The organism is Thalassospira sp. UBA848 (assembly GCF_002295455.1).
Taxonomy (GTDB): domain Bacteria; phylum Pseudomonadota; class Alphaproteobacteria; order Rhodospirillales; family Thalassospiraceae; genus Thalassospira.
The window spans coordinates 1,082-49,567 of record NZ_DBGS01000057.1 but is presented as its reverse complement, the minus strand read 5'-3'; the positions used below and the strand labels follow the sequence as shown (position 1 = coordinate 49,567).

General features: G+C 54.2%; 48 protein-coding genes, 3 tRNA genes and 2 pseudogenes. 24 read left to right on the top strand and 29 right to left on the bottom strand.

The genetic code is table 11. From position 1 onward, the window contains the following. The 3 genes and pseudogenes from B2R48_RS07610 to B2R48_RS07600 form a co-directional block, all read left to right on the top strand. Positions 1–273: pseudogene (locus B2R48_RS07610) on the top strand (protease modulator HflC); the annotation flags it as partial. 115 nt (positions 274–388) lie between these two features. Beyond that, the gene (locus B2R48_RS07605) at positions 389–580 is read left to right on the top strand and encodes a DUF2065 domain-containing protein (protein WP_062956136.1); all 192 of its coding nucleotides are present in this window, start codon (positions 389–391) and stop codon (positions 578–580) included. 213 nt (positions 581–793) lie between these two features. Further along, entirely contained in the window at positions 794–2,287 is a 1,494-nt protein-coding gene (locus B2R48_RS07600; RefSeq protein WP_062956137.1) for a DegQ family serine endoprotease, read from the top strand. Positions 2,288–2,363: 76 nt separating this feature from the next. Here the strand turns inward: B2R48_RS07600 and serB are convergent, their stop codons facing one another. After that, positions 2,364–3,254: a phosphoserine phosphatase SerB gene (gene serB, locus B2R48_RS07595; protein ID WP_296999240.1), complete on the bottom strand. Its 891-nt coding sequence runs from the start codon at positions 3,252–3,254 to the stop codon at positions 2,364–2,366. Between the two features lie 160 nt (positions 3,255–3,414). Here serB and B2R48_RS07590 point away from each other — a divergent pair, with 160 nt between their 5' ends. The 6 genes from B2R48_RS07590 (at position 3,415) to ilvC (ending at position 8,738) form a co-directional block, all read left to right on the top strand. Beyond that, positions 3,415–3,669, top strand: coding sequence for a type II toxin-antitoxin system Phd/YefM family antitoxin (locus B2R48_RS07590; RefSeq protein ID WP_296999238.1), 255 nt, complete (start codon positions 3,415–3,417; stop codon positions 3,667–3,669). Then, positions 3,669–4,088, top strand: a complete 420-nt coding sequence (locus B2R48_RS07585; RefSeq protein ID WP_296999236.1) for a type II toxin-antitoxin system VapC family toxin — start codon at positions 3,669–3,671, stop codon at positions 4,086–4,088. Before B2R48_RS07590 ends, B2R48_RS07585 begins: the two co-directional genes overlap by 1 nt. A 21-nt stretch (positions 4,089–4,109) precedes the next feature. Next, complete coding sequence (gene miaA / locus B2R48_RS07580; protein ID WP_296999234.1) at positions 4,110–5,075, top strand: tRNA (adenosine(37)-N6)-dimethylallyltransferase MiaA; 966 nt, start codon at positions 4,110–4,112, stop codon at positions 5,073–5,075. A 152-nt stretch (positions 5,076–5,227) separates the two neighbouring features. Continuing rightward, positions 5,228–6,991, top strand: coding sequence for an acetolactate synthase 3 large subunit (locus tag B2R48_RS07575; RefSeq protein ID WP_062956150.1), 1,764 nt, complete (start codon positions 5,228–5,230; stop codon positions 6,989–6,991). 103 nt (positions 6,992–7,094) lie between these two features. Further along, positions 7,095–7,604 (top strand): acetolactate synthase small subunit, encoded by a 510-nt coding sequence (gene ilvN, locus B2R48_RS07570; protein ID WP_062956151.1) that lies wholly within the window; start codon positions 7,095–7,097, stop codon positions 7,602–7,604. 114 nt (positions 7,605–7,718) lie between these two features. Continuing rightward, on the top strand, positions 7,719–8,738 hold the full coding sequence (ilvC, locus tag B2R48_RS07565) for a ketol-acid reductoisomerase (protein ID WP_296999232.1): 1,020 nt from the start codon (positions 7,719–7,721) through the stop codon (positions 8,736–8,738). A 77-nt stretch (positions 8,739–8,815) separates the two neighbouring features. Here the strand turns inward: ilvC and B2R48_RS07560 are convergent, their stop codons facing one another. Then, positions 8,816–10,009: an MFS transporter gene (locus B2R48_RS07560; protein ID WP_296999230.1), complete on the bottom strand. Its 1,194-nt coding sequence runs from the start codon at positions 10,007–10,009 to the stop codon at positions 8,816–8,818. Positions 10,010–10,230: 221 nt separating this feature from the next. Here B2R48_RS07560 and B2R48_RS07555 point away from each other — a divergent pair, with 221 nt between their 5' ends. After that, positions 10,231–11,142 carry a pseudouridine-5'-phosphate glycosidase gene (locus tag B2R48_RS07555; protein WP_213473933.1) on the top strand — a complete coding sequence of 304 codons (912 nt, stop codon included), beginning with the start codon at positions 10,231–10,233 and terminating at the stop codon, positions 11,140–11,142. 114 nt (positions 11,143–11,256) lie between these two features. On the opposite strand, the gene B2R48_RS07550 is transcribed toward B2R48_RS07555, so the two are convergent. Further along, positions 11,257–11,592 carry a hypothetical protein gene (locus B2R48_RS07550; RefSeq protein ID WP_296999227.1) on the bottom strand — a complete coding sequence of 112 codons (336 nt, stop codon included), beginning with the start codon at positions 11,590–11,592 and terminating at the stop codon, positions 11,257–11,259. 198 nt (positions 11,593–11,790) lie between these two features. Here B2R48_RS07550 and B2R48_RS07545 point away from each other — a divergent pair, with 198 nt between their 5' ends. Further along, on the top strand, positions 11,791–12,252 hold the full coding sequence (locus B2R48_RS07545) for a helix-turn-helix domain-containing protein (RefSeq protein WP_296999225.1): 462 nt from the start codon (positions 11,791–11,793) through the stop codon (positions 12,250–12,252). A 163-nt stretch (positions 12,253–12,415) separates the two neighbouring features. On the opposite strand, the pseudogene B2R48_RS20350 reads toward B2R48_RS07545, so the two are convergent. Continuing rightward, positions 12,416–12,697: pseudogene (locus B2R48_RS20350) on the bottom strand (GNAT family N-acetyltransferase); the annotation flags it as partial. Between the two features lie 219 nt (positions 12,698–12,916). Between B2R48_RS20350 and B2R48_RS07535 the strand changes: the two are divergent. Then, positions 12,917–13,285 carry a hypothetical protein gene (locus B2R48_RS07535; protein WP_062956170.1) on the top strand — a complete coding sequence of 123 codons (369 nt, stop codon included), beginning with the start codon at positions 12,917–12,919 and terminating at the stop codon, positions 13,283–13,285. On the opposite strand, the gene B2R48_RS07530 is transcribed toward B2R48_RS07535, so the two are convergent. Next, a complete protein-coding gene (locus B2R48_RS07530) occupies positions 13,272–14,012 on the bottom strand; it encodes a PDC sensor domain-containing protein (protein WP_062956172.1) in 741 nt (246 codons plus the stop codon). The genes B2R48_RS07535 and B2R48_RS07530 overlap by 14 nt on opposite strands. Before the next feature lie 108 nt (positions 14,013–14,120). Continuing rightward, complete coding sequence (locus B2R48_RS07525) at positions 14,121–14,756, bottom strand: pyridoxamine 5'-phosphate oxidase family protein (protein ID WP_296999219.1); 636 nt, start codon at positions 14,754–14,756, stop codon at positions 14,121–14,123. 120 nt (positions 14,757–14,876) lie between these two features. Between B2R48_RS07525 and B2R48_RS07520 the strand changes: the two genes are divergently transcribed. Beyond that, positions 14,877–16,397, top strand: coding sequence for a PLP-dependent aminotransferase family protein (locus B2R48_RS07520; RefSeq protein ID WP_296999217.1), 1,521 nt, complete (start codon positions 14,877–14,879; stop codon positions 16,395–16,397). A 132-nt stretch (positions 16,398–16,529) separates the two neighbouring features. Next, complete coding sequence (locus tag B2R48_RS07515) at positions 16,530–18,008, top strand: cryptochrome/photolyase family protein (protein ID WP_296999215.1); 1,479 nt, start codon at positions 16,530–16,532, stop codon at positions 18,006–18,008. Positions 18,009–18,046: 38 nt separating this feature from the next. Here B2R48_RS07515 and B2R48_RS07510 read toward each other — a convergent pair whose 3' ends face one another. Then, positions 18,047–19,594 carry a CYTH and CHAD domain-containing protein gene (locus B2R48_RS07510; RefSeq protein WP_296999214.1) on the bottom strand — a complete coding sequence of 516 codons (1,548 nt, stop codon included), beginning with the start codon at positions 19,592–19,594 and terminating at the stop codon, positions 18,047–18,049. Between the two features lie 418 nt (positions 19,595–20,012). On the opposite strand from B2R48_RS07510, the gene B2R48_RS07505 reads away from it, so the two are divergent. The 3 genes from B2R48_RS07505 (at position 20,013) to B2R48_RS07495 (ending at position 22,466) form a co-directional block, all read left to right on the top strand. Beyond that, the gene (locus B2R48_RS07505) at positions 20,013–20,453 is read left to right on the top strand and encodes a hypothetical protein (RefSeq protein ID WP_213473926.1); all 441 of its coding nucleotides are present in this window, start codon (positions 20,013–20,015) and stop codon (positions 20,451–20,453) included. Positions 20,454–20,585: 132 nt separating this feature from the next. Next, positions 20,586–21,602 (top strand): hypothetical protein, encoded by a 1,017-nt coding sequence (locus B2R48_RS07500; protein ID WP_296999210.1) that lies wholly within the window; start codon positions 20,586–20,588, stop codon positions 21,600–21,602. 375 nt (positions 21,603–21,977) lie between these two features. Next, complete coding sequence (locus tag B2R48_RS07495; protein WP_213473924.1) at positions 21,978–22,466, top strand: hypothetical protein; 489 nt, start codon at positions 21,978–21,980, stop codon at positions 22,464–22,466. 58 nt (positions 22,467–22,524) lie between these two features. On the opposite strand, the gene B2R48_RS07490 is transcribed toward B2R48_RS07495, so the two are convergent. The 5 genes from B2R48_RS07490 to infA form a co-directional block, all read right to left on the bottom strand. After that, positions 22,525–22,600, bottom strand: a tRNA-Phe gene (locus B2R48_RS07490). A gap of 117 nt (positions 22,601–22,717) precedes the next feature. Then, positions 22,718–22,918: a DNA gyrase inhibitor YacG gene (locus B2R48_RS07485; protein WP_062956190.1), complete on the bottom strand. Its 201-nt coding sequence runs from the start codon at positions 22,916–22,918 to the stop codon at positions 22,718–22,720. A 1-nt stretch (position 22,919) separates the two neighbouring features. Beyond that, entirely contained in the window at positions 22,920–24,320 is a 1,401-nt protein-coding gene (locus B2R48_RS07480) for a ribonuclease E/G (RefSeq protein WP_296999207.1), read from the bottom strand. A 2-nt stretch (positions 24,321–24,322) separates the two neighbouring features. After that, complete coding sequence (locus tag B2R48_RS07475; protein WP_296999205.1) at positions 24,323–24,904, bottom strand: Maf family protein; 582 nt, start codon at positions 24,902–24,904, stop codon at positions 24,323–24,325. A 149-nt stretch (positions 24,905–25,053) separates the two neighbouring features. Further along, on the bottom strand, positions 25,054–25,272 hold the full coding sequence (infA, locus tag B2R48_RS07470) for a translation initiation factor IF-1 (protein WP_007092059.1): 219 nt from the start codon (positions 25,270–25,272) through the stop codon (positions 25,054–25,056). Positions 25,273–25,529: 257 nt separating this feature from the next. Here infA and B2R48_RS07465 point away from each other — a divergent pair, with 257 nt between their 5' ends. Then, the gene (locus tag B2R48_RS07465) at positions 25,530–26,024 is read left to right on the top strand and encodes a GNAT family N-acetyltransferase (RefSeq protein ID WP_296999203.1); all 495 of its coding nucleotides are present in this window, start codon (positions 25,530–25,532) and stop codon (positions 26,022–26,024) included. Positions 26,025–26,036: 12 nt separating this feature from the next. Here the strand turns inward: B2R48_RS07465 and B2R48_RS07460 are convergent, their stop codons facing one another. From B2R48_RS07460 to B2R48_RS07430, 7 genes are all read right to left on the bottom strand, one after another. After that, on the bottom strand, positions 26,037–26,483 hold the full coding sequence (locus tag B2R48_RS07460; protein ID WP_044828075.1) for an arsenate reductase ArsC: 447 nt from the start codon (positions 26,481–26,483) through the stop codon (positions 26,037–26,039). A gap of 6 nt (positions 26,484–26,489) precedes the next feature. Beyond that, positions 26,490–26,966 (bottom strand): UPF0262 family protein, encoded by a 477-nt coding sequence (locus tag B2R48_RS07455; RefSeq protein ID WP_044828074.1) that lies wholly within the window; start codon positions 26,964–26,966, stop codon positions 26,490–26,492. Positions 26,967–27,009: 43 nt separating this feature from the next. Continuing rightward, positions 27,010–28,305 carry a histidinol dehydrogenase gene (gene hisD, locus B2R48_RS07450; protein WP_296999200.1) on the bottom strand — a complete coding sequence of 432 codons (1,296 nt, stop codon included), beginning with the start codon at positions 28,303–28,305 and terminating at the stop codon, positions 27,010–27,012. Next, positions 28,295–28,954: an ATP phosphoribosyltransferase gene (gene hisG / locus B2R48_RS07445; RefSeq protein ID WP_008891763.1), complete on the bottom strand. Its 660-nt coding sequence runs from the start codon at positions 28,952–28,954 to the stop codon at positions 28,295–28,297. The genes hisD and hisG overlap by 11 nt, the downstream gene beginning before the upstream one ends. A 46-nt stretch (positions 28,955–29,000) precedes the next feature. Next, positions 29,001–30,293 (bottom strand): UDP-N-acetylglucosamine 1-carboxyvinyltransferase, encoded by a 1,293-nt coding sequence (murA, locus tag B2R48_RS07440; RefSeq protein WP_062956195.1) that lies wholly within the window; start codon positions 30,291–30,293, stop codon positions 29,001–29,003. Positions 30,294–30,374: 81 nt separating this feature from the next. After that, on the bottom strand, positions 30,375–30,929 hold the full coding sequence (gene dcd, locus B2R48_RS07435) for a dCTP deaminase (RefSeq protein ID WP_044828071.1): 555 nt from the start codon (positions 30,927–30,929) through the stop codon (positions 30,375–30,377). Between the two features lie 130 nt (positions 30,930–31,059). Then, the gene (locus tag B2R48_RS07430) at positions 31,060–31,221 is read right to left on the bottom strand and encodes a hypothetical protein (RefSeq protein WP_296999192.1); all 162 of its coding nucleotides are present in this window, start codon (positions 31,219–31,221) and stop codon (positions 31,060–31,062) included. A gap of 191 nt (positions 31,222–31,412) precedes the next feature. On the opposite strand from B2R48_RS07430, the gene B2R48_RS07425 reads away from it, so the two are divergent. After that, positions 31,413–31,487: transfer RNA gene (locus tag B2R48_RS07425), tRNA-Thr, on the top strand. 28 nt (positions 31,488–31,515) lie between these two features. Beyond that, a tRNA-Thr gene (locus B2R48_RS07420) sits at positions 31,516–31,590 on the top strand. A gap of 42 nt (positions 31,591–31,632) precedes the next feature. Here the strand turns inward: B2R48_RS07420 and B2R48_RS07415 are convergent. Beyond that, positions 31,633–33,222 carry a hypothetical protein gene (locus B2R48_RS07415; RefSeq protein WP_296999190.1) on the bottom strand — a complete coding sequence of 530 codons (1,590 nt, stop codon included), beginning with the start codon at positions 33,220–33,222 and terminating at the stop codon, positions 31,633–31,635. A 119-nt stretch (positions 33,223–33,341) separates the two neighbouring features. Continuing rightward, positions 33,342–34,373, bottom strand: a complete 1,032-nt coding sequence (locus B2R48_RS07410) for an NAD-dependent epimerase (RefSeq protein ID WP_296999188.1) — start codon at positions 34,371–34,373, stop codon at positions 33,342–33,344. Positions 34,374–34,607: 234 nt separating this feature from the next. Between B2R48_RS07410 and B2R48_RS07405 the strand changes: the two genes are divergently transcribed. After that, positions 34,608–35,351 carry a putative metalloprotease CJM1_0395 family protein gene (locus B2R48_RS07405; protein WP_296999186.1) on the top strand — a complete coding sequence of 248 codons (744 nt, stop codon included), beginning with the start codon at positions 34,608–34,610 and terminating at the stop codon, positions 35,349–35,351. Positions 35,352–35,643: 292 nt separating this feature from the next. Next, on the top strand, positions 35,644–36,297 hold the full coding sequence (locus B2R48_RS07400; protein ID WP_062956200.1) for a response regulator: 654 nt from the start codon (positions 35,644–35,646) through the stop codon (positions 36,295–36,297). A 112-nt stretch (positions 36,298–36,409) separates the two neighbouring features. Here the strand turns inward: B2R48_RS07400 and B2R48_RS07395 are convergent, their stop codons facing one another. The 7 genes from B2R48_RS07395 to B2R48_RS07365 all read right to left on the bottom strand — a co-directional run bounded on the left by B2R48_RS07395 (position 36,410) and on the right by B2R48_RS07365 (position 43,865). Beyond that, entirely contained in the window at positions 36,410–38,374 is a 1,965-nt protein-coding gene (locus B2R48_RS07395; protein WP_296999184.1) for a hybrid sensor histidine kinase/response regulator, read from the bottom strand. Positions 38,375–38,463: 89 nt separating this feature from the next. Beyond that, complete coding sequence (locus B2R48_RS07390) at positions 38,464–39,462, bottom strand: MDR family oxidoreductase (protein WP_296999182.1); 999 nt, start codon at positions 39,460–39,462, stop codon at positions 38,464–38,466. A 99-nt stretch (positions 39,463–39,561) separates the two neighbouring features. Then, entirely contained in the window at positions 39,562–39,942 is a 381-nt protein-coding gene (locus B2R48_RS07385; protein ID WP_296999180.1) for a YkvA family protein, read from the bottom strand. 69 nt (positions 39,943–40,011) lie between these two features. Next, complete coding sequence (locus B2R48_RS07380; protein WP_296999178.1) at positions 40,012–41,040, bottom strand: glycosyltransferase; 1,029 nt, start codon at positions 41,038–41,040, stop codon at positions 40,012–40,014. A 52-nt stretch (positions 41,041–41,092) separates the two neighbouring features. Then, complete coding sequence (locus B2R48_RS07375; RefSeq protein WP_296999176.1) at positions 41,093–41,857, bottom strand: glycosyltransferase family 2 protein; 765 nt, start codon at positions 41,855–41,857, stop codon at positions 41,093–41,095. Continuing rightward, positions 41,850–42,821 carry a glycosyltransferase family 9 protein gene (locus B2R48_RS07370; protein WP_296999174.1) on the bottom strand — a complete coding sequence of 324 codons (972 nt, stop codon included), beginning with the start codon at positions 42,819–42,821 and terminating at the stop codon, positions 41,850–41,852. The genes B2R48_RS07375 and B2R48_RS07370 overlap by 8 nt, the downstream gene beginning before the upstream one ends. A 3-nt stretch (positions 42,822–42,824) precedes the next feature. After that, a complete protein-coding gene (locus B2R48_RS07365; protein ID WP_296999172.1) occupies positions 42,825–43,865 on the bottom strand; it encodes a glycosyltransferase in 1,041 nt (346 codons plus the stop codon). A 149-nt stretch (positions 43,866–44,014) separates the two neighbouring features. Between B2R48_RS07365 and B2R48_RS07360 the strand changes: the two genes are divergently transcribed. Both B2R48_RS07360 and B2R48_RS07355 read left to right on the top strand, forming a co-directional pair. Further along, complete coding sequence (locus B2R48_RS07360) at positions 44,015–44,929, top strand: YgfZ/GcvT domain-containing protein (RefSeq protein ID WP_062956209.1); 915 nt, start codon at positions 44,015–44,017, stop codon at positions 44,927–44,929. A gap of 140 nt (positions 44,930–45,069) precedes the next feature. Further along, a complete protein-coding gene (locus B2R48_RS07355; RefSeq protein ID WP_296999169.1) occupies positions 45,070–45,747 on the top strand; it encodes a hypothetical protein in 678 nt (225 codons plus the stop codon). Positions 45,748–45,803: 56 nt separating this feature from the next. Here B2R48_RS07355 and ppdK read toward each other — a convergent pair whose 3' ends face one another. Further along, positions 45,804–48,464 (bottom strand): pyruvate, phosphate dikinase, encoded by a 2,661-nt coding sequence (ppdK, locus tag B2R48_RS07350; protein WP_296999166.1) that lies wholly within the window; start codon positions 48,462–48,464, stop codon positions 45,804–45,806. Between the last annotated feature and the right edge of the window lie 22 nt (positions 48,465–48,486).

Sequence of the window (48,486 nt, the reverse complement as noted above, 5' to 3'; positions counted from 1 at the left end):
CTCAAGGCGAAGATCCAGGCAGAAGCTGATCGTGAACGTATCGGCATCATCGCCGAAGCCAACCGTCAGGCCGAAGTCCTGCGTGGTGAAGGCGATGGTCAGCGAAACGTCATTCTGGGTAAAGCGTATGGCAAGGACGCGGAATTCTTTGAATTCTATCGTTCGCTCGAAGCCTACAAAATCGCGCTTGATAACGGCTCGACGATGGTGCTTTCACCAGACAGCGAGTTTTTCCAGTACTTTAATAAGTCTGGCCCAGCGACAAGCCGCTAGACAAAACATAAGGGCGACCTGCATATTGGGCTGGTCGCCCTTTTTGTTTTTATAAATTCGATTTGTCTGGCGAAAGTCTGACAAATCACAAAGAAACGCCGGAACGTCCTTAGTCATGAAGGAACTTGCAACAGCCATACTTCTGGCCATCGCGTTGGAAGGGATGCTTTACACGCTGTTTCCCGGCGGCCTGAAAAGGGTAATGGAGCTTGTTCAGGAAATTCCTGAATCGCAGTTGCGCATTGGCGGATTGATCGCCGCTGTCATAGCCATTGGCGGAATATGGGCAGTACGGACCTGGCTTTAGTAAACGGCCATCAGGATCAGGGAACGGCAACGCAAAAGTCCCTCGTCACGATTTTGTGCTTACAATTCCTTGATTTTTCCCAGTACCGCCTAATTTCTGCCAAAGTCGGAGTTAATTTGGTTACTTAAGCGACGGGTGAAATACAGCCCCGCCGTGCGCTGCACAAAGAGAATGACAAATACCGTGAACGCGGCAACGAACAGGATCAGACACATGCTAGACGCATTATACAACCCGGTGCGCACCAAGATAACCGCAGCACTGGTGATTGTTCTCCTTGGCGTGGCCAGTGTTTCGCAGATTGCGAATGCCCGCCCCGCTCCTGAGAGTTTCGCAGACCTGGCAGAAAAGCTTCTGCCAAGTGTTGTAAATATTTCCACCAGCCAAATGGTCGCCGAACGACAGGGACCGGACTTCCAGTTCCCTCCCGGTTCGCCGTTCGAAGACCTTTTCCGTGATTTCATGGACCGCAACGGTCAGGGTGGCCAGGGCGGTCAGGCACCGCAACGCCGCCGTGCAACCGCACTTGGTTCAGGCTTCATCATCTCGCCTGACGGCTATATCGTCACCAACAACCACGTGATCGACGGTGCCGACGAGATTACCGTGCGCCTGCATGATGGCAATACGCTTGAAGCCGAACTGATCGGCCGCGACCCCAAAACCGACGTCGCCCTGCTTAAGGTCGAACCGGAAGAAGACCTGCCATTCGTCAAATGGGGGGACTCGGACAGTGCCCGCATCGGTGACTGGGCGATGGCAATCGGCAACCCGTTTGGCCTTGGCGGTACGGTGACTGCCGGTATCATTTCCGCACGAAACCGCGACATCAACCAGGGTCCGTATGATGACTTCATTCAGACGGATGCCTCGATCAACCGTGGTAACTCGGGCGGTCCGCTGTTTAACCTTGATGGTGATGTGATTGGCATCAACAGCGCGATCTATTCGCCATCCGGCGGTTCAGTCGGGATCGGCTTTGCCATTCCGTCCGGTATCGCACAAAGCGTTGTCGATCAGCTTAAGGAATATGGCCGCACCCGTCGTGGCTGGCTGGGTGTTCACATCCAGACCGTGACCGAAGACATCGCAGACTCGGTTGGTCTTGAAGATTCAACCGGTGCCATGGTTGCCGGTGTTGCAGAAGACGGCCCGGCCAAGGCTGCTGGCATCAAACAGGGTGACGTCATCCTGACCTTCGATGGCAAGGAAGTTGAATCCATGCGTCGCCTGCCGCGCATCGTTGCAGAAACCCGCATTGGCAAGGAAGTCGATGTCGAAATCTGGCGCGATGGCGAAAAGAAAACCGTTCAGGTTGAGCTTGGCGAACTTGAAGAGGAAGTCGTCGCCGCAAGTGCAGGCGAGGCACAGGAACAGGAAGCACCTGCCGTTGCCGAGGCCAGCATCGACGCACTTGGCATCAAGATCGCCAATGTCGATGAAAGCCTGCGTCAACGCTATAACCTTGCCGAAGGTACCGAAGGTGTCATCGTGACCGAGGTTGCCGGTGACAGCTATGCCGCCGAAAAGGGCGTTCGCCCGGGCGACATCATCATCGAGGCGTCGCACAGCTCGGTTGAAAACGTCGAAGACGTTGTCGATGCGGTCGAAACTGCGATCGAAGATGAAAAACGCACCATCCTGATGTTGATCGAAACATCGGCTGGCCCGCGTTACTTCGGCCTGACGCTTTCGGGCGACGAATAAGTCATCGCCTAAAACAAGCATCAAAAAAGGGCGGCCTGATTTTCAGGTCGCCCTTTTTGTTTAACGCGGACATTTCCTAGGAAACGAAGTCCGACTTTGCATATCCCTGCATATAAAGCAGTGCGGTCAGATCACCGTGATTGACACAAATGCGCGCCTGTTCACGCACCGCTGGTTTGGCGTGGAAGGCAACCCCGGTTCCGGCAAGCGAGATCATCTGAAGATCATTGGCACCATCGCCAACGGCAATCGCATCCCCAACCGCGATGCCCTGTTCGGCTGACAGGTTTTCAAGCGCATCGACCTTTGCCTGGCGATCAAGAACCGGTTTCTGAACCTTGCCGGTCAGCTTGCCATCCTTTTCAAGCAGGACATTGGCCTGATCGTAATCAAAGCCAAGCTCGGCGCGCACCGCCCCGGTAAAGAAATCAAACCCGCCCGAAACCAGGGCAGCAAAACCGCCATTTGCCTTCATCGTCGCGACCAGTTCCCGCGCACCGCCGGTATACTCCACCGTTTTCCAGGCTTCCTTGAGCATCTCCGTTGACATGCCATCAAGCAATCCAACGCGTTCATCAAGTGCCGCTTCGAAATCAAGTTCGCCATTCATCGCACGTGCCGTAATCGCCGCCACCCGGTCCTTGACCCCGGCAAACTCGGCCAGTTCATCAAGGGTTTCACCGGTGACAATCGTGCTGTCCATATCGGCAATCAAAAGCTTCTTGCGACGTGTGGCGACCTTCTGGGTGATAGCATCCACCGGAAGCTCCGCCTCGGCCAGCGTCGTATCGGCGACATCAAGCGGAATACCATCAAAGGTCAGATCGCAGGCCTCGCCATCAGCCAACCACGTCACATCGCCAACCAATGCCCCCGCCCCGGTCAGCGCGATTGCCGCGTTATCAATCACAGCCTTGGTCAGCGCATTCGAGTTCGGGGCGGCAATCAGGGTGAGAACCAATTTCATGGTCTTTGGGCTCCTTGGCGGAAAAGGCATCAAACATCGTTGCCGCCTTTATCCGAATTGCACCGGACTGTGGCAAGAGCGTTTGTTGCTTTCGTGGATTTTGTTGCCCGTCGCGCCAATACAATGTAGTATTGTTGCTACAAACTAAGCGAGGTGAGCGATGGGTATTACAACGATCTCAAGCCGCGACTTCAATCAGGATACCAGCGGCGCGAAAAAGGCTTCCAAAGGCGGCCCGGTGGTCATTACCGACCGCGGCAAGCCGTCGCATGTGTTGCTGTCGATCGAAGAGTATCAACGCTTGACGGGGTCACTGCCCTCCATCGTTGACCTTCTTGCGATGCCTGGCGCAAACGATATCGAGTTTGATCCACAACCTGCCAAGATCGACATAAAGCCGGCTGACCTATCGTAATGTTTATTCTCGACACGAATGTCATCTCCGAGCTGCGTCGTGCCGGGCAGGGAAAAGCCGACGAGAATGTGGTCAACTGGGCCAAATCCGTCGATGCAACCATCCTGTATATTTCAGCCATCACCGTTCTTGAGATCGAAACGGGTATTTTGCAAATCGAACGGCGTGATCCCGATCAGGCAAAGATATTGCGTAACTGGTTCGAAGGCCATGTCCTCAAAGCATTTGAGAATAGGATACTGGCGATTGACGAAGCCGTTGCGAGACGGTGCGCGCAGCTGCATGTTCCTAATCCGAAATCCGAACGGGATGCCCTGATTGCCGCAAGCGCTCTGGTACACGGAATGACGATTGCCACCCGTAATATCAAAGACTTCGATCAAACAGGTGCCCAATTGTTCAATCCATGGAAAGCGTGACAGTCAGGACAAACTCATCGCATGCCCACCGAGAAATACACCCAATTTCAAGCCGTCCTGATCGTTGCCGGCCCGACCGCCAGTGGGAAGTCGGCGCTGGCCCTTGATCTGGCGGAGACCTTTGACGGGGTGGTGATTAATGCTGACAGCATGCAGGTCTATGAGGAACTGCGTGTGCTCTCAGCCCGCCCCGATGAAAGCGAAACCGCACGCGCGCCGCACCGGCTTTACGGTGTGCTGTCCGGGCGCGAAGCATGTTCGGCTGGCAAGTGGCGCGACATGGCGATGGCGGAAATTGCCGACTGTCACGCCAATGGCAAGTTTCCGATCATCACGGGGGGGACGGGCATGTATCTGAATGCCCTGACTGAAGGCATTGCGCCGATCCCCGATGTGCCAGCTGCGATTCGCCAGCAAGTCACCCATGAGCTTGAAGAGCTAGGTCACGAAGCATTCTTTGCCAAACTTCAGTCAGATGACCCGGAAACGGCCGCCAATCTTGATAGCAGCAATACCCAGCGCCTGATTCGCGCCGCCGAGGTTTTTGCCCATACCGGGCGCGGATTGGCAAGCTGGCACAAGGAACCGGTGATTACCCCGCCTGAAAACATGCAATTCAAGAAACTTTGTTACATGCCGCCGCGCGACATTCTGTATGATCGTTGTAACCGGCGTTTTGACCTGATGATTGAACAGGGTGCCATTGACGAGGTCAAAGGGCTGCTTGCCCTTGAATTGCCTGAAACAGCGCCTGTAATGAAGGCTGTCGGCGTGCGCGAGATTTCGGCCTACCTTGCTGGGGAGATTGATCTGGCAACAGCCAAAGAGAAATCACAGCGCGAAACCAGACGCTATGCAAAACGGCAATTAACGTGGTTTCGACACCAGATGTTAGCCAAGGAAATCATCGACGCGCAATATTCGGAAAGTTTGGCAGCAAAAATGCGTCATGATGTTAACCAATTTCTGTTGACCACGCCAAAGTGAGGCGATAGGTTGGCGCTTCTGCCGCCTAAATGGCGGAAAACCGCCGTTTCGGCGGATTTTTCAACTCCAATTCGAGGATAATTGGATCATGTTTCAATCACGCGGTTATCACGCGACACGTTGTTGTCGTTAAGTAAAGAGGCTCGAAAATCATGGCAGAACGTATTTTAAGCGGTTCGGAAGTAGTGTTGCAGGCCCTTGCTGATCAGGGTGTGGAAGTCGTGTTCGGCTATCCCGGCGGCGCTGTCCTACCGCTATATGACGAGATATTTAAACAGAACCGGATTCGTCACGTTCTCGTGCGCCATGAACAGGCTGCTGTCCACGCTGCAGAAGGTTACGCCCGCTCGACCGGCAAGGTCGGCGTCGTGCTGGTGACCTCTGGACCGGGGGCGACAAACGCCGTTACGGGCCTTACCGACGCGTTGATGGATTCCATTCCAGTTGTCTGCCTGACAGGTCAGGTCCCGACCCATCTGATCGGGAACGATGCTTTCCAGGAAGCCGACACCACCGGCATTACCCGCCCGTGCACCAAGCATAACTATCTGGTGAAAAACCCCGATAAACTTGCCCGTACGATGCACGAGGCCTTCCACGTCGCCTCAAGCGGCCGTCCGGGCCCGGTCGTGATTGACCTGCCCAAGGACATTCTTGTTGGCAAGGCCCCGTATCTGGAACCGGCACAGGTTCAGCACCGGACCTATAACCCGGTGGTCAAGGGTGATCGCGCCCAGATCGAAGAAGCCATGGAAATGCTGGCATCGGCCAAAAAGCCGATCCTGTATTGCGGCGGCGGTGTCATCAATTCCGGCACACAGGCATGCAAGCTTCTGACCGAGTTCACCCGCATGACCGGCGCGCCGATCACGCTGACCCTGATGGGTCTTGGGGCTTATCCGGCATCGGACAACCAGTATCTTGGTATGGTCGGGATGCACGGCACGTATGAATCGAACATGTCGATGCATGATTGCGACGTCATGGTCGCGATTGGTGCACGTTTCGATGACCGTGTGACCGGCAACCTCGATTTCTTTGCGCCGAACTCGCAGAAAATCCAGATCGACATTGATCAGAGCTCGATCAACAAGAACGTTCCGGTCGATATCGGGATCGTTGGCGATGTTGGCCATGTTCTTGAAGACATGATCAAGATCTGGAAAGCCAAACAGTACAAGATCGAAGCCAGTGCACTTGATGGCTGGTGGAAAGAGATCGAAGGATGGCGTTCGAAACGCTGCCTGTCCTACAAGCAGCCCAAAGACGTCATCAAGCCGCAGCATGTTATCCGCTCGATCCATGCCGCGACCCGCGATCGCAAAACCTATATCACCACCGATGTTGGCCAGCACCAGATGTGGGCCGCCCAGCATTTCGGGTTCGAACATCCGTATGAATGGATGACGTCCGGTGGTCTTGGCACCATGGGCTATGGCATGCCAGCGGCCCTTGGCGTTCAGGTGGCCCACCCGGATGCGACCGTGGTTTGCTTTACCGGTGATGCTTCGATCATGATGAACATTCAGGAATGCGCGACGATGACGCAGTATCGTCTGCCGATCAAGACCGTGATCCTGAACAACCGTTATATGGGCATGGTCCGTCAGTGGCAGCAGCTTCTGCACGGGTCGCGCTATTCCGAAAGCTATAGCGAAACCCTGCCCGACTTCGTCAAACTGTCCGAGGCCTTTGGCTTTACCGGGCTGACCTGCAATAACCCGGCCGATCTTGATGATGCCATCAAGCAGATGCTGGAAATTGATGGTCCGGTGATTTTGGACGTCGCTGTTGATGACAAGGAAAACTGCTATCCGATGATTCCGTCGGGCAAGCCGCATAACGAAATGCTGCTTGGGCAGGAAACCAAGGGCGACGAAGCCATTGATTCCGACGAAGGGATGGTTCTGGTCTGATCCGCACACATAAACTGTGCGCAACGAACTCATCAAATCAAAATGAAAAGGCCGGCGCGGGCGGCATGTGCTGCCCCCGACCGTGCCCTAGCGGAGCGAAACCGTGAAAGAAACCGAAATTTCGAAACACACCATATCCGTTCTGGTGGATAACGAGTCCGGCGTTCTGGCCCGTGTTATCGGGTTGTTTTCCGGCCGTGGCTATAACATCGAAAGCCTGACCGTTGCCGAAGTTGACGCAAGGGCCCACCAGTCGCGTATCACTGTGGTTACCTCGGGCACCCCGATGGTCATCGAACAGATCAAGGCACAGCTTTCGCGCCTTGTCCCGATACACAAGGTCAGTGACCTGACCCTTGCCGGGCCAAGTGTCGAGCGCGAGCTTGCATTGGTCAAAGTGATTGCAGCGGGCGAAAAGCGTGTGGAATCCCTGCGTATTGCCGATATTTTCAAGGCGCGCGCAGTGGATGCGACCAACGATTCCTTCGTGTATGAAATCATCGGCAGCCCTGAAAAAATCGACGCCTTCATCAAATTGATGGAGCCGCTTGGGCTTTCGGAAATTTCGCGTACCGGTGTGGCAGCGATTTCGCGCGGCACACTGACGATGTGAGTTTGCCCTGCCCGATGATCCGCATCGGGTAAGGCATTGGGGCCTGCCCCATAATAATTATTACCATCCGCCACGCATGAAATAGCGTGGTCCAACGTCCAGAGGTATCGAAAGATGCGTGTTTATTACGACCGCGATGCAGATGTTAATCTGATCAAAACCAAAAAAGTTGCCATCATCGGTTACGGTTCGCAGGGCCATGCCCATGCACTGAACCTCCATGATTCCGGCGTTAAAGAAGTTGTTGTTGGTCTGCGTGAAGGCTCCAGCTCGCGCAAGAAAGCCGAAGCTGCCGGTCTGAAAACCATGACCCCGTCCGAAGCTGCGGCCTGGGCAGACGTTGTCATGATGCTGACCCCTGATGAGCATCAGGCTGCGATCTATGCCAACGAACTGCGCGACAACCTGAAACAGGGTGCTGCCCTTCTGTTCGCACACGGTCTTAACGTTCATTTCGGCCTGATCGAGCCGCGCGCTGACCTCGACGTCATGATGATCGCGCCGAAGGGCCCGGGCCACACCGTTCGTTCCGAATATGCACGTGGCGGCGGGGTTCCGTGCCTGGTAGCAATCGAACAGAACGCATCTGGCAACGCGCTTGAAGTTGCCCTGTCCTATGCTTCGGCAATCGGTGGCGGTCGTTCGGGCGTTATCGAAACCACCTTCCGTGAAGAGTGCGAAACCGACCTGTTCGGCGAGCAGGCTGTTCTTTGTGGCGGTCTGACCCAGCTGATCAAATACGGCTTCGAGACCCTGACCGAAGCTGGCTATGCGCCGGAAATGGCCTATTTCGAGTGCCTGCACGAAGTTAAGCTGATCGTTGACCTGATGTATGAAGGCGGCATGGCCAACATGCGTTACTCGATCTCCAACACCGCAGAATACGGCGACTATGTCACCGGCCCGCGCGTGATCGATCCGTCTGTCAAAGAACGCATGAAAGAAGTTCTTACCGACATTCAGGAAGGCAAGTTCGTCCGTGACTTCGTTCAGGAAATGCATTGCGGCCAGCCGATGTTCAAGGCAACCCGTCGTCTGCATGCTGAACACGAAATCGAAGAAGTTGGCGAAAAACTGCGTGCGATGATGCCGTGGATTGCTGCCAACCAGCTCGTCGACAAAGAAAAGAACTAAGCACAGCTTAGCTCATTCTTACGCAAACGGCCGTCCCGATGGGGCGGCCGTTTTGCTTTGGGGTATGTTGGCTTGGTCTATGCGCCTTGTTTCATCTGTCTGATCGGAAAGCGCAATTCGGTCGCAGCCCAGATCAAAACGCACAGGACCGATACCCCGGCGCCAAGAACCACCACAGCCGGCCAGCCGCCCATGCCATAGGCGATGGCCGAACTGGCAGAGCCACAGGCACCTCCCAGAAAGTAACTGGCCATATAGCCGGTGGTCAGGCGGCTGCGGGCCTCGGGGTTAAGGCGGTAAACCTCGCTCTGGTTTGAGATATGCGCCCCCTGAATGCCCAGATCGATCAGCACCACGCCAAGCGCAAAGGCAATCAGCGACCACTGCCCCCAATAAAGCAGCCCCCAGCTTAAAACCGTTGTCATCAGGAACCCGCCGGTACTCAGCCGCGCCCAGCCCTTGTCTGCCAGCCTGCCTGCGATACGGGCGGCCAGAATGCCAATTGCACCGATCAGGCCATACAGCCCGATCACGGCTTCGGACATGCCATATTGGCGCACCAGCATGAAGGCCATCGATGTCCAGAATATCCCGAACACGGCATATTGCAGCCCGCCAATCAGGCTGCGGCGGCGCAAGACCGGTTCATCGCGAAACAGATGCAGGATCGAAAGATACAGCGTGCGGTAACTGGTGTGTGATGTTGGCGGGATATGGGGAATGATCCGGTAACAGGCCACCGAATAAACCGCCATCAGAACCGAAGCCGCAATAAACACCGACCGCCACCCCGCAAGTTCGGCCATGATGCCTGAAAATGTCCGGGCCAGCAGGATCCCCATTAACAGCCCCCCCATGACGGTGCCAACCGCGGAGCCGCGCTTGTCATCCGTTGCAAGGTGTGCCGCCAGCGGCACAAGGATTTGCGCAGTCACGCAGGTGATCCCGACCGAGATGCTAAACACCACCAGCATCAGGAACGATGGGGCCAACCCCATTGCCAGCAACCCCACCGCCGTCAGGGCAGAGGTCACGGTCAGCAACTTACGCCGTTCATGATGATCGCCCAGTGGCACCACCGCGATCAGCCCTGTCAGATAGCCAAGCTGTGCGACGGTCACCAGAAAACCGGCCGTGGTTTCATTCAGCCCATATTCACGGGCAAGCAGTTCAAGCAGGGGCTGCACATAGTAAAGACTGGCAACGGACAGGCCGCTTCCAACCGCCATAAAGGCCAGAAGACCGGTTGTCAGAGTGGGCTTGGCATGCATGTTCGGGTGGGCCTTAAGTCGGTTGGTGGTGGGTTTACGATAGCCGCCAAATCAGGGACTTACAATGCGGTGTCTGTCAGAGGTGCCGTGCCGCGATGGCATCGACGGATGCCATAACGCACAGCAGCCATTCGCAAAACACCCTGCTTTGCGCTGGATTTCAAAGGCCGATCTGTTTAATTCTGGCCTTTAAAACTTTAACTCAAAGACGAGCATGATGAATGTCGGACTATATTGATATCGCCCCCGAGGTCGCAGAGGCCTTTGCCGCCGGCAAGCCTGTTGTTGCCCTTGAATCAACCATCATTTCCCATGGCATGCCCTATCCGCAGAACCTTGAAACCGCACGTGCGGTTGAACAGGATGTGCGTGATAACGGTGCCATTCCGGCCACCATCGCCGTGATTGGTGGGCGCTGCAAGATCGGCCTGTCGCCCGAGGAACTGGAATATTTCGCCAAGGGGACCGACATCCTCAAACTGTCGCGCCGTGACATCCCCTATTGCCTTGCAAAGAAACGTGATGGTGCCACCACCGTATCGGCAACCATGATCCTGGCTGAAAAGGCCGGTATTCGCGTTTTTGCCACGGGCGGCATTGGCGGGGTGCATCGCGACCTTGCGGGTAACTTCGATGTGTCGGCCGATCTGACCGAGCTTGGCAAAACCGGTGTTGCGGTTGTCTGTGCCGGGGCGAAGGCGATCCTTGATATTCCCAAAACGCTCGAACATCTTGAAACGCTTGGCGTACCGGTTATTGCCTATGGCACTGATGAATTTCCGGCATTCTATTCGGTTGAAAGCGGTCAAAAGGCGCCGCTGCGCCTTGACACCCCCGAGGAACTTGCCGCTTTCCTTAATTCGAAATGGGAATTTGGTCTTGAAGGCGGGGCCGTCATTGGCAACCCGCCAGAAGCCGACAAGGCACTGGCGCGTGAAGCCATCGAGGGGGCGATTGATAACGCCCTGATCGAGGCCAAGGAAAAAGGCATTCAGGGACGCGACGTCACCCCGTTCCTTCTGGCGCGCGTTACCCAGCTGACCGAAGGCAAAAGCCTTGAAGCCAATATTGCGCTGGTGCGTAACAATGCCCGACTTGGCGCTCAAATCGCAGCGTCACTCGCAAAGATATAAGCATACCCGTTTCAGACAATTGCAATGCGTTCCCCGAGCCGGTGCTTGGGGAACGCATTTGGTGCAGCAAATCGGGAAACCTTGTGAAAGACCTGACACCCTTGAACAGACAGGCTAGTCTGTAGTCTCCGGCTTGCCATTTGAGATCTCTTGAGTGCTCTTATTGCTCAGCGGGTCAGCAGAATTGGAGTTGGGCTCAGTGTCGCAATCTTCGGGCGCATCAAAATTTGCAGTCACCGAGCCAAGTTCACGCATGATCGCTGCAATTGCCGGAGACTCTACATCAGCGCAGAGTTCTGCATCCTCATAGCGCCGAAGGTCGTCTGACAAGAACTGCAAATTTGACAGAAGGATATCTGTTGTCTTGTCTGTGAGCTGCAATCTTCCATTATGGTGATTGGCGTTTTTGCGAAGGAGACGGGCAATTTGTTCGATGTGGTCGCTTAACATATCCTACGCACTTTTTTCTTGTATTCGGAATTATGCTGCAATCTATCACCAAAAATCACGTAGAACAAACGACATGACAGCATATATTTACCAATTTTGCGAAAAAATCGCGTAATTTGTTATTATAATTCTTTCAAGACACCCACTTTGGGGGTAGGCTTCTTGGCCATTCGGATAGACGCGCTCGGGAAAACTGGAATGAAAGTGGACGACACAGAACTGCTTGGCCAACGCATCGGCCTTTGTGAAAAGATTGCCGGATCGCGCGCGGCTCTTGCCGAACGCACGGGCATATCTGCGCGCACCCTTGAAAACTATAGCCATGGGCGCAACGATCCAAAGGCATCCGCCTGCGTTGCGATTGCACATGCAACAGACGTTTCAATCGAATGGCTATTGACCGGCCAGGGTGCCCCCGTCAACGAGCCAAACACATCCGAGGAAGAACTGGATCGCAAGATCGTTTTCAATATCGCTTATTTTCTGGCCAGAAAATCGCGTGCGGTCAAAGCGGATCCAGACGAGTTTGCCGACCTGTTTCTGTCATTGTTCGACTATTGTCGGGAGAAACAGCAGTCAGCCGGAAAGAGCTTTGATGCGGATTCCTTTGAAAACGTTGTCGAGTTTGCGTCAAAGCAGTTTCACCGCAATAGCGCCTGATCAGTTTACGCAGGCGCGTGTGCAGCGCGACCACATCCGTGCAAACATATCCTACTTCGGGAATGGCACACCCTTCGATAACGCGATCACGTCGAACTTCGGCCCGCCATCCCATTTGGGCGTACCACAATCTGATCGGGTTATCGCGAAACGCCCACAAGACCGGCGGCGTCAATTCATGTCCGATCATGAAGTCAAGCATGGCCATCATCATCATCGGCCCGACCTCTCGTCCACGAAAGTCGGGTAAAACATAGGCAGCATGCATTTCGCCCCGACCTTGAATGGCATCATCCTTGTTGGGACAACAAAAGCAAAAGCCGACCACAACGTGATCGGCCTCGACAACAAACAAAGCTTCGTCCTTGGCTTGGGATTCGAACCACTTTATCCATTGCGACTTGCGAAACTTGCGGTTTCGGCTTTGTAAAACCGTGCGCGGCATGAAGGAATAGGTTTCGCGCCAGCAGAAGGCGTGTATTTGCGAAACCTTTGAAACATCGTCTTTTTTCGCCAAACGGATCGTCATCATAACCCGGCTCCCTTGCTAAGAGTTCAAGGGGCTAGGATTACACATCTTTCACGTGTTGTTATTTACCGATACAACCATCTATGATGTGTCACGCACATTTTAGTCAAATGATGAGGGTGCCGGGACGGCCATATGCTCGATATTGATCTGCAAAAGCGACTGGACAAGGCAGCGCCACTGACAAGTGATCCGAAAACCGGGCTTTCAACGCCGCAACTTTGGGTTATGGCGATTGTGATCGCGTTGCTGTCAGCAACACTAAGTGTCCTGACCTATGACCAGCTTACGCAGCCAACGATGCTTCCAACTGACGAGCTTGGAAAGCTTGCGGTAATGATCAGTAACGAAACGGGAACAATTCCGGCCGACATATGGGCTGCCATGGAACGCCACATCGGAAAGCCTGCCGCCGAATTTACACCCGATGATCAGATGAAGGCCGTTAGCTTTCTGCTTTACCTGATGGAAAAACAGCCGTCTGAGACCATCAATATATGGTAACGACCGAACTGGTCACAACAACCGGGTAATCGCGCAGACGACGCCACATCGTCCGTGCGGGATAGGTATTCAGCCTTGTTTCGCTGATCCCCGAACGCCCATCAACAATCATCAGGCTTTCAAAAAAATCATCGGCCAATTGCATTTGGGCCGGTGCGGTCATGATTGTCTGGCCGCTTGTGGTAAAGGCAGAATAGAAGCACAGTCGGCACGCGCGTTCTGCGGGCAACCAGGCATCCGGTGTCATCACCGCCACCAGAACCCCCATTACCGAGCCGGAGACACCGCGCAACACCCGCGTAACCGGAACGAACGGAACGCCCGACTGCTTTCCAAGTACAGGGGTCCCGATATGGATGCGATCATCTTCCAAATTGATGGTTTCGTTAAAGTATGACCGTTCCGAAAGATCAAGATCCGGTGCCGGATGGCGCGTTGTATCGAACGTGAGGATGCCCTTTGCATTGATAAACAGCAAGGCACGTACAGCTTCGACCTGTTCGGTGTAGCTCGAAAGGCTTCCCTGAATAACAACGTCATTCATTCCGCCAGCATTTCGCAGCAAATCGGCAGAGCGGCGCATCAGGCCGTCTGTCTGATTAAGGATACTCTCGACATGTGTCGCCATCAGAAGGACGTTTTCCTCCAGCGAGACATTGTTGGCATTGGCGAAGGCACCGCCTGGTGCCCCCAAAAGACCCAAAATGACAATCAGCCACTTCTTCATCGTTCAATCCTGTGCTGTTCCCGTCCGGTGTACCCTAAAACAGACCGGTTCGTAAATCAGACATCGAACAGAAGCCAGCACAGGCGAAACAATTAACGCGGGATCGACCTAGCGCACCTTGCGCTGGATGCCGGGTTTAAGGCGGCTATCATCAATTGGCGCCCCCCAAACGGTATGACAGGGCAAGACGCCAGCCCAGACATCCAGATCGTAATCTTCTTCGTCATCGACCGGATCACCTGCACGAACCTTCGCCGATACCTGATCAAGGTCAAAGCCCAGGAACATGGTGGCCTTGAGTTCCTGTTTGGTGGGCTGGCGGATATGGTCCCACCGGCCCGGTTCAAGTTTTTCGGTAAACAGACGGGAATGTTCCATCTTGTCGGCGTCATCTGCCACGACTGTGCCGTGACCATAGATGATCACAGACCGATAATTGGCCGAATGATGGAATGCCGAACGCGCCATCACCAATCCGTCAAGGTGGGTAATGCACAGACAGGCTTCTGCCCCATCGGCAATCGCCGCAAGAATGCGGTTCTTGGAGGCGCCATGGATATAGATCCGCTCCCCCACCCGCCAATGGGCCGTCGGGATCATCGCCGGGCGCCCGTTCACCACGGTGCCGACATGGCAAATCAACGCATCATCAATGATGCCGTGAATTTGCGTGCGATCATAACTGGCACGGTTGGGGCCCCGTACAACTTTGGTGTGGGGCTGGACTTCATATTGATCAGACATGGCGGGACCTCTTCTTCAAAAAACCGGACGTCGAATTTGGCCCGATCATGGATCAAATTGGACTTTTCAAAAGGTCCATTATAATAAAAATGACAGAACCAATTATTCATCGGGGACGCGATGCCACGCAGCGATTACAGCTGGATCTATCCAAGTCAGATCAGTGATACCGACGATCAGGGCAGGATCACGGCCTATCGCCGTCTGTATCACGGGATTAGATCGGCTATCCTTGACGGGCGTTTGCATCCGGGCGAACGCCTGCCCGCCAGTCGCGATCTGGCAAGGTCCCTTGGCATATCGCGCAATACGGTGGTGGCCAGTTTCGATCTGCTAACATCAGAAGGCTATATTGAAACCCGCGTCGGTGCCGGAAGCTTTGTGGCCAGCACACTGCCCGACCGTGACATGCAAACCAGCCAAAACGCCAGGGCCAGACACCCCATCGCCCCCAAAGACCGACCAGTCCGGCTCAGCAAAAGTGCCCAGCGCATGCTGACCTATCAACGACGGTTTCCGCGCTTTCGCGTTGCCCGCCCGTTTAACCCGGCGACCCCCGATCTTGACGGCTTCCCGTTTGATCTTTGGGCGCGATTGCTGCGTCGATCATGGCGCGCGCCAGATATCGATCTGACCATACCGGATGATCCGCTTGGCCTGCCGCTGTTGCGGGCTGAAATTGCCAAATGGCTGCGGCAATCACGCGGGGTCAATTGCGATGCCGATCAGGTGATGATTGTCTCGGGCGCCCAGCAGGCACTTGATCTGGCCGCACGCGCCCTTGTCGATCCGGGGGATATCATTGCGACCGAGGATCCGGGATATGAAGGCATCCGTGGTGTACTGGCAGCAAGCGGGGCTGTTGTTCATCCGATCACAGTGGACGAAGACGGCCTCGATGTTAAAGGTCTGACAAAGACCCCTTCGCCTGCCCGAATTGTGGTCACCACGCCATCACGAAACTATCCGCTGGGTACCACGCTGTCGCTCGCGCGGCGCTTGTCGCTTTTGCAGTGGGCGCAGGATAACGATGCGTGGATTGTCGAGGATGACTATGACAGCGACTATCGCTATGACGGGCCGCCGCTATCATCCCTGCAGGGACTGGATACCGACAATCGGGTGATTTATGTCGGCACTTTTTCACGGGTGATGTTTCCGGGGATCCGCCTTGGTTACCTGGTCCTGCCGCCAGCACTGGTTTCGGCCTTTCGCGGTATTCGCGGTTTTGCCGATGGCGTGCCAGCCCCGACAACCCAGGCCGCCCTTGGTGCGTTTTTTGCCGAGGGGCATTTTGGCAGTCACGTGCGCAAGATGCGGATGCTATATGGCGAACGGCGTTCACACCTCAAATCACTGATTGCCGACGATGCATCCGATATCCTGTCCGTATTGCCATCAGATGGCGGGTTGCACCTATGCGCCCGTTTGACCCGGGCGCAAGACGATATCAATATGCAGGAAGAACTGGTGAAGGTGGGTCTGGATTGCCGTGCATTGTCGTCCTACTTCGAGAAATCCCGCTCAGAACACGATGCTGTCCCTGTGCGTGGATTGGTGATTGGCTTTGCCGGATGGAAAAAAGATGTTCTTTCGCAAAGTTTCGGTGAACTGGTCAGAACCATCAGACGTATGTCTTGATGTACCCCGAGCCAGAGAGAGCGCCTCGACTTCCCCTCTAGACGCTGTCACGGTCGTGACGCTCTCTCCCCTCCGGCATCAGATCTCCCCAAGACATTGCCCAGAACACAGCCCAGACAAGCAGGAAGACAGATGACTGAACGCCCGATCGCGATCATGTGGTTTCGAAGCGACCTTCGACTGGCGGACAATCCGGCGCTTCTGGCTGCCCAAAAATGGGCCAAGGAATATGACGGCGCTGTGCTTCCGGTCTTTATCCTTGATCCGGTGATTTCAGATCAGTTGGGCGGGGCGACGAAATGGTGGCTGGAAAAAAGCCTGACTGCGCTGAACCGCGATATCGCCGAGCTGGGCGACACCAAATCTGATCGCGCACTGCGCTTGTTTGCGGGGGATGCAAAATCCATTCTGGAAAACATCGCTGACGACAAACCTGTTCAGGCCGTATTCTGGAACCGTCTTTATGACAAGCCATCGACCAAGCGCGATACTGACATCAAAACGATCCTTCAGGATCAAGGCCTGACCTGCGAAAGCCACAAGGCCAATCTATTGTTTGAACCGTGGGACGTCAAAACTGGGCAAGGCACAGATTTCAAGGTCTATAGCCCGTTCTGGCGCGCTTGTCAGAAGCTGCCGACACCGCGTGAGCCCCATGCACCCCCGAAAAGCATTGAACTGTTCAAGGGCACGGTTGATGGACAAATCAACATCACCGACTTTGACCTGTCGCCTAAGCCGGTGAACTGGGCCGTTGGCCTTGACGAGCGGTTCACCCCCGGCGAACAGGGCGCAAAAGACCAGCTTTTTGACTTTATCGATGATCGTCTTACCGATTATGCCGATATGCGCGACCGCCCGGATCGCCGGGTAACGTCAGAACTCTCACCGCATCTGCGCTTTGGCGAAATCAGCCCCTATCAGGTTTGGCATGCGGCCAACCACTATTCCGACGCCAATCCGGGCAAGGGCAAGACCGCCTCGAAATTCATCGCCGAGCTCGGCTGGCGGGAATTCGCCCATCACATCCTGTATCATGCAACCGATCTGCGTTCTGTTCCGCTTCAGGGCCAGTTCAAGCATTTCCCGTGGTCAGAAGACGCAAAAGGCCTTCGCGCCTGGCAAAAAGGCCAAACAGGTTTTCCGATTGTTGATGCCGGCATGCGCGAACTCTGGCACACGGGCTATATGCATAACCGCGTGCGGATGATTGTCGGCTCGATCCTGGTGAAGCATCTTTTGATCCACTGGCAAGATGGTCTGGCATGGTTTGATGACACGCTGGTTGACGCCTGCCCGGCCAACAACCCGTTTTCATGGCAATGGATCGGTGGGTGCGGGGCCGATGCCGCCCCCTATTTCCGCATTTTCAATCCGGTGCTTCAGGGCGAAAAGTTTGATCCCAAGGGCGACTATGTCCGCCAATGGGTGCCGGAATTGCGTGACATGCCCGAACAATATATCCACAAACCATGGGAAGCCTCCCCGCTCATCCTCAAGGCCGCTGACGTAACTTTGGGGAAAACCTACCCCGAACCCTTGATCGGACTTAAGGAAGGCCGTGAGCGGGCTCTTGAAGCTTATCAGGACATGAAAAAGGCTGCCGGGTAATCCCGACAGCCTTTTGCGCAACTGGCAGCGACGGTTTTCTATTTCCAGAAAACCTTCTGGTCGGTGAAATCGTGCATGGCGTCTTCGATCCCCTCAAGACGATGATCGGCACGGGCCCCGAACCAGCCCGATATCAGCCCCACCGCAATCATCCCGTCTTTTGAAAGCTGTGGGGCCAGTGCCATCAACCGTGCCTCTGCAACGGCGGCATCCTGAAGCTGTCCCAGAATTTCCTGCATCGTCGTGAGTTTGGAGCGGAACTTCTTGACCTTTTTCGAACCGTAAATCGCGCCAAAAAACTCGGTCCCGTAACGCATCTGTTTGACATCAAGACGAAGCGCATGAAGTTGTGGCGTCGTCAGACCCGCAACGTGATCATCGCGTTTGGTGACCCGTTTATAGGCCTGTTCCAAAAGCGGCTCGGCCATCTCAGACACCGGTGCGGCCATCGCCTTCATCTGCGCGGCAGTCGCCCCTGATGCCCAGCGCGAATAGCTTGCCCATGCGCCAAGCAGCAAAAGCAACTGACCATATTCCGGTTGATCGAGCATCTTGCGCGCGTTGGCAAGGGCAGCCTCGCGCTGTTTTTCCGCGGCCTTTCGCAGTTCGGCAACACCGGTATGATCCGGGAAGCGTTCCTCGATCATCGGCAGTGTCTCGGTCAGGAACACGTCCCAATCGCGCAGGCCATCAAGCCCCTTGCTGCAAAGCTTCAACAACCGGCGCAGCAAGACGGCTTCGCCCGCAGGCAGGTTTTTCTTAAACAGGTTAAGCGCCACCCGCAGGCGGCGCATGCCGACACGCATCTGATGGCAGCCTTCGACATCAAGATCCTGACGCACGCAGACCTCGTTGCTCAGGATCATGCGCAGTCCTTGCGCGATCACAGCACGAAAGGCGGTTTCAGCCGACATATCCGGGGTCAGTTTGACCGCAGCTGCGCGATAGGCCCCCGGCCCCTTGCCAAGGTAAAGATCACGCCCCCGAGAAGCCTTGGATCGCATACTGAGCAACAGCGGCACGGTGCGTTGCAATTCAAGGGCAAGATCAAACAGGGCCGCTGGATGGCCTTTTTTCAGTTCAAACTCGACTTCGGAAATCGGCACTTCCTGATCACCAGAACGCACAACGCCCTGATCAATGGCAAGCTCCATGACCGCATCACGATAGGTTAAGTCCACCGCGCCACGCTTAAGGTCACTTTCGAAGATGCGGTCGATCTTCTTTTTCTTCACAAACTTCTTGAGAAGCTTTTTGACACCCTTGTCGGTAAAACGATCAAGATCAAGGACACCTTCTTCAAGCTCGACCGTCCACTCATTGCGTTCGGGCAAGGCTTCACGCAAACCGTTGGTTGCCTTGACGGTCTGTTCCCAGCCCTGCGTACCCTTCTTGCGCAGGCGAACCGCCAAACCTTTGTCAGCCAATGATAGTTTGGGCGTATCATGATAGATGGAGACAAGGTGCGTGGTCACCAGACGACGGCCTTCCTTGACTTCACGCAGAACCGGTGCGCTTTTCAGGCGCGCAACGTGCTTTGGATCGATGCGAAGTTTGAGTTCGATTTCGATCTGCTTCTCGGCCATCTGGTTCCCCTAAGCGAGTGATTATAACAGCGCATCAGCACTGTTCCGCCATCAAGTAGTAACCAATTTTATGTTTCAGCGGGTTGAAACACGAAGCGAGACTGATGTTAGCGGAATGTAAGATTTTCGCAACAAAAGGGCAAAAAACGCCCACGAAATCAAGCCTTAAAAGGCCAATCAACACTTTGCTCAAGCACTTGTTTTCATACGAAAATGAATTGAATAAATCAGGTTCACTTAACGCTTTTCTCCAACGGGATAACTCGAATGTTTACCGGTCAAGACAGTTGCAAAGCCATTGCCAGACAAACGATTCCGAATGGCTGAGATGGTGTACTTTGATATTTGAACCCTGTCGTTTGCGAACGGTCCGATGTCAGTTAAAGTCACCGCAAATTCAATTAGTCAGAGCGTGAAAATGCAAAGCCTTGCCCGGATCTTCAAGACAACACTGATCATTGGGGTCGTAAGCCAGTTAATCGGGTGCAATACCGGACCTGATGTTAACTTTGAGGCATGGCAGGAAAAGCAATCTTCATCGGCGGTGCAGTATACCGTCGATGAAGAAGTCAAAATCACCTTGAACTGGTCGCGGATTGGCCCGTTCTCGCGCTATAACACGCGGCTTCGCGCGAACGCGTTTAGCGGCTTGATCGACATCTATGGTGCGCAGACCTGCCTTGGGAAATACGTCCGTGACGACCGCCTGTCCCCTGCGCATGGCTGGTGGGAAATCGTTTGCCCCGACGAAAGCTATGCCGCGGGGAATTTCCGGATCGATGTTCAGGGAAACATTCAAGGCGTTGGCACGGCAATCAATGGCGAAGACGTCTCGTTCGCGCTTGCCATTCCAAATTGAACCTTCCGCATTCCGTTTTATGCGTAAAATCAGCTTTGATTCATCCTCAGGCCTTCCCCCACCTATGAACAGGTTTCTTGTCCCTCACAAGTCGTTATCTTGGTTTTGGGACATAAAATACTGAGGGCAAAAATGAATTCCAAACTGAAGATCAAATTTCTGGTCGTTGGCGCGATTGCAACCCTGCTGGCAGGTTGCCAGACAACGAAGAACAACAAGTTCTCGGAATGGGAGCAAAAACCGCTGGGGAAATCCAGGTTCAACGTTCCGACCATCTCAAACGTGCCAGTGACAAAACTGGAACAGAACGAACGCAACAATGGTCAGGTACAGAATGACAAATGGGAACTGGCCTGCGGTCAGGGCTTTGTGACGACGGCACATACATTCGATGGCTGGTTCGTCACACAAACCGAAGCAGAACTGGCAGACGAGGACGAGTTTCGCGCGACGTTCAAAAACACTGGTATCGTCATCCAAAATGCCATTCCGATAACGTCAAACGCAAATGGCAAGGCCGTTGGCTATTACGGCGATGCAAAGCTCAATGATCTTCCAAACTGCACAGTCGCAAAGTTTGGCGTGCGCGCAGTTCGCGGCGTCAAGATCTACGACAGTGACCGTGGCACCATTGATACAATTGTCACGGCATTCTATTGCGGTCAGTCTGAATTCAACATGCCACGTTTCACACAACAGCTCTCTGTCATTGACGACCGCGAAGCTTATGCAGCGCAGGTAAACGGGTTGCCTTCGGCGCGTTGTGGGTCAGATGGCGGCCAAGCCGACGTATCATCGCAGACAGCAGGAACAGACTGGGTCTCGAACACCAAACTGGGGACATATGAGGGAACCGTCGATATGTCTTGGGGAAACAACCTGCAAGATAGTGATCTTGCAGCCAATATTTCTGTGAGGGATTACGGCGGCGCATTGAAGTTCGCTGGCCCGAGCAAGGATCAATGCAACTTGCAATTCCGTGTCACGAAATATGACACCCCCGAAGCCGGGACATGGTTTGCCAATTGTAAAGCAGGAGATTTCGCATCCGGCGATTTCCGCGTCGACAAAACCAGACGCCTGATCGCGGAAGGTGAAAATGACGCGAAGGATGCGGTTGAGTTTTCACTGCTGCTTCCACAGCCATAATCTGGCGCACCAACGAAAGACAGGTTCTGCGCTTCGTTCAGTTTTGGTCGATGCCAATACAATTGCGAAGCTCAGCCCGCCAAAACAACAAACCCGGCCACAAGGCCGGGTTTCCTATAAACGGCCCGGCACGCCCATCAGGGCTCTTGGCCCAAACCAATAGAATTTCATTGCTGCCCGCGCACTCTGTGTATTGGTCGATGCTTCTACGAAGCCAGATGAACCTGTTGTCGCGTAATACTGCGGCTTAAGACCAAGACAGCCGGTCAAGAAGTACCGCGCGCGGTGATGTTTCATTCGACGTACCGGTCCCAGATCGAGTTTGATCTTCACAATTACGTACGCACCTTAAATCAGATAAAACGGATACGTTACTTGCGCATTGCTGCCGCAACCGTACAGTTGCAAGGAAACTATCGAAAGATCGGAGAGCAGATGCGTATTGGCCCTATGACTGCCATTATGAGCTTGGGGGCTTCCCTGTTCTTGAGCAGTTGCACAAGCACACCTCAACCAGCATCTTCAAACATCCAAACGGACCTTGAAGAGCCTTATCCCCAAAAAGGTGTCGTAAAGATCAGTATTGGCTGGCCGCGCCTGGGCCCTTTGACAAGCTATGATGCCCTGGTTCAAGCCAACGAAGCTGAAGGCCTGATTGATGTATATGGCGAACAAACCTGCCGGGGCCGGTTTGAGTACACCAGCGAAGTACCTGATTTCGATGGCTTGTGGGAATTGTTTTGCGCCGATGATGGTACCTATGCTGGCGGGTTCTTTCAGCTCAATGATCAGGGCACTATAATCGCGTCCGGCATTGATATGTACGATACACAGATTTCGTTCACCCTGCCGGTTCCGGACTGACCGGGCGCAAAAACAAAAAACCCGGCCAGAAGGCCGGGTTTTTTTGGCTACCAAAAGATGGTGCCCAGGGGCGGACTCGAACCACCGACACGCGGATTTTCAGTCCACTGCTCTACCAACTGAGCTACCTGGGCAAATCCGACTTTCGTCTCCGTTTCCGGAGTGTTCCCTGCGGAACGAGCGGGGTTATACAAACTCCTTTGGGGCTTGTCCAGCCTCAAATCGCATTTTTTTTACGATCACGCGTCGGATTAAAATTCTTCTTCATCTTCAAGGTCTTCGAGATACTCTGGCGGCTCGCTGGCGGGAATGGCGTAGCTTTCATTCATCCATTTGCCAAGGTCGAGGTCTGCACAGCGTTTGGAGCAGAACGGCTTGTATTTTTCATCGGCCGGCTTGCCACAAACCACGCAGTCCGAGCTGGCTGTTTTCGTTGTCTTTTTTTCATTCATGCTAGTTCTTCTCCAACCGATAGGCATCGTCTTCAAGGGTCGGGTCCGCGACAATTTTCGGCGCAACCCCAAAGGCATTTGTCAGGATCTGGATCGCATCGTCCCTGTCCGCAAGTGTCTTTGCCACATCGGAGTTTACGGACAGATCAATCATCCCGCTCACCCCGTTTCGGGTCTCTGCAACAGCGGCGCGCACAACGGAATTCAGTGCTGCATCCGGCAAAAGACGGGCGCGTCCCCGTGGTGCAAACAAGGTGGCACGAAGCGATTCGCCAGCACGTTGTCGGCTGAATTCATAAAGCCCCAGTCGGGTAAAGCCGCCAATCTGAACCGCACCATCAAGTTCGTCGCCAAAGGCATCACGGATTGCGGCGTCAAACTTGTCGCGCCCTGCCCGTGATTTCATGCGAAGCGGATCAATCACCACAAGGCCACCGATGTTGCGCAGGCGGATTTGATGCACGATTTCGGTTGCCGCCCGAAGATTGACGTCGACCGCACGGGTTTCGCTGTCGCGCCCGGCGTCTGCCCCGGCGGCATTTATATCAATGGCACAAAGTGCGGTCGCCGGATCAATCGCGATCCAGCCTCCGCCGTCCAGTTCAACGCGCGGTGCCAAAGCAGCGGCAATTTCTTCTTCGATATCCTGATCATCGAATAACAGTCGACGACCGACATGGCGCACAAGATTGCCATCGGACTTGCCAAGCATGGTGAGCAATCCACGCAGGCGTACGAATTCGCCTGTTCCATCAACAACACATGCGCCGCCCGCCATCAGATGCCGCTCGATCACCTGATCGGTTTCTGATTGCGCCTTGCTGACCAGTTGCGGCCTGGATGCCTCAGACAAGGCCTTTTGGGCCTTTTGCAATTGTGATTTCAGAAGCTTGTATTCAGCCGTAATCGTATCAGCCGTCCAATCCAACGCAACCGAACGAAGCATGATGCCGTCTGCATCGGCTTGAAGTGTGCTCAGCAAGTCGAGGAGTTCGGCGCGTTTAACCCCGTCCTTAAGCTTGCGGGGCAGTTCGATATGGTTTGCGCCCGGGCGCAGGATCATGCCGACCCCTTCGATTGCAATCCGCCCGGTAAGCTTTACACCCTTGTCTTCAAAACCAAGACGGGAAATCTGGACGAGAACCCACTGCCCTTCATGAAGCGGGCCGTGATAGCGATCAAACGGAAGAAGCCCGTCAGCCATACCGTCCAGAGCAACCATGGCAGCGGCCATTTCAGGCATCAGTTTTGAAACACGGCCAAGATGGATATCAAAGCGTGCGGGACCACCGCGATCAATCCACAATCGCGTCAGGCGGTCATTCTCGATCAGGGCAACCCTGCGCTCAAGCGCGACGGCGTCAATCAGCAGGCGGGTATGATGGGTGCCGCCAACTGCCATGATCAAACCTCTTTGGGGGTATAGCCAAGGCCGCGCAGAAGACCGTCCACCTCGCACAGCGACAGTCCGACGACGTTGGAGTACGATCCCGAGATCGCCTTTACAAAGGTCGCTCCGTAGCCCTGAATGGCGTAGGCGCCTGCCTTACCCTGCCATTCATCATGGGACAGGTAACGGTTCAGGTCATCCTCGCCCAGGGTTCGGAACTTTACCTGTGTCTCGATCACACGTGAACGCGTGGTGCCGTCGGGCGCAATCAGGCACATGCCACCATAGACCCGATGCCTGCGCCCTGAAAGAAGGGTCAGGAAGTTTCGCGCCTCGGCCACGTCTTCTGCCTTGCCCAGCGCACGTCGGCCGCAGGCGACAACCGTATCGGCGGCAAGCACAAAGGCCCCGCCATTGGTCTTGGCAACAAAACGTGCCTTTTCCTCGGCAAGGCGAAGGGCAAGCCGGCGCGGGCTTTCATCGCGCTCGGGTGTTTCATCGATATCTGCGGGAACAACCTGATCTGGCACAATTCCGATCTGCGCAAGCAGCTCAAGACGGCGCGGCGATGCAGATGCCAATATCAGTTTCGACAAGATGTGGCTCCCGGATATCCGTCCCAGACCATTCCGATCAGAAATGTGATGGATACTCACATTTCGATGCAGGCAGCAAAATGCACCCTGACGGCAAGGGTAAACGCCCCGCCAGACAAGGTCAATTTGCGCTTGGTCGTGGTTTCAGATTACTTGAAACGGAAGGTAATACGACCTTTGGTCAGGTCATAAGGGGTCATTTCGACGCTGACACGGTCACCTGCGAGAACACGGATACGGTTCTTGCGCATTTTACCCGAGGTGTGGGCAAGGATTTCGTGGTCATTGTCCAGCTTCACGCGAAACATCGCATTGGGCAGAAGTTCAACGACAGTGCCCTGAAACTCGATAACGTCTTCTTTAGCCATGTGACTCCTAGCTTTCGTATTGCAATATCAAAATACCGGTGGGCCGCAAACTGCTCTGAACCGGGCAAAAGGTCAAGTCCTTTCACGCCCAAAGCAGGGCGTTACAGCACTGCGTTAAACGAATGGCGTAGTCTTGGTCTTGTCAAACCGCCCCCAAACCGACCGCGACCAAAAGAACGTCGGTTGCCCCCTTTCCGAATGTCTCCTTGCATCCTAGGATACCTCCTTGTCTATGACACCATGCAGAAAGCCACCTGATGACCAATCCTCACACCATTGAAATACGTCTTGCGCAACGTGATGACGCAACGGCACTTCATGCCATGATTTGCGAGATCGGAAAGGCAACAGGATGCGCGGACAAGATTGCGAGTACCCCCGAAGATCTGGCGCGCGACGGATTTGGCGAGCACCGTGCATTTGAAGCATTGATCGCCATTGACGATGACACGCCGGTCGCCATGTGCCTGTTCTTTCCAAGTTATTCGACATTCCGCGGACGGGCCGGGCTTTATATTCAGGACCTTTATGTCGCGCCAAGCCATCGCGGTGGCGGTTTTGCCAAACGTCTGGTCAGCGCGGTTGCCAAACACGCCCATGCCAGCGGCAAATCGTATATCCGGCTATCGGTTGATGCCGAAAATGCAGTGGGCCAACGGTTTTATGAGAAGCTTGGCATGCGTCACGCCGATGATGAGAAGATCTATGTGCTGGACGGTGATGCGTTCGACGCCCTGGCGAGATCGAATTGACGACCCACCCGGTCAGACTTTTGGCGCAGGCCCGATTGGAAAACGATCAAGAATGCGCTTTTTAATCTGATCACGTACCTGGCGATAGGCTTCCAGACGGATTTCACGTGAACCTTCGACAATCGTGGCATCAAATGTATTCCAGAATTCCACGTCGCACGCCATCGTGCGGGTCATTTCGACCGCACGGTGCTGGGCCTCGGGGGACATCGTGATGATCAGATCAAAGAAGCCGTCTTCAAGCTGATCAAAGGTTTTGGAATTGTATGAGGAAATATCAAGACCGATTTCCTCCATTACCGCCACGGCAAAGCCATCAAGGTCACCGGCACGCACCCCGCAACTTTCAACATAAATGCGGGTCCCGTGATAGTGACGCATCAGGGCAGCAGCCATCACCGAACGCACGGCATTGTAGCTGCAGGCAAAAAGAACCGAGCCGGGAAGTTCTTCTGCCACCGTGCCTTAACCCCGGATGTGAAGGACACAAATCAGCGTAAACAGGCGACGGGCGGTATTTTCATCAATCGTCACCTTGTCGGCAAGCAGTTCGCGCAGCTGTTCGGACCCTTCATTGTGAAGACCGCGACGCGCCATATCGATGGTTTCGATCTGGGCAGCGCTGGCCTTTTTGATGGCGTCATAATAGCTTTCACAGATCATGAAATAGTCTTTGACGATCCGGCGAAATGGCGAAAGCGGCACGGGAATGGTGGTAAGGTTTTCGGTATCATCATCGCCGCGCACATCCATATAGATGCGGTTGTCTTCGATGCGCATATGTACCGAATACGGCCCTTCAAACCCGCCTGCGGGTTCGAAATGGTTCTCTTCCAGAAGGTCATAGATCGCCACCGCCTGCTCGTGCTCGACCTCAGGACGGCGCCTTACCTTGTATTTCTCGTCAAGATAGATACCGGCAATACACTGGTTTTCTGCCATGGCTCTCTCCCTGCGGTCCCCTCACACGCTGCATTGCAACAGCTTACATCTGGTTTGACCGGATCGCTACCGAAAGTCCATGTGCCTGCAGACCTTCGCTTTCTGCAAGGGCGATTGCCGCCGGTCCGATCTTTGCCAGACTTTCGGGTGTGCACTTGATCAGCGATGACCGCTTGATGAAGTCCAGAACCCCAAGACCGGACGAGAACCGCGCCGAACGCGCCGTTGGCAGCACATGGTTCGGCCCGGCAACATAGTCGCCAATGGCTTCGGGGGTGTAACGGCCCAGGAAAATCGCACCGGCATGGTGAATCTCTTCTGCCAGTGCATCCGGGTCGTCTACCGCCAGCTCCAGATGTTCCGGTGCGATCCGATCCACAAGGGCCGGAGCCTGCGACAGATTTTCGACCAAAACAATTGCACCAAAGTCGCGCCAGCTTGCGCCCGCGATTTCTGCACGCGGCAGGGTTTCCAGATGCACATCAATCGCCACCTGCACCTGATCGGCAAAACCTGCGTCATCCGTGATCAGGATGGATTGCGCCACCGGATCATGTTCGGCCTGCGACAACAGGTCGGCGGCCACCCAGCTTGGGTCATTGCTGCCATCGGCAACGACGAGAATTTCAGAAGGCCCGGCAATCATGTCGATACCGACCTGACCAAATACGCGGCGTTTTGCGGCCGCGACGAACGCGTTTCCGGGACCCACGATCTTGTCGACAGGCTTGATGGTGTCCGTACCATAGGCAAGCGCCGCAATCGCCTGTGCGCCACCAATCCGGTAAATCTCGTCAACGCCGGCAATACGGGCCGCGGCCAGAACCAGCGGGTTCATTTTGTTATCGGGGGTCGGCACCACCATGACAAGGCGCTCAACGCCGGCAACCTTTGCCGGAATGGCATTCATCAGAACCGACGACGGATAGGATGCCAGACCACCCGGCACATAAAGACCTGCCGCAGATACGGCACGCCAGCGCCAGCCCAGCTCAACGCCGCTTTCATCGGTGTAACGTTCATCGGCGGGCATTTGCTTTTCGTGATAGGCACGAATGCGCGTTGCGGCCAGTTCCAGCGACTTCAGAAGGCCTGCATCAATGTCGCCTATGGCCGCATCAACTTCGGCGGCGGTCACCGCCATGCCTGAAGCGTCGATATTCAGGCGGTCAAAGCGATTGGTATATTCACAAACCGCTTCGTCACCACGTGTGCGAACATCATCGATAATATTGGCAACGGCCGCATCGACATCTGCATCGGATTCCCGCTTCATGCCCAGAAGCTTGACGAAATCTTCCTCAAAACTTGCGTCAGTAGTGGAAAGCTTAAGCGGCATTGAGCACCTCGGAAAAACGGTCGATCCAGGGCTGGATATCAGTCGGGCGGGTTTTGAGCGCAGCACGATTGACGATCAAACGAGACGTCACATCGGCAACATGTTCGATTTCACGCAAACCATTTGCCTTGAGCGTATTACCCGTCGAAACAAGGTCAACGATACGACGGCACAGACCAAGTGTCGGTGCCAGCTCCATCGCGCCATTGAGCTTGATGCATTCGGCCTGTACACCGCGTTTGGCGAAATGGGTACGCGTAATGTTCGGATATTTGGTTGCCACACGAACGTGCGACCAGCGCGACGGATCATCGCCTTCGATCATTTCTTCGGGTTCGGCAACAGCAATCCGGCAATGGCCGATATTAAGATCAAGCGGCGCATAGATATCCGGATAGTCAAATTCCATCAGGACATCGTTACCACAGACACCGATATGGGCCGCGCCAAAAGCCACGAAGGTTGCGACGTCAAAGCTGCGCACACGAATGATATCAATATGCGGATGGTTGGTGGCAAACCGAAGAGCACGGGATTTCGGATCATCAAATGCGGCTTCGGGTTCGATCCCGGCGGATCGTACCAGCGGCATCACCTCGTCAAGAATGCGCCCCTTGGGCAGGGCAAGCACCAGCTTTTCGTCACTCATCAATCAGTCGCCTTACGCGTTTTTCAGTTATCCGGTGGCCGTAAAATCAGGCTGGAACCCGGACACGTTCGATCTGCGCCCCACAGGAGCTAAGTTTTTCTTCAAGCCGCTCATAACCACGGTCGAGATGGTAAACACGGTTAATAACCGTCTCGCCTTCGGCTGCCAAGCCTGCAAGCACCATCGAAACGGAGGCACGAAGATCGGTTGCCATAACTTCGGCACCGGAAAGCTTTGCACTGCCGCGCACAATCGCCGAGCGACCATGCACGTTAACATCCGCGCCCATACGGCTGAGTTCCGGGACATGCATGAAGCGGTTTTCAAAAATTGTTTCGGTGATCATGGATGCACCGTTGGCCACCGACATCAGCGCCATGAACTGCGCCTGCATATCGGTCGGGAAGCCGGGATAGGGTTCGGTCATGACATCGACACCCTTGAGCGTCGCGCGGTTGCCACGCACCTTCATGCCGTCTTCGGTCTCTTCGATTTCAACACCTGCTGCCCGCATGGCGTCAACAAGGCTGTCGATCAGCTCAAGGCGCGTGCCGGTGAGTTCGATTTCGCCACCGGTGATGGCGGCGGCAATCGCGTAGGTGCCGGTTTCGATACGATCCGGGACAACTGAATATTCCGCACCATGCAGGCGCGGCTTACCGGTGACCTTCAGGGTGTCGGTACCGATGCCCTCGATTTCGGCACCCATAGCAACAAGACAATGGGCCAGGTCGGAAACTTCGGGTTCACGCGCCGCATTGCCAATCGTTACAACACCATCGGCAAGCGATGCGGCCATCAGGGCATTTTCCGTTGCGCCGACCGAAACCTGCGGGAACAGGATATGCCCACCTTTGAGGCCTTCTGGTGCGCGGGCTTCGATGTAACCCTCCGTCAGGTGAATTTCTGCGCCCATGGCTTCGAGCGCCTTAAGATGCAGATCAACCGGGCGGTTACCAATCGCACACCCACCAGGAAGCGACACACGCGCAACACCGCAGCGTGCGACAATCGGCCCCAGCACCAGAACAGAGGCACGCATTTTGCGCACCAGATCGTATGGCGCCGTGGTCGAGGTGATTTCCTTGGCGGTCATTTCCAGAACGCGACCATTGTGCCCACCATTGGGTGCATGCCCGTTCAGATGCAACGCCACACCATGCTGCGCCAGAAGGTTGGCCATCGAGGTGATGTCTGCCAGATGCGGCAGGTTCGATAACGTCAGCGTTTCATCTGTCAGCAGGGCTGCTGCCATCAAGGGCAAAGCCGCGTTCTTGGCACCGCCGATTGCAATTTTGCCCTGCAGCCGGCGACCACCGGAAATCTTGATCTTGTCCATTCAGTCCTCTTTGTGCTGTGCGCATTGGCACAGCAAACGCGTGTCTCGGTGGTTCACCACCAGATTTGTGCCATCCCTTTATCACAGGCGCGGCAATGTGACACCTTTTTGGCCCATATATTTCCCTGCACGGTCCGCATAGGAGGTATCGCATTCACTTTCCGCCTTAAGGAAAATGAACTGACAGGCCCCTTCATTGGCATAAATGCGCGCAGGAAGCGGGGTTGTGTTGGAAAATTCAAGCGTCACATGCCCTTCCCATTCGGGTTCAAGCGGCGTGACATTGACGATGATGCCACAACGGGCATAAGTCGATTTCCCCAAACAGATCACCAGCGTGTCACGCGGGATACGGAAATATTCCACGGTGCGCGCCAGGGCAAAACTGTTGGGCGGGATCACGCAAACGTCGGTCTTGCGATTTACAAACCCGTCGTCGGAAAATTCCTTGGGATCGACGATGGCCGAGTCGACATTGGTGAAAATCTTGAACTCGTCCGCCACACGGGCGTCATAGCCGTATGAACTGACACCATAGGAAATCACACCATCGCGCTTGAAACCGTCCACGAACGGTTCGATCATGCCCTTTTCCTGCGCCATCTGGCGTATCCAGTGATCCGGTCTTACCGACATAGTGCCACCCCTGTTTTTGCGAAAATCCCAACCGCGTATAACACCCTTGGTTTTACCCGCCCGTCGGCATCAAGATCAACCAAACGATGCACCCGCGGCAAACAAGGGGGATGAAAAATGATGCGCGTGATCAGTCCTCAGGTTTTTCTTCGGTGGCCGGACCTTGTGGATCGCTTTTGCGCGAGCGTTGCTGCTGCTTGCGCTTGGCCAGATTTGCGCGCAGAGCTTCGGCTTCACGCTTCAGGCGTTCCTCGTTCACGGCGGGGCGCATATCGGATTTCTTGGCAGTCATGGTTCCGTCAGATTTTTTGCGGGATTGAATGATTGCCCCGTTATAAAACAACACGCGAAAAATTACAGCCGATCATGACGAAAACAGGGCGAAAAGGCCTGCCACGGGAACAATCGAAAAACTTCGCACAATTCAGGCTTGACCAATTACGGATACGTGGCCTATAACCCGCCCGCACCGCAAGGGCTCATGCTGCTGTAGCTCAGGGGTAGAGCACTCCCTTGGTAAGGGAGAGGCCGGGAGTTCAAATCTCCCCAGCAGCACCATTGCCCACCGGTCCAGCCTGTTTATCGGGCTGCTGTAGCTCAGGGGTAGAGCACTCCCTTGGTAAGGGAGAGGCCGGGAGTTCAAATCTCCCCAGCAGCACCATTTTCCAATCTATTCCGCTTTTACACGCAAACGACTACTGCGCTACATTAGGTAGTTGATGGTAAAAAAGCGCATTCTGTGAAGTGCGCTTACAAGTATGCTGATAACTAGCAGCGGAATAAGGACAGTTGGGCACCCAATCGCCCACAAGTAAGTCTCCCTGCCAGCATTCAAAAGTGCAAGACCAAAGCCCTTACGTCGATCAATGATCTCAATAGCCGTGGCGCCAAATATGGTTACGACCAGCATCGTTGTTATGGCCAAGCCTCCTGACAGTCCCGGCGATTTTCCGTCAACAAAGAAAAAATACACAAACACAAAGAAACCGGCGAGAACGGCATCTGAATACGACTTTTCCCAGCCACCACGAAGTTTTGCGAACAAACCAACCAAAGCAATGGCGGTCAAAGAACTGAAAATGAGAAGGTCGAAGGCCTGCAAATCAAGCAAGTCCCGATAGCCCCATAGCGACGGCATCAACATTCCCAAAACCCATGCCAGAAGGGCTATAAACAGAAGAAAAACTGCATTGTAGACCACCGAACAAACGTACGCAGTTAAGCTGTAAGAAAAATCGGCAGATCGTGTCGGACCGCTACCTTTGTGCTGGAAGCGGAGAGCAGCGGAAAAACAGGCAAACGTGAAAACAAAAAACAATGCGTCTGAAATTATCGCCCCCAGAAGAATCAGTGGAAGCATTAGACAAACCCACACATAACACAACTTTTTGCGACTTTCACGTCGACTGCGTCCTTTGGCCTCAACTATCCGGGCCAGCAAAAGAGGAAGGGACAAGCCCCCCAGCAAGGTCAACAAGAACCCAATATGACCCAACTCGACCCTGTCGCCAATGAGACCGATCAGAACCAATAAGAAAACGAATGATTGCTTTCGCCAATAGAGATTTTGGCTATTCACGGGGCGGAAAATCGCGTGGGACAAACTTGCCTGCGTTGAGACCCATGCAAGGGCACGTCTTTTGAATTTGTATCCAAGTTCGATTTGGTCTGCTCGCCACGCCAACAAACATATCGGAAACATAATAAAGAAAACGGCAGACAGTGGCGACCATGCGCCTTCCTGGCTCAACCAATAAGCCGATACATACAACGGCACATTCCAATCATCCCCAAGTAAGACTTCTGCAACGACAGGCACAGTCAAACAAAGAGCAATGAACAGGAGCATTCTTTTCGCGTAAAGTCTTCGGGTCAGTTGAATGAAAAGGCAGCTGAGAACAATTGAAAGCCATAACCACGAAAGGTCCACTTCGTTCATGGAAGAAGGGAAATCCTGTATCAGTTGATACCAAAGGAATGCTGCGGCAATACAGCCAACCAGACCATACAAGGCATCTCGCCGGGTCGGATGAGTTGAAAACGAATAGAACCAGAAGCCCAATATCAGTGAAAAGGTAAAACCAAAAACACTTACGGTTGCCGAGTGTGATCGCCCCAAAAGAACATCGGTCCAATTAATATCGAACGCGTGCAATATGCCTGCGCCCTCAATAACGGCACAGATCGCCCAAAAAACCGACAAACTGGCAAAGAAACCTGAAGTGAATTTGTGGGCCGGTTTGCCCAGCCATAAAGATGCTTTGTCTGTATGTGAGCTCGTTTTCGAACGCATCCCTGCCACCTGCAATCTGAAGTTGTTCAGATAATCGAAGACAGGCAATGAACCTGCAACGAAAAAGTGGTCAGCTCGAAACTATGAATTCACGGTTACAGTTCAAACCTCTGGACCGTTCATCCGTAGAAACTGCGATACCATTCCACGAAATTGCCAATACCGGTTTCAATTGAAGTGGCTGGTTTGAAACCGACGGCATCGGTCAGGGCATCAACATCGGCATAGGTTGCCGGAACGTCGCCATCCTGCATCGGCAGCATGTTTTTCTCTGCCGTTTTGCCAAGCGCCTTCTCGATCGTTTCGATCATATACATCAACTCGACCGGGTTGTTATTGCCGATATTAAACACCCGATAAGGTGCCGAGCTGGTTGCCGGATCGGGCTTGGCCGAGTTCCAGTTCGGGTTCGGCTGGGCAACAGTCGAGATGCAGCGATAGACCCCTTCGACGATATCATCGATATAGGTGAAGTCGCGGCGCATCCTGCCTTCGTTAAACACGTTGATCGGTTTGCCTTCCAGGATTGCCTTCGTGAACAGGAACAGTGCCATGTCCGGGCGCCCCCATGGACCGTAAACCGTAAAGAAACGAAGGCCGGTGGTCGGCAAGCGATAGAGATGGCTGTAGGTATGGGCCATCAGCTCATTGGCTTTTTTCGATGCCGCATACAAGCTTATCGGATGATCGACATTGTGATGAACGGAGAACGGCATTTCCGTATTCATGCCATAGACCGAGCTGCTGGATGCGTACACCAGATGCTTCACATTGTTGTGGCGGCATCCTTCGAGGATATTGGTGAAGCCAACAAGGTTGGCATCGATATAGGCATGCGGGTTTTCAATCGAGTAGCGCACCCCGGCTTGGGCCGCCAGATTGACCACATAGGTCGGCTTTTCAGTGGCGAACAGATCGGCTATGCCATCGCGGTTTTCGAGATCCATTCGGACGAACTTGTAACCGGGCTTGCCTTCCAGCCGTGCAAGACGCGCTTCCTTGAGGTTCACGTCATAATAGTCATTAACGTTATCAAGCCCGACCACGGTCGCCCCTTGTTCCAGCAATTTCAGGCAAAGATGGGAACCGATAAAACCGGCAGCACCGGTGACGAGTACTTTTTCATTGGCTGGAATGATAAAGTCGGACATGCGCGTCAGAATTCCTGATTGAATTACACTTTGGGACGCATACTGCGTCACTGGAAAATTTGGAATTTCTGATACCAGCAAGGGTACACATGCGCAAGCCATCAACCGCCACAATATGCGTGCGAGATGGTGGAAATCAGACCCTGAATCGTAATCCGAGACTCAAGACAGCTTTTCTGGTATCGTATCCTTCTTTTCCATTTCAGCTTTGAACGTAATACGACGTAGCGACAGATGATTTCAGCAGGTCAAACCATAGCCAATCCAAATGGAGGCGGACTGGGCGTTATCCTGAATGTTCGGGAAATCGCGCAAACCGCTGATGGGCGTGTGCTGGCTGAGTATGAAGCTGTCCAACTTCAACGCCAAGGCGGCAACGCCACAAACCAGTCACCCTATTCTGTCGCAGGTTCCGGGTCGGACAGTGCACGTACGCGCATTGTTGATCCGCGCACACTGACCGAAGCACAGGCTGTTGCCGGTGGGGTAAGCCGCGCGGAATACCGCGAAGCTGTGGAAGCCAACGAAAAGAATAACAGTTCGCAAGGCAACAATTCAGCCAGCCGAGACCTCGACCCGGCAGAGGAAGCTGTGGTTAATCAACTCCGGGCCCGTGATTCTGCTGTACGCCAAGAAGAACAAGCTCATGCAGCGGCAGCCGGTCCATATGGCTCTGCACCGCAATATACCTATCAGGTTGGACCAGATGGCAACGCCTATGCTATTGGTGGACATGTCGATGTCAGCGTTTCTGTTTCCGGCACTGCAGCAGATCGCGACCGAGCGCTGGCCACATTGCAGAATGCGGCACTTGCACCCAACGCACCGTCAGGAGCAGACATGGCTGCTTTCCGGCAGGCCAGCCTGCAAAGAGCAACCGCTGATGGTATGGAAATAAACGGTACTACCAAAGAATCCGCAGAAGTCGATGAGACATCTCGTAACGGCGCACGACAGAACCTTTCAATCACTGTCTAATTTTGCTCTCACGGTTCCTTCCAACCCTCTGATATACTATTCAACGTGCGAATGAACACTTACCCTTGCGCCAATGCACCTATTCAGATGGATAGCCACCGAAATCAAAAACTATCCTGCCGTTTGACAGGGGCACGGTTTTGTTGAATGCTGCGCTCGCGTCCGGGGGGGACGCTTGGATTGAAAATATCAGAATCGCGCGAATTCGTATCTCTAGTACGGATCGCGTTTCCGGGGCCACTCTTCCCATTTTTGGTAGTGAGCTTTGGACAAGAACAGGTACGGCATAAAAATGAACATCCTGCTAGCAGACGATCATGACCTCGTCAGAGACGGGATCACTTCCTTCCTAAAACTCGCAGCGCCGGAAGTAGAAGTCGCGCAGGCGAAAGACTTCGCAGAAGCACTTTCTGTTGTTGACGGCGAAGGCAATGTCGATCTGACAATCCTGGACCTGAACATGCCCGGCATGAATGGATTGTCTGGGTTGACTGTCATGCGCCAGAAGCACCCGGAAATTCCGGTCGTCATCCTGTCGGGCTCCGTCAAGCGAAGTGATGTTCTAAACGCGCTGGAACATGGCGCGTCTGGTTATCTGCCAAAAACACTTTCGGGCAAGTCGCTGATCAATGCACTGCGCTTGATACTCTCTGGTGAAAAATACATACCATCTGCCTTGCTGGAAGATGATGGCACACAAATTCGCCCGGGTGAGATCGATCTCGACGGCCTGGCACCGGACAATCCCTTGCGCCAGCTCACAAATCGTGAACGTGAAGTCCTCGGGCTTCTTACCAAGGGGCTTTCCAACAAGGAAATCGCCAAGCAGCTCACTGTTCGGGAAATCACCGTCAAGGTGCACCTGACAGGGATCTTTAAAAAGCTGGGCGCTGCCAACCGCACGCAAGCGGTTAAAATTGCCATGCAGTTGGGCTGGGAAGCCTGATCGCGGTCAACACCAGCGACAAAACACGACAAAGCCCGGCTTGCTGCCGGGCTTTTTCCTTTGCGCGTATAGTTTCATGAGCTTTTCGTGTGGCTCAATCCAGCCTTGACGGTTACACCGCAAATACCTTGCAAAGCTCATCAAGTGTTGCCAGAAGCTCTCTGAGGTTAAGTGGCTTGGACATCACCATGACGGGTGCGTCAGAGCCCTCTTCATCTTCGACAGGTTTTTCGGCATCCCCGGGGTGACCTGTCATGACGATGACCGGCAATGCGGGATTCCGTCCGCGGAGCTCCCTGACCAGCGAGTTACCATCCATTTGCGGCATACGAATGTCGGTAATCAGGATATCAGGCTGGAAAACACCGGCCAGTGCCAGTGCATCTTCCCCATTGCTTGCTGCAGATACATTGAAACCCTGTGCCTCCAGGTATCCGGATATGATTTCCATGGCATCAAGTTCGTCATCGACGACAAGAACGCGGATATTGCCACGTGCCTTCGCATTGGTCGGCAGACTGGACAACCAACCATTATCGAGCATGCTCTCTGAGATCGCGTCGTCTTCGGTAACACCGATGTCAACAAGCGGAAGGGTGATTTCAAAACACGCGCCATCCCCCTCGTTGCGTACATCAATGCGACCGCCCATCGCCTCCACGATGCCGAAACTGACAGACAGGCCAAGCCCGGTCCCCTTACCGACGTCCTTGGTCGTGAAGAATGGATGGAACAACAGGTCAATGGCGGCTTCAGGTACACCGCCACCATTATCATTGACCGCCAGTTTCAATGTTTTTCCGGCGTCGTCGATCATTGCGCTGACACGGATCAGGCCGCCGATGCTTCCGGCGTCATCACCGTTCTCGTTGATCGCATCACGCGCGTTGCTCAGCATGTTGACCAGCACCTGTTCCAGTTGAACCTGCCGCCCATTTACAAAGCAACGTTGCCGGGGCGGCACAACATCAATCGCAATGCCCGACAAGCGACAGTCGTGCTCAACCATGTCCACTGCACGTTCAACCGCTTTCATGACATCAAATGGTGCAAAATCGTCATCATCTGGGCGGCTGTAAATCTGAAGGTGCTTTATGATCTCGGACATGCGCTCAGTCTGCGAACTGATCAGCGAAAGCCGTTCTTTTTGAAAGGCCGGTTTCACGGCGTTGAGCTCATACTGCAAGGCACAGGTATCTGCTGCCATGCGGATCACATTTAGCGGCTGGTTCATTTCGTGGGCAACCGAGGCCGCCATCTCGCCAAGTGTTGCAAGCTTCGAGGTCTGGACCAGCTGGCGTTCGACCTTGCGTTTTTCTGTAACGTCCTCGGCCAACATCAGCATGGCGGGAGCCCCCTCGTGGGTGAAGGCAATGGCCGAGACTTCTAGTTCGACATTCTCACCCTCCGGGCGTTGACAGATAATTGTGAAATCAGCACGCCCCGGATATCCGTTCTGGTAGCGCGAAATATACTCTTCAAGAGTTTCGCGGCTCGAGGGATGGACCATTTCCATGAAGGATCGCCCGACCAGTTTGTCACTGTCACCTGCCCCCAGTATGGTGACACCTTGCTGGTTCATATAGACAATTTCTTCACCACTCAGAACCGAGATCAGTTCTGGCGCGAGCTCGACCAGTTTACGGTAACGTTCTTCACTTTCCTTAAGCGCACGCTCGGCACGTGATCGCTCGATCGCGTAGCGGATCGAACGCCGGATTGTACGACCATCCGGAAATTCCTTGGTCAGGTAGTCTTCAGCACCGTGTTGAAGGGCCTCGAAAGCCAGTTCTTCATCCTTGTGGCCTGTCAGGACCACTACTGGCGCGACATTGGCGCAATTGCGAATGCGACTGATGGTGTCAACGCCCGATGAATCCGGCAATGTCAGATCCAATAGAACCACGTCAAACAATGCCTCTGCACCGTCGCTATTCAGAACAGCCATTGCAGATGCAAGGTCACTTCGATGTTCAACATCAAACGCTTCACCGGTTTCTTCAAGCAGGGTGCGAACAAGAAACGCATCCCCGGGATTATCTTCAACAAGAAGAATTCGAAACCGTTGGTCAGGCATCGTTTTCAATTCCAACTAACAAAAGAACGGGTTTTCAATCCTTAACAGCGGGATTGAAAACCCTTTGATTCTGCATGGTTTTGATGCTGCTAGCAATCCTGAACATCAACAAGCAAACGACCCTTTACCTGACCTTTCAGGATCTTCTCTCCCCACGGAAGAATATCTGAAAGTGCGATCTTGGTCGTTGCCGCTGCCAATTGATCCTTTGGAAGTTCATGCGCCAGTCGCTGCCAGGCGCGAAGGCGCGTGTCATAGGGGCACATTACCGAATCAATGCCGATCAGTTTCACGCCCCGCAACAGGAATGGAATAACCGTTCCGGGCAAGTCTGGTCCACCCGCAAGCCCGCAAGCAGCAACAACCCCATGATACTTCATTTCCGAAAGCAGATGGGCAAGGGTGGTGCTGCCAACACTGTCAATCGCCCCGACCCAGCGTTCTGCCAGAAGCGGCTTGCTTGTATCAGTAAGTTCATTTCGGTCAATGATCGTGGTCGCGCCAAGGTCACGAAGATAAGCGTGGGTTTCTTCCCGCCCGGTCGATGCCGCCACCCGGTATCCAAGCGATGAAAGGATGGAAACAGCAACGGAACCGACACCACCTGCGGCGCCGGTCACAAGCACCTCTCCCTCCTGGTCTTTTGATACACCCTGCTCTTCAAGCGCCATGACGGCCAGCATTGCGGTAAAGCCAGCGGTGCCAATCGCCATCGCCTGTGATGCATCCAGCCCGTCAGGCAACGGCACCAGCCAGTCAGACTTTACCCGCGCAAGCTGTCCGTACCCGCCCCAATGCGCCTCACCAACCCGCCAGCCGGTCAGCAAAACGTCATCGCCGGGTTTGTAGCGATCATCACTCGATGAAACGACCTCGCCAGAAAAATCAATGCCAGGGACATGCGGATAGTTCCTAACAAGACGCCCCAAACCGTTCAGGACCATGCCGTCCTTATAGTTCAGTGTCGACCATTTGACCCGCACCAGAACCTCACCCTCCGGGAGGTCATCTGTGGTCAAGTCCCTGAATTCTGCTGAAACACCATTTTCGTTCTGGTCTAGCACCAATGCTCGGAATGCTTCGCCCATGAGTTCCTCCCAGTCTGATCTGTTCAGATGATCAATCAAGAGTATGGGTCTGGGCGCGATGCGTCAAACACGCACACAACTTTTGCAACGTGGGGAGCTTCAATTTGTCGTGGGGCTATTAACCGGTTCAAACGAGGTATTGGCATCCCCCATCATCGCTATGACAACAACCACGACCAGCAAAATACCGAGATAGATCAGCATCCGGCGTGAGGTTGCCCGGTTTTCCGTATTGTCAGGCACGATTTCACTTTGCACCCCCTTGGGCAGACTTCGGTACGATAGCCACCCCAAAAACGGCACAATCACGAGATCATCGAGCCAACCAAACCCCAACAGAATATCAGGCAACAGATCAATCGGACTGATCAGATAAACCAATCCGGCGATTAGCAACAACTTGGGTTTAAGTGCAACATCCTTGCGCACCAGGGTGCGTAACAGTTTGGGGATGATCATCCAGGCCGAGGCATTTTTCACAGATTTTGATCCGTCCAATCAATTTAGCAGCGCCACCGCAATAACCGACATGGAGTCTCAAGAGGCCTCTTAATGCCGAGCGTCGAGAAGATCGAAATACAACCGCTCCGTTTTTTCGAGCATTTTCTCGAAAACAAATTCGTCTAACGCAAATTCGAATGCACTTTCGCATTGCCTACGCCAAGCTTCGATATCATCAATCAACCGACATAGCGTATCAGATATGCTTCTGGGGTCTGTCCCCATTATCAGACTTTTATCAAGAACCTCATTGGCAACCGGAACATCTGTCGAAACGACAGGACAACGGCAAAGGAGTGCCTCAGCGACAACATATGAAAACCCTTCGCGACGAGATGATACCACAACACCGTCAGCAGCCTTCATGTACCCTGGCACGTTCTCTACGCGGCCTTGGAGGGTCACTTTTCCCTCCAAACCAAGTTTCTTGATCTGATTTTCAAGAAGTTCTTTGTCCGGACCATCTCCAACAATCAGAAGGTCGGCATCGACATTGGTCCAAGCTGACAGCAACAAATCAAAACCCTTTGCCTCAACCAGCCGCCCAACAGCCAACATCAACAGACGATTGTTTCTTTTTGCTGTCGGCAGCTCGTCTTGCCATAGCTCGGTTTTCAAACCGTGATAGACTGTCGTACAGTTGTCTCGGTTGATGTCTTTGGAAAGAGCCTTGCTCACACCGATTGCGTGATCAAGTTTACGAAATGCCTGAACATTTCTTTTCTGATTGTGCAAAGTACCAATGGTTTTTACACCTGCTGGCAGCGCCCATTTGACGCGCGAAACCATCTGAGCGGCCTTGCTTCCCTGAGCATGCACAATGTCAAATTTTCCATCGCGCAGTTCCCGCCAAAGCCGATATAACACCGCAGGATTGTTGCGGTTGCCGTCCAAAGGCAGTTCAACTGCCCGCACATTGCTGGGTACTCGCGGCATAAGCGTGGCCGTTGTCAAAAAGGTTACATCATGACCTTTGGAGACAAGACCGTCAGATAGATCATAGGCATGCCGCTCCAATCCACCATTTCCGGTACTCGCGACTACCTGAGCAATTCTGAGCTGTTTTTTGGCGCGCATCACAGGTCCCAATACCCAAAATTAAAAACAACAGGGCTCTGGTACAGCCATGTTACTCGTCGTCATAGCGCGCCTTGAGATAGGACACCATCGGGAACAGGGCTGCCAACAGCGCAATCAAAAAGCCTAACCCACCTTCCTTGTATCCCTTGCGCGACACAAAACAGCGCCAGAAGCGCGAGATGATGCGTCGGAAGTTATGGGCGAAACTGCCAATCTTTCCGCCGGCACGCAGATCAGCGGCACGCGCAGAGGTATAGCTGTCAAACCGGCGGATCATGTCTGAGATATTACGGTCAACAAAATGGATCAACGCGCCATCAAGCTTGGGCCCCTGGCGACCTGTAAACTTGATCGACGGATGGACACGCTGCTCTCCCCAAACCTTGGACCCCTTTTTGAACAGCCGCCAAACCGCAGATGTTCCAAACGACGCCCCCCATCCATAGCGCACCAGTCGCTGGCCAACATAGTTGTCAACCGGGATCAAATAGCGATCATATGCGTCACTAATGACCGCAGCCTTAATTGATTGTGCCAGTTCCTCATTCACATGCTCGTCAGCATCCAATTCGAATATCCAGTCGCTGGTTGCCTCTTCGATGGCCTTGTTGCGACGATGGCCCTCGATAGTCCAACTGCCCGTAACCGTCTTTGCACCGAACTGTTTTGCGATCTCTTCTGTGCGGTCAGTGCATTTGTCACACACCACAACAATCTCGTCGGCAAAACTGACTTTTTCCAAGCATGCAGCCAAACGGGCTTCTTCGTTGTGGGCACAAATAACAACCGAAATGCTGGGTCTTTTGTCAGTCATTGACCTGTTCCTGCTTGCGATGGTCATTGACCAATTGAATTGCTGCTTCGACAACTTTGGAAACCGGCAAGGTTTCCATCAGATTCTCTTTCGATAAGTGGCTCTCACGGTTTGCAATGATCTTGTCGAAAGACCAGTCTGTCCGAACTGCCCGGCCCCATTTGGAGTAAGGCCTATAGTGTTCGTCGCGTGATGGACCGAAAAGTCCGATTGTCGGGCAGCCTGACGCCGCTGCCATATGCATGAGGCCAGAGTCATTTCCGAGATACAAGTCAGCACGTTCAAGACAAGCCATCACGGTCAGGAGGCTCTCGTTCCCGAATATCTCCGACCGTTGTTCTTCAGGAATTGACTGAAGAACAGGAGCTGCCATCTCGCGCTCGTTTGGGGCACCAACCAACAGGACGTGTGCCCCTTCAAGCACACATCCTGCACCTGTCAGCAGTGAAATCGCCTCTATGAACCTTTCGGGATGCCAAGTTTTTCCCACCCAGTTTGAAGTTGGCCCAACAACCAACAAAGGTCGCCCCGTCTTTGGCAATATCTGCTGTGCCCGATCCCGTTCCTTTTGACCAATCCAGACTTGTGGGAGGGGTGGTGGTTCAACACCGATCATTTTGCCCAACTGTTCCAGCCGATGCATACTGTCATCATTCCCCGGCAACACCACCCGTTTCCAACCCGGCAATACATAGGCGGTCGCACTGCCGCGCAGATCGACGATGATGTCCCACCAGTTCAGGACGACCGATTTCCAGAGCTTCCACCAATGGCCACCGCGCTTTTGCTTTGGCATTTTGATGATGCGTTCGAGGTTTGGAACACCTTCGAAAATCGGTGCAGCAACCGGGCCGCAGGCGACCGTCACGCGGATACCGGGATAGGTTTCGACATAATGGCGCAGAACCGATGTCGAAAGCACCGCATCGCCCAGACGGTTTGACGTTATGAACAGCAGGCGCACGGCTTACAGTTTCTCCAGCTCGCCAGCGACATGGATCCATTCGCGGCGATCATTGCGCGCGGCTTCGGACTGGCTGGCAAAGAAGGAACGATCGGTCAGAAGCTGCGTTGTGATATTGCCAAATGCCGCCTCGTCCGGGACGATGTAACCCGTCTTGCCATCCTCAACCCGGCTTTTGGCAATCCCGCCATAGGAGACAACCGGTGTTGCCGCCCCCAGTGCATCGACAAGCCACTGCCCGACATAATCTGTCCCATACTTGCCGTGATGCAGGAACGCGCGTGCATTGGCAACGGTTTCGGCCATATCAGCCTCAGGCTTGGGATGGTGAACCCTTACCCCCTTGTCGACGGCGGATCGCACCATATCAAGCAGGTCATCTGATACGCTGTCGTTTTCACCGGCCATGGCACTAAACAGGTCATAAGCATAGACTTCAAGAATCGCATTCGGTGCTTTGGGCGCAACGTACGTTTCCCAAATGCGAATGATCTGGGCAATGCCGGTGGAGCTATTGGCAACGGTTACGGCCAGTTCATCACGCGATTCAAATGCCCAGTGCATGTTCGATGCCATGACAAAGGATGTTGTCGCGCCCGGTTTGACGACCACCGGCTTTTTGGCGAGTTCAGCATCAAAGGCATTTGCCTGCGCATCATCGGTAAAGATGACCTGAACTTTCTTTTCCTGCAGGACCAAACGCACATCATCCGCATTCAACCGAGCCGGGTCACCATCAAACCAGAACACGATGTTTGCATCTTCGGGGACAGAAGCGTGGTTGAGCAACGCCGGATCGCGCCAGACAATCACGGTATTGACCGCATCACCGCCAAAGGGTGGCAGTTCAGCTTCAAGCTGTCGCCAGGCAACGCCATGCATGTCCTTGTCGATGCCACCATTACGGCGCGCTTCGACCTTGTGACCACGGGCAACAAGGGACTCTGCCAGGGCAATGAAAGCGCGCTGGCATGTTCCGAGAGGACGGGCTTCGCGATCCTTGGGATCAAAGCCGATGGACTGATCAAGCATCAAGATTTTCATAAGTTTGGTTCTATCCGTTCGACGGCGTTTTATGAAGGGTTTTCTTATAGCTTACCCGGCCCTTATCCGCACAGACAGCTCTTGCGAAAATTCTGTGATTACCCCACATTCCGCTCAAACAATTCCGATTTACCGGAGCCATAAACATCATGAGTGAGACATTATACGCCCTTTTGCCGGATCGCGCGGTGATCCGGGTCAGCGGCCCGGACCGGGTCAGCTTCCTGCAAGGGCTGGTATCAAACAATATCGAAACCATTTCGCCCGAGAAATCGGGCTATGGCGCGCTGTTGTCGCCGCAGGGCAAGTTCCTGTTTGATTTCTTTATCTATCATCAGGATGAAGACAGCTTGCTGATAGAATGCGAGCGCGGCGAGAATGGCGAGCGCGCGGCCGAACTGTTCAAGAAACTTCGCATGTATAAACTCCGCGCCAAGGCCGAACTGACAGATGTCAGCGACAGCTATGATGTCATTGCCGTCTTTGGCAAAGATGCACTTTCATCCCTGTCGCTGGATGCGACACCCGGTGCGACCGCGCATATGGCCGACGGGATCAAGGCAGTTGATCCCCGACTTGCCGCAATGGGTGCACGTGTCCTTCTGCCCAAAAATGCGCTTGCCGAAATGGCGGCCATCGGTGCCGAGGAAAGCGATGTCGAAACCTATCACCAGATGCGTGTGATGCTTGGCATTCCAAACGGCAGCGAGGAAATGGAAGTCGATAAATCCATCCTGCTTGAAAGCGGCTTTGAAGAGCTTGGCGGTGTGGATTTCAAAAAGGGCTGCTATATGGGTCAGGAGCTTACGGCCCGGACCAAATATCGCGGCCTTGTGCGCAAGCGCCTATTGCCAGTCAAGATTGACGGGCCAGCACCAAACACTGGCACACCGATCATGAATGGCGACAAGGAAGCCGGTATCATTCGATCTGTCCATGGCGAGTTCGGGTTGGCACTTGTTCGGCTTGAACGGGTCGACGATGATGCAGACCTGCGTGCGGGCGATGCGAAGGTCACCGTTTCTGTCCCTGACTGGGTTCAGTTGCCGGAAAATGCCGCCTGAACCCGACAACCAATCAGAGACAAACGTTTTGAGCGGGCTCCGTCTTGCGGGGCCCGTTTGTCGTTCGAACCTGTTTCAACGAACCAAAATCCCATATGTTAGGTTTAGGGCCTGCATGAGATGCGAAACCGGGAACTGCAATGAAACTTTGGATTATGGGTCATCCTTGCATGGGCGTTTTGGCGGTACTTTGCGTGCTTGCCATTGGACCTGCCATGTCGAAAGCCCAGCAACCTGCGCCTGGCCTGAGTGACGTTCCTGTTTCTGAAATGTCGATAACCGAGGCCGAAAAAGAACTCGCGACAATTACCGAGGCCTATAACCGCAAGGGTCATCAAATCAAACAGATGGCGCTTGGCACGCTGCTTAGATTTTATTCGCAGAAGATTGTTCCATGTGGTGCCATCGTTACCAATGTTCGTGACTGTCTGGACCATCAATGGCCGGATCTGAAGAACTATCCGGGTCATTTTCTTGGCTCGGAAGAAACACCGGTCCTGAGGCCCACAATCGAACAGGCCCGCATGACAGAGGAAAACTACCTGGATGCGGTAGAACGCCTGAACATGCTTTTGCGTGCTGTACGATACGAAAGCACGCTTGCCCCGGAGTTACGTTATCGCGGACAGCTTGATGCGGTGATCACGCATCTGAAAGAGCTGCGCGAGGCGGAATATCACAACCGGCTTCTCTACGAGAAGATCTTCAAGATTGGCGGCATTATCCTGTTGCTTCTTGGTCTATCGGTGGGCGGCATGCTGGTGATGAAACACCATGCCCAGCGCAACGATCCCCCTTCGCAATCAGGCAAAAAATAACGGCAACGGGATTTCCCGTTGCCGTTCGTGATCGCGAAACGATGTTCGTCTGGCGCTTATTTACCCAGGGCTGCCTGTGCGGCGGCAAGGCGCGCAATCGGCACGCGGTACGGGGAACATGACACGTAATCAAGTCCCTGTGCCTCGCAAAAGGCGATGGATGCCGGGTCACCACCATGTTCACCGCAAATGCCAAGCTTGATGTCACCGCGCGTCGCACGGCCGCGTTCTGCGGCAATGCTGACCAGTTCACCAACGCCTTCCTGATCAAGCGATACGAACGGATCGCCCGCAAAGATATCCTTGGAGATATAGGTATCAAGGAAGCGCGACGCGTCATCACGTGACAGACCAAACGTGGTCTGGGTGAGGTCGTTGGTACCGAAGCTGAAGAATTCGGCTTCTTCGGCAATTTCGCCTGCCCGCAATGCTGCACGTGGCAATTCGATCATGGTGCCGACCAGATATTTCAGCTTGGCACCTTTTTCGTCTTCGACCTCGGCTGCGACCTTGATGATGGCGCCTTTCAGGATTTCGAGTTCCTTTTTGCCAACGATCAACGGGATCATGATTTCCGGAATGACCGGATCGCCACCGTTTTTGGAAACCTCAATCGCGGCCTCGAAAATGGCACGTGCCTGCATCTCGTAGATTTCCGGATAGCTTATCCCCAAGCGACATCCACGATGCCCCAGCATCGGGTTGGCTTCGGCCAGATCAAGCAGGCGGCGCTTGACGATGGCCTCTGACACACCGGCGGCCTTGGCCACCTCGGCAATTTCGGCATCACCGTGCGGCAGGAATTCATGGAGCGGCGGATCCAGCAAGCGAATGGTAACCGGAAGCCCCTTCATGATGCGAAACAGGTCAATAAAATCCTGACGCTGATAGGGCAGAAGTTTTGCCAATGCGGCACGACGGCCCTGCTCTGTTTCGGCCAGGATCATCTCGCGCATCGAGACAATGCGTTCCGGATCAAAGAACATGTGTTCGGTCCGGCAAAGGCCAATGCCTTCTGCCCCGAAACCACGCGCAGTTTCGGCCTCTTCCGGAGTTTCGGCATTGGTGCGGATTTTAAGGCGACGCAAGGCGTCTGCCCATTCCATAAGCTGCGAGAAATCACCAGAAAGATCGGGCTTCAGGGTCGCAACTTCGCCCAGCATGACTTCGCCGGTTGCGCCATCAAGGGTAATCACATCCCCTTCCTTAAGGGTCACACCGCCAGACATCATGGTTTTGTTGGCGTAGTCGATCTTGATCGCACCTGCACCGCAAACGCACGGTGTACCCATGCCACGTGCAACCACGGCTGCGTGGCTGGTCATGCCGCCGCGCGATGTCAGAATGCCCTGCGCGGCATGCATGCCCGCGATATCTTCCGGGCTTGTTTCGATGCGCACCAGAATGACCTTGCGCCCCTTGCCTGCCCATTCTTCGGCAACCTCGGCCGAAAAGACGATCTGGCCAGAAGCCGCGCCGGGCGACGCCGGCAGGCCCATGCCAACGACCTTGCGGGCCGCATCGGGATCAAGGGTCGGGTGCAATAACTGATCGAGCTGTGCCGGGTCGACGCGTCTGATGGCGTCTTCCTTGGAAATCACGCCATCGCGGCACATTTCGACGGCAATCCGCAAGGCGGCCTTTGCCGTGCGCTTGCCCGCACGCGTCTGGAGCATGTAAAGCTTGCCGGACTCAACGGTGAATTCCATGTCCTGCATGTCGCGGTAATGGGATTCAAGCTTTTCGCGGATGTCGCAAAGCTCCTTGAAGACGACCGGCATGGCAGCTTCCATCGAAATCAGGTCCGAACCGGATTCCTGTTTTTCAATCTCGGTCAGCGGGGCTGGTGTGCGAATGCCGGCAACCACATCTTCGCCCTGCGCATTGATCAGATATTCGCCATAGAACCGGTCTTCGCCGGTTGACGGGTTGCGCGAGAAGCAAACACCAGTAGCACAGTCATCGCCCATATTGCCAAAGACCATCGCCTGCACGTTGACCGCCGTGCCCCAGCTGGCCGGGATGTTGTGCAAACGACGATAGGTGTTGGCACGCGCATTCATCCAGCTGCCAAACACGGCACCAATGGCACCCCACAGCTGTTCGCGGGGATCCTGGGGGAATGGCTCGCCCAGTTCGGTTTTGACTTTTTTCTTGAATGCCTCAACGACTTCGGCCCAGTCATCTGCGCCCATGTCGGTATCAAGGGTAACACCCTTGTCTTCCTTGACGGTCTCAAGGATGTCTTCAAAGTGATAATGATCAACGCCCAGAACGACGTCACCATACATTTGAATGAAGCGGCGGTAACTGTCATAGGCAAAACGACGGTCGCCTGACACTGTTGCCAGACCTTCGACCGTCTCGTCATTCAGACCAAGGTTAAGGACGGTGTCCATCATGCCGGGCATGGATGCGCGTGCACCAGAACGGACCGACACAAGAAGCGGGTCCTTGGCATTACCGAATGTGCGGCCCACAAGTTTTTCAACAGAGGCCAAGGCACTTTCGACCTCGGCATTCAGACCATCCGGGTAGGCACGGTTATTGTCGTAAAACGCCGTGCAGACTTCGGTTGTAATGGTAAAGCCGGGCGGGACAGGAAGTCCGAGATTGCACATCTCGGCAAGGTTGGCACCCTTGCCGCCCAGAAGTTCACGCATATCCGAACGGCCCTCGGCGCTACCGCCACCGAAACCGTAAACCCATTTGGTCATCTTGCCTTTTCCTCATCTGGTC

What these genes read in the sequence shown, in the direction of transcription:
- B2R48_RS07605 (WP_062956136.1), top strand. Translation starts at nt 389, where the DNA reads ATGAAGGAACTTGCAACAGCCATACTTCTGGCCATCGCGTTGGAAGGG.
- B2R48_RS07600 (WP_062956137.1), top strand. Translation starts at nt 794, where the DNA reads ATGCTAGACGCATTATACAACCCGGTGCGCACCAAGATAACCGCAGCA.
- serB (WP_296999240.1), bottom strand. Translation starts at nt 3,254, where the DNA reads ATGAAATTGGTTCTCACCCTGATTGCCGCCCCGAACTCGAATGCGCTG.
- B2R48_RS07590 (WP_296999238.1), top strand. Translation starts at nt 3,415, where the DNA reads ATGGGTATTACAACGATCTCAAGCCGCGACTTCAATCAGGATACCAGC.
- B2R48_RS07585 (WP_296999236.1), top strand. Translation starts at nt 3,669, where the DNA reads ATGTTTATTCTCGACACGAATGTCATCTCCGAGCTGCGTCGTGCCGGG.
- miaA (WP_296999234.1), top strand. Translation starts at nt 4,110, where the DNA reads ATGCCCACCGAGAAATACACCCAATTTCAAGCCGTCCTGATCGTTGCC.
- B2R48_RS07575 (WP_062956150.1), top strand. Translation starts at nt 5,228, where the DNA reads ATGGCAGAACGTATTTTAAGCGGTTCGGAAGTAGTGTTGCAGGCCCTT.
- ilvC (WP_296999232.1), top strand. Translation starts at nt 7,719, where the DNA reads ATGCGTGTTTATTACGACCGCGATGCAGATGTTAATCTGATCAAAACC.
- B2R48_RS07560 (WP_296999230.1), bottom strand. Translation starts at nt 10,009, where the DNA reads ATGCATGCCAAGCCCACTCTGACAACCGGTCTTCTGGCCTTTATGGCG.
- B2R48_RS07555 (WP_213473933.1), top strand. Translation starts at nt 10,231, where the DNA reads ATGTCGGACTATATTGATATCGCCCCCGAGGTCGCAGAGGCCTTTGCC.
- B2R48_RS07550 (WP_296999227.1), bottom strand. Translation starts at nt 11,592, where the DNA reads ATGTTAAGCGACCACATCGAACAAATTGCCCGTCTCCTTCGCAAAAAC.
- B2R48_RS07545 (WP_296999225.1), top strand. Translation starts at nt 11,791, where the DNA reads ATGAAAGTGGACGACACAGAACTGCTTGGCCAACGCATCGGCCTTTGT.
- B2R48_RS07535 (WP_062956170.1), top strand. Translation starts at nt 12,917, where the DNA reads ATGCTCGATATTGATCTGCAAAAGCGACTGGACAAGGCAGCGCCACTG.
- B2R48_RS07530 (WP_062956172.1), bottom strand. Translation starts at nt 14,012, where the DNA reads ATGAAGAAGTGGCTGATTGTCATTTTGGGTCTTTTGGGGGCACCAGGC.
- B2R48_RS07525 (WP_296999219.1), bottom strand. Translation starts at nt 14,756, where the DNA reads ATGTCTGATCAATATGAAGTCCAGCCCCACACCAAAGTTGTACGGGGC.
- B2R48_RS07520 (WP_296999217.1), top strand. Translation starts at nt 14,877, where the DNA reads ATGCCACGCAGCGATTACAGCTGGATCTATCCAAGTCAGATCAGTGAT.
- B2R48_RS07515 (WP_296999215.1), top strand. Translation starts at nt 16,530, where the DNA reads ATGACTGAACGCCCGATCGCGATCATGTGGTTTCGAAGCGACCTTCGA.
- B2R48_RS07510 (WP_296999214.1), bottom strand. Translation starts at nt 19,594, where the DNA reads ATGGCCGAGAAGCAGATCGAAATCGAACTCAAACTTCGCATCGATCCA.
- B2R48_RS07505 (WP_213473926.1), top strand. Translation starts at nt 20,013, where the DNA reads ATGCAAAGCCTTGCCCGGATCTTCAAGACAACACTGATCATTGGGGTC.
- B2R48_RS07500 (WP_296999210.1), top strand. Translation starts at nt 20,586, where the DNA reads ATGAATTCCAAACTGAAGATCAAATTTCTGGTCGTTGGCGCGATTGCA.
- B2R48_RS07485 (WP_062956190.1), bottom strand. Translation starts at nt 22,918, where the DNA reads ATGAATGAAAAAAAGACAACGAAAACAGCCAGCTCGGACTGCGTGGTT.
- B2R48_RS07480 (WP_296999207.1), bottom strand. Translation starts at nt 24,320, where the DNA reads ATGGCAGTTGGCGGCACCCATCATACCCGCCTGCTGATTGACGCCGTC.
- infA (WP_007092059.1), bottom strand. Translation starts at nt 25,272, where the DNA reads ATGGCTAAAGAAGACGTTATCGAGTTTCAGGGCACTGTCGTTGAACTT.
- B2R48_RS07465 (WP_296999203.1), top strand. Translation starts at nt 25,530, where the DNA reads ATGACCAATCCTCACACCATTGAAATACGTCTTGCGCAACGTGATGAC.
- B2R48_RS07455 (WP_044828074.1), bottom strand. Translation starts at nt 26,966, where the DNA reads ATGGCAGAAAACCAGTGTATTGCCGGTATCTATCTTGACGAGAAATAC.
- hisD (WP_296999200.1), bottom strand. Translation starts at nt 28,305, where the DNA reads ATGCCGCTTAAGCTTTCCACTACTGACGCAAGTTTTGAGGAAGATTTC.
- hisG (WP_008891763.1), bottom strand. Translation starts at nt 28,954, where the DNA reads ATGAGTGACGAAAAGCTGGTGCTTGCCCTGCCCAAGGGGCGCATTCTT.
- murA (WP_062956195.1), bottom strand. Translation starts at nt 30,293, where the DNA reads ATGGACAAGATCAAGATTTCCGGTGGTCGCCGGCTGCAGGGCAAAATT.
- dcd (WP_044828071.1), bottom strand. Translation starts at nt 30,929, where the DNA reads ATGTCGGTAAGACCGGATCACTGGATACGCCAGATGGCGCAGGAAAAG.
- B2R48_RS07430 (WP_296999192.1), bottom strand. Translation starts at nt 31,221, where the DNA reads ATGACTGCCAAGAAATCCGATATGCGCCCCGCCGTGAACGAGGAACGC.
- B2R48_RS07415 (WP_296999190.1), bottom strand. Translation starts at nt 33,222, where the DNA reads ATGCGTTCGAAAACGAGCTCACATACAGACAAAGCATCTTTATGGCTG.
- B2R48_RS07410 (WP_296999188.1), bottom strand. Translation starts at nt 34,373, where the DNA reads ATGTCCGACTTTATCATTCCAGCCAATGAAAAAGTACTCGTCACCGGT.
- B2R48_RS07405 (WP_296999186.1), top strand. Translation starts at nt 34,608, where the DNA reads ATGATTTCAGCAGGTCAAACCATAGCCAATCCAAATGGAGGCGGACTG.
- B2R48_RS07400 (WP_062956200.1), top strand. Translation starts at nt 35,644, where the DNA reads ATGAACATCCTGCTAGCAGACGATCATGACCTCGTCAGAGACGGGATC.
- B2R48_RS07395 (WP_296999184.1), bottom strand. Translation starts at nt 38,374, where the DNA reads ATGCCTGACCAACGGTTTCGAATTCTTCTTGTTGAAGATAATCCCGGG.
- B2R48_RS07390 (WP_296999182.1), bottom strand. Translation starts at nt 39,462, where the DNA reads ATGGGCGAAGCATTCCGAGCATTGGTGCTAGACCAGAACGAAAATGGT.
- B2R48_RS07380 (WP_296999178.1), bottom strand. Translation starts at nt 41,040, where the DNA reads ATGCGCGCCAAAAAACAGCTCAGAATTGCTCAGGTAGTCGCGAGTACC.
- B2R48_RS07375 (WP_296999176.1), bottom strand. Translation starts at nt 41,857, where the DNA reads ATGACTGACAAAAGACCCAGCATTTCGGTTGTTATTTGTGCCCACAAC.
- B2R48_RS07365 (WP_296999172.1), bottom strand. Translation starts at nt 43,865, where the DNA reads ATGAAAATCTTGATGCTTGATCAGTCCATCGGCTTTGATCCCAAGGAT.
- B2R48_RS07360 (WP_062956209.1), top strand. Translation starts at nt 44,015, where the DNA reads ATGAGTGAGACATTATACGCCCTTTTGCCGGATCGCGCGGTGATCCGG.
- B2R48_RS07355 (WP_296999169.1), top strand. Translation starts at nt 45,070, where the DNA reads ATGAAACTTTGGATTATGGGTCATCCTTGCATGGGCGTTTTGGCGGTA.
- ppdK (WP_296999166.1), bottom strand. Translation starts at nt 48,464, where the DNA reads ATGACCAAATGGGTTTACGGTTTCGGTGGCGGTAGCGCCGAGGGCCGT.